54 protein-coding genes (2 of these 54 running past the window's edge) are annotated in these 57,671 nt (G+C 40.3%); 37 read left to right on the top strand and 17 right to left on the bottom strand.

The window, feature by feature from the left end; translation table 11 throughout:
* The 3 genes from OD757_RS07940 to OD757_RS07930 form a co-directional block, all read left to right on the top strand.
* Positions 1-913, top strand: the 3' portion of a protein-coding gene (locus tag OD757_RS07940; protein WP_009386583.1) for a choline transporter. The gene continues 1,154 nt to the left of window position 1, outside the view; the window shows 913 of its 2,067 coding nt (coding positions 1,155-2,067); its start codon lies off the left edge, out of view; the stop codon is at positions 911-913.
* A gap of 11 nt (positions 914-924) precedes the next feature.
* Positions 925-1,539: a MarC family protein gene (locus OD757_RS07935; protein WP_009386536.1), complete on the top strand. Its 615-nt coding sequence runs from the start codon at positions 925-927 to the stop codon at positions 1,537-1,539.
* A gap of 252 nt (positions 1,540-1,791) precedes the next feature.
* Positions 1,792-2,307, top strand: coding sequence for an acyl-CoA thioesterase (locus OD757_RS07930; RefSeq protein ID WP_005303245.1), 516 nt, complete (start codon positions 1,792-1,794; stop codon positions 2,305-2,307).
* A gap of 114 nt (positions 2,308-2,421) precedes the next feature.
* Here OD757_RS07930 and OD757_RS07925 read toward each other — a convergent pair whose 3' ends face one another.
* Positions 2,422-2,628, bottom strand: coding sequence for a hypothetical protein (locus OD757_RS07925; protein ID WP_009386597.1), 207 nt, complete (start codon positions 2,626-2,628; stop codon positions 2,422-2,424).
* 499 nt (positions 2,629-3,127) lie between these two features.
* On the opposite strand from OD757_RS07925, the gene OD757_RS07920 reads away from it, so the two are divergent.
* The gene (locus tag OD757_RS07920) at positions 3,128-4,126 is read left to right on the top strand and encodes a CobW family GTP-binding protein (RefSeq protein ID WP_263031483.1); all 999 of its coding nucleotides are present in this window, start codon (positions 3,128-3,130) and stop codon (positions 4,124-4,126) included.
* A gap of 42 nt (positions 4,127-4,168) precedes the next feature.
* On the opposite strand, the gene dctA is transcribed toward OD757_RS07920, so the two are convergent.
* The gene (dctA, locus tag OD757_RS07915; protein WP_263031482.1) at positions 4,169-5,431 is read right to left on the bottom strand and encodes a C4-dicarboxylate transporter DctA; all 1,263 of its coding nucleotides are present in this window, start codon (positions 5,429-5,431) and stop codon (positions 4,169-4,171) included.
* 188 nt (positions 5,432-5,619) lie between these two features.
* On the opposite strand from dctA, the gene OD757_RS07910 reads away from it, so the two are divergent.
* From OD757_RS07910 to pgaD, 5 genes are all read left to right on the top strand, one after another.
* Positions 5,620-6,150, top strand: coding sequence for a YaeQ family protein (locus tag OD757_RS07910; RefSeq protein WP_005303252.1), 531 nt, complete (start codon positions 5,620-5,622; stop codon positions 6,148-6,150).
* An 87-nt stretch (positions 6,151-6,237) separates the two neighbouring features.
* On the top strand, positions 6,238-6,576 hold the full coding sequence (locus OD757_RS07905) for an FKBP-type peptidyl-prolyl cis-trans isomerase (protein ID WP_002117532.1): 339 nt from the start codon (positions 6,238-6,240) through the stop codon (positions 6,574-6,576).
* 244 nt (positions 6,577-6,820) lie between these two features.
* Complete coding sequence (gene pgaB, locus OD757_RS07900) at positions 6,821-8,815, top strand: poly-beta-1,6-N-acetyl-D-glucosamine N-deacetylase PgaB (protein WP_263031481.1); 1,995 nt, start codon at positions 6,821-6,823, stop codon at positions 8,813-8,815.
* Positions 8,816-8,828: 13 nt separating this feature from the next.
* A complete protein-coding gene (gene pgaC / locus OD757_RS07895) occupies positions 8,829-10,085 on the top strand; it encodes a poly-beta-1,6-N-acetyl-D-glucosamine synthase (protein WP_263031480.1) in 1,257 nt (418 codons plus the stop codon).
* An 89-nt stretch (positions 10,086-10,174) separates the two neighbouring features.
* Entirely contained in the window at positions 10,175-10,594 is a 420-nt protein-coding gene (pgaD, locus tag OD757_RS07890; RefSeq protein WP_034676941.1) for a poly-beta-1,6-N-acetyl-D-glucosamine biosynthesis protein PgaD, read from the top strand.
* Between the two features lie 43 nt (positions 10,595-10,637).
* On the opposite strand, the gene OD757_RS07885 is transcribed toward pgaD, so the two are convergent.
* From OD757_RS07885 to OD757_RS07870, 4 genes are all read right to left on the bottom strand, one after another.
* Positions 10,638-11,198, bottom strand: a complete 561-nt coding sequence (locus tag OD757_RS07885; protein WP_263031479.1) for a TetR/AcrR family transcriptional regulator — start codon at positions 11,196-11,198, stop codon at positions 10,638-10,640.
* A 28-nt stretch (positions 11,199-11,226) separates the two neighbouring features.
* Positions 11,227-12,105 (bottom strand): alpha/beta fold hydrolase, encoded by an 879-nt coding sequence (locus tag OD757_RS07880; protein WP_263031478.1) that lies wholly within the window; start codon positions 12,103-12,105, stop codon positions 11,227-11,229.
* Positions 12,106-12,140: 35 nt separating this feature from the next.
* Positions 12,141-12,929 carry a crotonase/enoyl-CoA hydratase family protein gene (locus OD757_RS07875; protein WP_263031477.1) on the bottom strand — a complete coding sequence of 263 codons (789 nt, stop codon included), beginning with the start codon at positions 12,927-12,929 and terminating at the stop codon, positions 12,141-12,143.
* Positions 12,930-13,124: 195 nt separating this feature from the next.
* Entirely contained in the window at positions 13,125-14,069 is a 945-nt protein-coding gene (locus tag OD757_RS07870; protein WP_263031476.1) for a DMT family transporter, read from the bottom strand.
* Positions 14,070-14,476: 407 nt separating this feature from the next.
* On the opposite strand from OD757_RS07870, the gene pnuC reads away from it, so the two are divergent.
* Positions 14,477-15,058: a nicotinamide riboside transporter PnuC gene (pnuC, locus tag OD757_RS07865; protein ID WP_263031475.1), complete on the top strand. Its 582-nt coding sequence runs from the start codon at positions 14,477-14,479 to the stop codon at positions 15,056-15,058.
* A gap of 14 nt (positions 15,059-15,072) precedes the next feature.
* The gene (locus OD757_RS07860; RefSeq protein WP_263031474.1) at positions 15,073-15,372 is read left to right on the top strand and encodes a hypothetical protein; all 300 of its coding nucleotides are present in this window, start codon (positions 15,073-15,075) and stop codon (positions 15,370-15,372) included.
* A 46-nt stretch (positions 15,373-15,418) separates the two neighbouring features.
* Here the strand turns inward: OD757_RS07860 and OD757_RS07855 are convergent, their stop codons facing one another.
* Positions 15,419-16,231 (bottom strand): IclR family transcriptional regulator, encoded by an 813-nt coding sequence (locus OD757_RS07855; protein ID WP_263031473.1) that lies wholly within the window; start codon positions 16,229-16,231, stop codon positions 15,419-15,421.
* 273 nt (positions 16,232-16,504) lie between these two features.
* Between OD757_RS07855 and OD757_RS07850 the strand changes: the two genes are divergently transcribed.
* The 14 genes from OD757_RS07850 (at position 16,505) to OD757_RS07785 (ending at position 29,958) form a co-directional block, all read left to right on the top strand.
* Positions 16,505-16,810 (top strand): non-heme iron oxygenase ferredoxin subunit, encoded by a 306-nt coding sequence (locus tag OD757_RS07850; RefSeq protein WP_009386591.1) that lies wholly within the window; start codon positions 16,505-16,507, stop codon positions 16,808-16,810.
* Positions 16,811-16,837: 27 nt separating this feature from the next.
* Entirely contained in the window at positions 16,838-17,137 is a 300-nt protein-coding gene (locus OD757_RS07845) for a recombinase-like helix-turn-helix domain-containing protein (protein WP_005070730.1), read from the top strand.
* A gap of 16 nt (positions 17,138-17,153) precedes the next feature.
* Complete coding sequence (locus tag OD757_RS07840; RefSeq protein ID WP_004641722.1) at positions 17,154-18,221, top strand: aromatic ring-hydroxylating oxygenase subunit alpha; 1,068 nt, start codon at positions 17,154-17,156, stop codon at positions 18,219-18,221.
* The gene (locus OD757_RS07835) at positions 18,214-18,978 is read left to right on the top strand and encodes an SDR family oxidoreductase (protein ID WP_263031472.1); all 765 of its coding nucleotides are present in this window, start codon (positions 18,214-18,216) and stop codon (positions 18,976-18,978) included. The genes OD757_RS07840 and OD757_RS07835 overlap by 8 nt, the downstream gene beginning before the upstream one ends.
* A gap of 11 nt (positions 18,979-18,989) precedes the next feature.
* Entirely contained in the window at positions 18,990-19,919 is a 930-nt protein-coding gene (locus tag OD757_RS07830) for a VOC family protein (protein ID WP_263031471.1), read from the top strand.
* A 28-nt stretch (positions 19,920-19,947) separates the two neighbouring features.
* On the top strand, positions 19,948-21,159 hold the full coding sequence (locus OD757_RS07825; protein WP_263031470.1) for an NAD(P)/FAD-dependent oxidoreductase: 1,212 nt from the start codon (positions 19,948-19,950) through the stop codon (positions 21,157-21,159).
* A 42-nt stretch (positions 21,160-21,201) separates the two neighbouring features.
* Positions 21,202-22,425 carry an MFS transporter gene (locus tag OD757_RS07820; protein WP_263031469.1) on the top strand — a complete coding sequence of 408 codons (1,224 nt, stop codon included), beginning with the start codon at positions 21,202-21,204 and terminating at the stop codon, positions 22,423-22,425.
* A gap of 22 nt (positions 22,426-22,447) precedes the next feature.
* On the top strand, positions 22,448-22,969 hold the full coding sequence (locus tag OD757_RS07815; protein ID WP_002117566.1) for a cupin domain-containing protein: 522 nt from the start codon (positions 22,448-22,450) through the stop codon (positions 22,967-22,969).
* Between the two features lie 36 nt (positions 22,970-23,005).
* A complete protein-coding gene (locus OD757_RS07810; protein WP_263031468.1) occupies positions 23,006-23,824 on the top strand; it encodes an alpha/beta fold hydrolase in 819 nt (272 codons plus the stop codon).
* Between the two features lie 21 nt (positions 23,825-23,845).
* Positions 23,846-24,640, top strand: a complete 795-nt coding sequence (locus OD757_RS07805) for an SDR family oxidoreductase (protein WP_263031467.1) — start codon at positions 23,846-23,848, stop codon at positions 24,638-24,640.
* Positions 24,641-24,655: 15 nt separating this feature from the next.
* Positions 24,656-25,447 (top strand): aspartate dehydrogenase, encoded by a 792-nt coding sequence (locus tag OD757_RS07800; RefSeq protein WP_009386585.1) that lies wholly within the window; start codon positions 24,656-24,658, stop codon positions 25,445-25,447.
* A gap of 13 nt (positions 25,448-25,460) precedes the next feature.
* On the top strand, positions 25,461-26,927 hold the full coding sequence (locus tag OD757_RS07795; protein ID WP_263031466.1) for an aldehyde dehydrogenase: 1,467 nt from the start codon (positions 25,461-25,463) through the stop codon (positions 26,925-26,927).
* A 38-nt stretch (positions 26,928-26,965) separates the two neighbouring features.
* Positions 26,966-28,606, top strand: coding sequence for a thiamine pyrophosphate-binding protein (locus OD757_RS07790; protein WP_263031465.1), 1,641 nt, complete (start codon positions 26,966-26,968; stop codon positions 28,604-28,606).
* A 155-nt stretch (positions 28,607-28,761) separates the two neighbouring features.
* Complete coding sequence (locus OD757_RS07785) at positions 28,762-29,958, top strand: hypothetical protein (RefSeq protein WP_031962933.1); 1,197 nt, start codon at positions 28,762-28,764, stop codon at positions 29,956-29,958.
* Positions 29,959-30,015: 57 nt separating this feature from the next.
* Here the strand turns inward: OD757_RS07785 and OD757_RS07780 are convergent, their stop codons facing one another.
* Entirely contained in the window at positions 30,016-31,314 is a 1,299-nt protein-coding gene (locus OD757_RS07780; protein WP_263031464.1) for an MFS transporter, read from the bottom strand.
* Between the two features lie 235 nt (positions 31,315-31,549).
* On the opposite strand from OD757_RS07780, the gene def reads away from it, so the two are divergent.
* The gene (def, locus tag OD757_RS07775; protein ID WP_263031463.1) at positions 31,550-32,032 is read left to right on the top strand and encodes a peptide deformylase; all 483 of its coding nucleotides are present in this window, start codon (positions 31,550-31,552) and stop codon (positions 32,030-32,032) included.
* Between the two features lie 176 nt (positions 32,033-32,208).
* Positions 32,209-33,531: a glutaminase gene (locus OD757_RS07770; protein WP_009386587.1), complete on the top strand. Its 1,323-nt coding sequence runs from the start codon at positions 32,209-32,211 to the stop codon at positions 33,529-33,531.
* Here OD757_RS07770 and OD757_RS07765 read toward each other — a convergent pair.
* Complete coding sequence (locus OD757_RS07765; RefSeq protein WP_263031462.1) at positions 33,498-34,286, bottom strand: AraC family transcriptional regulator; 789 nt, start codon at positions 34,284-34,286, stop codon at positions 33,498-33,500. The genes OD757_RS07770 and OD757_RS07765 overlap by 34 nt on opposite strands.
* Positions 34,287-34,391: 105 nt before the next feature.
* On the opposite strand from OD757_RS07765, the gene OD757_RS07760 reads away from it, so the two are divergent.
* Positions 34,392-35,612 carry an MFS transporter gene (locus OD757_RS07760; RefSeq protein ID WP_263031461.1) on the top strand — a complete coding sequence of 407 codons (1,221 nt, stop codon included), beginning with the start codon at positions 34,392-34,394 and terminating at the stop codon, positions 35,610-35,612.
* A 68-nt stretch (positions 35,613-35,680) separates the two neighbouring features.
* Here the strand turns inward: OD757_RS07760 and OD757_RS07755 are convergent, their stop codons facing one another.
* Positions 35,681-36,826 (bottom strand): aldose epimerase family protein, encoded by a 1,146-nt coding sequence (locus tag OD757_RS07755; protein ID WP_263031460.1) that lies wholly within the window; start codon positions 36,824-36,826, stop codon positions 35,681-35,683.
* 192 nt (positions 36,827-37,018) lie between these two features.
* Here OD757_RS07755 and OD757_RS07750 point away from each other — a divergent pair, with 192 nt between their 5' ends.
* Entirely contained in the window at positions 37,019-37,465 is a 447-nt protein-coding gene (locus OD757_RS07750) for a hypothetical protein (RefSeq protein WP_263031459.1), read from the top strand.
* An 11-nt stretch (positions 37,466-37,476) separates the two neighbouring features.
* Here the strand turns inward: OD757_RS07750 and OD757_RS07745 are convergent, their stop codons facing one another.
* Positions 37,477-38,352, bottom strand: coding sequence for a LysR substrate-binding domain-containing protein (locus tag OD757_RS07745; RefSeq protein WP_263031537.1), 876 nt, complete (start codon positions 38,350-38,352; stop codon positions 37,477-37,479).
* 184 nt (positions 38,353-38,536) lie between these two features.
* On the opposite strand from OD757_RS07745, the gene OD757_RS07740 reads away from it, so the two are divergent.
* From OD757_RS07740 to OD757_RS07720, 5 genes are all read left to right on the top strand, one after another.
* On the top strand, positions 38,537-39,286 hold the full coding sequence (locus OD757_RS07740) for an SDR family NAD(P)-dependent oxidoreductase (protein WP_263031458.1): 750 nt from the start codon (positions 38,537-38,539) through the stop codon (positions 39,284-39,286).
* Positions 39,287-39,363: 77 nt separating this feature from the next.
* The gene (locus tag OD757_RS07735) at positions 39,364-40,665 is read left to right on the top strand and encodes an MFS transporter (RefSeq protein ID WP_263031457.1); all 1,302 of its coding nucleotides are present in this window, start codon (positions 39,364-39,366) and stop codon (positions 40,663-40,665) included.
* 19 nt (positions 40,666-40,684) lie between these two features.
* Complete coding sequence (locus OD757_RS07730; protein WP_263031536.1) at positions 40,685-41,530, top strand: transketolase; 846 nt, start codon at positions 40,685-40,687, stop codon at positions 41,528-41,530.
* A 10-nt stretch (positions 41,531-41,540) separates the two neighbouring features.
* A complete protein-coding gene (locus tag OD757_RS07725) occupies positions 41,541-42,545 on the top strand; it encodes a transketolase family protein (protein ID WP_263031456.1) in 1,005 nt (334 codons plus the stop codon).
* A 198-nt stretch (positions 42,546-42,743) separates the two neighbouring features.
* A complete protein-coding gene (locus tag OD757_RS07720; protein ID WP_263031455.1) occupies positions 42,744-43,973 on the top strand; it encodes a hypothetical protein in 1,230 nt (409 codons plus the stop codon).
* Between the two features lie 38 nt (positions 43,974-44,011).
* On the opposite strand, the gene metH is transcribed toward OD757_RS07720, so the two are convergent.
* Positions 44,012-47,698 carry a methionine synthase gene (metH, locus tag OD757_RS07715; protein ID WP_263031454.1) on the bottom strand — a complete coding sequence of 1,229 codons (3,687 nt, stop codon included), beginning with the start codon at positions 47,696-47,698 and terminating at the stop codon, positions 44,012-44,014.
* A gap of 465 nt (positions 47,699-48,163) precedes the next feature.
* On the opposite strand from metH, the gene OD757_RS07710 reads away from it, so the two are divergent.
* Both OD757_RS07710 and OD757_RS07705 read left to right on the top strand, forming a co-directional pair.
* Positions 48,164-49,795, top strand: coding sequence for an inorganic phosphate transporter (locus OD757_RS07710; RefSeq protein ID WP_263031453.1), 1,632 nt, complete (start codon positions 48,164-48,166; stop codon positions 49,793-49,795).
* A 164-nt stretch (positions 49,796-49,959) separates the two neighbouring features.
* On the top strand, positions 49,960-51,294 hold the full coding sequence (locus OD757_RS07705) for a D-serine ammonia-lyase (RefSeq protein ID WP_263031452.1): 1,335 nt from the start codon (positions 49,960-49,962) through the stop codon (positions 51,292-51,294).
* 42 nt (positions 51,295-51,336) lie between these two features.
* Here OD757_RS07705 and OD757_RS07700 read toward each other — a convergent pair whose 3' ends face one another.
* From OD757_RS07700 to OD757_RS07680, 5 genes are all read right to left on the bottom strand, one after another.
* Positions 51,337-52,884 carry a hypothetical protein gene (locus OD757_RS07700; RefSeq protein ID WP_263031451.1) on the bottom strand — a complete coding sequence of 516 codons (1,548 nt, stop codon included), beginning with the start codon at positions 52,882-52,884 and terminating at the stop codon, positions 51,337-51,339.
* Positions 52,885-53,431: 547 nt separating this feature from the next.
* Complete coding sequence (locus OD757_RS07695; protein WP_009386556.1) at positions 53,432-53,596, bottom strand: hypothetical protein; 165 nt, start codon at positions 53,594-53,596, stop codon at positions 53,432-53,434.
* A gap of 107 nt (positions 53,597-53,703) precedes the next feature.
* Entirely contained in the window at positions 53,704-54,708 is a 1,005-nt protein-coding gene (locus OD757_RS07690; RefSeq protein WP_263031450.1) for a formylglycine-generating enzyme family protein, read from the bottom strand.
* Positions 54,705-56,381 carry an arylsulfatase gene (locus OD757_RS07685; protein ID WP_263031449.1) on the bottom strand — a complete coding sequence of 559 codons (1,677 nt, stop codon included), beginning with the start codon at positions 56,379-56,381 and terminating at the stop codon, positions 54,705-54,707. The genes OD757_RS07690 and OD757_RS07685 overlap by 4 nt, the downstream gene beginning before the upstream one ends.
* A 171-nt stretch (positions 56,382-56,552) precedes the next feature.
* Entirely contained in the window at positions 56,553-57,170 is a 618-nt protein-coding gene (locus OD757_RS07680) for a rhomboid family intramembrane serine protease (RefSeq protein WP_263031448.1), read from the bottom strand.
* A gap of 157 nt (positions 57,171-57,327) precedes the next feature.
* On the opposite strand from OD757_RS07680, the gene nfuA reads away from it, so the two are divergent.
* A protein-coding gene (gene nfuA, locus OD757_RS07675; RefSeq protein ID WP_009386614.1) for a Fe-S biogenesis protein NfuA crosses the window boundary here: on the top strand, positions 57,328-57,671 show its 5' portion. It continues 295 nt past the right edge of the window; the window shows 344 of its 639 coding nt (coding positions 1-344); its start codon is at positions 57,328-57,330; its stop codon lies off the right edge, out of view.

Below are 57,671 nucleotides of genomic sequence, written 5' to 3'. Positions count from 1 at the left end.
CGTTATTTTTGAAGGTAACCAAACCTTAGCAGCGACTGTGTTAGCAAATCCGGCACATGGTTTTTATGACCTGTTAGCGCAATATCCGGGCTTTACCTTTATTGCTTCAATTGCCACCGTGACAGGGCTTTTGTTCTACGTGACTTCTGCCGATTCGGGAGCGCTGGTTTTAGGTAACTTCACGACTAAACTTACTAACATTGATAATGATGCTCCTCGTTGGTTAAGTGTGTTTTGGGCAGTAGCAATTGGTTTGCTGACATTAGCAATGCTGATGACCAACGGCATTACCGCTTTGCAAAACGCGACCATCATTATGGGATTACCTTTTAGCTTTGTGATGTTCCTTGTGATGGCAGGACTATATAAGTCGCTGAGGCTTGAAGATTACCGGCAAGCCAGCCGAAGTATGAATGCAGCTCCAGTAGTCGGTAATGTCGATATTCTGAATTGGAAACAGCGTTTAACTCGAGTGATGCATCATCCGGGAACTACTGAAACCCAACGCATGTTAGATGCAGTTTGTCTACCGGCCGTTCAAGCCGTTGCGGGTGAACTTATTAAGCAGGGCATGAATGTAGATGTGCAGCAAACGCCTCTTGAAGATGAAGAAGCGCTTTACCATCTGGACTTCACTATTCATTTGGAAGAAGAACAAAACTTCGTTTATCAGATCTGGCCTGTACGCTATAGCGCGCCTAACTTTAGCCAGCGAGTGAAACGGGGTAAACAGTTCTATTACCGGCTAGAAACCTATCTTTATGATGGCTCTCAAGATAACGATCTGGTGGGGTACAGTAAAGAACAGGTCATTAATGACATTTTAGATAAATATGAAAGACATATGACGTTCTTACATATTAATCGTATTAGCCCGGGGAATCGTCCGTTGTTCCCAGATCCACAAGCTTAAGAGGACAATGCATGGCTTCTCCTTATCTACATTCTTTTGCTTTATTTTTCTCTTTGCTCAATCCATTTTTAATGAGCATTTATATGATTGGCCTGATCCGCCATTCAGAAACAAAGGTGTTTAATAAAGCACTGATTCAGGGAAGCTTGATTGCTTTTGTCGTGTTCATGCTATTTGCATGGGGCGGCGAAGCAATTTTTAGTAAATATCTGAATGTACGTTTTGAAGCCTTCCAGATTTTTGGAGGCCTTATCTTTTTGGTCATTGGCTATCGCTACGTTTTTCAGGGTGCAGATACTATTGGTGAAATGCGTGGTGCACCAGAACATCTAGCTGGCACCATTGCCATGCCGTTCATGATTGGTCCGGGCACCATTAGTGCTGCTGTGGTAACAGGAATGGAAATGTCAATTGGTGAAGCAGCTCTAGTGATTGCCTTTACCTTGTTTTTAACCTGTAGTATTTTGATTTTGATGAAATTTTCACATGATCATTTACGTTATCGACATGCCAAACATATCGATCGTTATTTTGATATTGTGGGACGTTTATCTGCTTTGTTAATCGGAACGATTGCCATTGATATGATTATTAATGGTGTAACAGGTGTGATTACTAAAATATAGCGAGTGACCCGTAAGATCCTGCTATGCCATTAAGCATGGAATAAAATGGCATAGCATCTTTTAAAAAAATTCTAAGATAAATAAGACAGCTTAAAAAATAACTTTAAAAATAATGCCTTAAAAAACTAAATTTTAAAAAACAATCAAAGATATTAAAAAATACAATGCTATGTTGTGGATTTAAACATGTTTTTTTTGTGAATTATCAACCATAATGTTGACTGAGCTTGTTTTAAGACACAGAGTTGAGCTATGCCTACATTAGATGAAATAACCACAGCAACTGATGATCAGTCTGAATTGACGATGTCAGTTTTGATGACGCCTGATATGGCAAATTTTTCAGGTAATGTTCATGGTGGTACGATTCTAAAACTACTAGACCAAGTCGCTTACGCTTGCGCAAGTCGTTATTCGGGTGGCTACGTGGTGACTTTATCTGTAGATAAGGTGAATTTTAAAGAACCTATTTATGTAGGTGAGCTGGTAACCTTCTTGGCAAGTGTTAACCATGTAGGCCGTACTTCAATGGAAGTGGGAATACGGGTTGAAGCTCAAAATATCCAGAAGCGTACAGTGCGCCATACCAATAGCTGTTATTTCACCATGGTTGCTGTTGATGAACAGGGCAAGCCATGTGAAGTACCTCATTTGAAACTTGATACAGAGTGGAAGCGTTGCCGCTTTGAAGCAGCCGAGCACCGCAAAGTTTTACGTCTACAAGAAAATCACAACCCATCTTGTAGCATGTATAAAAAATCTTCTTAAAAAAAAGGATCGAACCGCAGCATGGTTCGATCCTTTCCTTCTTTACCAAAATTCAGCATCCATTTTTCATTTCAGTAAAATTATCTCTGAGCTTGGAGGAGAGTGCTGAGAGAATTAACGAGTTGCTGGTGCTGGTGCAGCTTCAGAAGCAGAACCTACAGCATCAGTTGCAGCATTAGCAGTGTTTGCTTGTTCTTGAGTTGAAACAACTACTTTCTCTTCACCAGCAGTGCTATGCGCTTGTTCATGTTTAGAAGCAGCGAAAGTTGATACTGCAGTTAAAGCTAAAGTTGTTGCAAGTAGAGTCTTAACTAATTTCATGTTATGGCATCCTTAAATTCATTAAAAAAATAAATCAAACCTAATCATTTAAACCTACATGGAATATGTATGGCTGAATAACTAAGCTAGGACACATGCTAAGCCGAGGTTGGGATTACATCAATTAACTTAACAATCTATTACGCCTATCTTAACAATATGAAATATACGGGCCATTTATGTGCGGAATCTGTAAAATTAACTGGCTTAAATACACCTTAAAATGTGAAAGAATATTTCTTGTTGAGTAAAAAAAAACCAATTTTGTTACGGAAACCTAACACTTTGGCATGAATTGTGAATGCACATAAATAGAATATTCCGTTTGAATTATAGTTGTCTAAAGTTAATTTAGATTTTGAATGAGATGTATGTCACATATTAAGTGTTTTGGCCTGATAATTGAAAAGTATATCTTCAAAGTGAAAAATCATTTTCATGGGATTTAAACAGTGATATACCTTTCTTAGTTTTTAAACTTTGTTGATTTGAGCCACTTGTGAAATTTATTGCCCAAAAAACTGTTCCTACCCATATTATTTCCGGTTTTTTAGGGGCAGGCAAAACCACATTATTACAGCATTTATTGAGTCAGAAGCCTAAAGATGAGGTTTGGGCTGTATTAATGAATGAGTTTGGGCAAATTGGAGTAGACCAACAACTCTTACCTCAAGATGAAGGATATGCAGTCAAAGAACTATTAGGTGGTTGCTTGTGTTGTAGTAGTCAATTGCCTATGCATATTGCTTTAGCCCGTCTATTGAGTGAACAAAAGCCAGATAGACTCTTTATTGAGCCGACCGGACTTGGGCATCCTTCACAGTTATTTGACCAACTGACTGAACTGCATTGGCAAAGTAGTTTAGCCATGCGTGCTTTAGTTACTGTTGTTGATGGTAGCCGTTTGCACGATACAAACTGGGTTAAACAAAATCTTTATGAAGATCAGTTAAAAGCTGCCCAGATTGTGGTGGTGTCACATACTGATGTCATGACTTTTGAAGATGATCAGGCGCTTGAGTTATTAAAAGAAGAATATCAGCCTTATCATCAAGAATGGATTAAGACTGAACATGGTCAGTTAGCGTTAAATAAAGTTGATATAGCTGCTCGTTTAACTGAGCGCTCTATTCAACCTTTACTTAAACTTCAAAAACAAATGACTGAAACCGAGGTTAAGAAGGAAATTCAGCAATTACCTTATCATTATGTCGAGTCGGCACAAGGCTATATTGTGGCAGGTTGGAAATTGCCTAAACGCTGGAAATTCGATTTTTATGCTTTGCTAGATTTATTATGCGCGCAGCAGGATTGGCTAAGAATCAAGGGAATTTTTAACACAGATCAAGGTTGGAAAGTTTTTAACTTTAATCCTGATCAGTTTAATTATAAGTCTGGTGAAGAGGGAATTGATAACCGCATTGAAATCATTAGCGAACATCATCACGATTGGTTGGCTTTTGAAACGGCATTACTTGCTTGTCAGCTTAAAGAATAGAGAACATTAAACCAAAGACGATTTAATGTTCTTATAATGGATTTAAGGTTTTGTATCTAACACTGCTTTGGCTTGAGCATGGTCAATATCTTTTTCCCAGTGCGCAATCACTACGGCCGCGACACAGTTACCAATTAAGTTGGTGCAGGCGCGAATAATGCCAATGAACCAATCGACAGATAGTAGAAGTACTAGACCAATCGCAGGCAGGCTTGGAATAACGGAAAGGGTGGCCGCAAGAATAACTAGAGCTGAGCCAGGAATACCGTGTGCACCTTTAGATGTGATGAGTGACACCAACAAAATAGCCAATAGATCGTGGGTGGATAAATCGATATTGCAGGCTTGCGCAATAAAAATTACCCCTAAAGTTAAGTAAATTGAAAACCCATCGAGGTTAAAAGAGTAACCCGTTGGAATGACCAGACCGACGGTTGAATCCTTAATTCCCAGATTTCTGAGTTTTTTCATAATTTGGGGTAAAACAGAGTCAGAAGATGCTGTACCCAAAACAATCGCTAACTCATCTTTAAAATAAGCCACAAATTTGAAGATGTTGAGACCGGTAAGTTTTAAAATTGAACCTAAAACAATAACGACGAATAAAATACAGGTCGCATAAAACAGTAAAACCAAATAGCCCAATTGTACGAGCGAATCTAAACCAAATTTGGCGGTGGTATAGGCCACTGATCCGAACACACCGATAGGCGCTAAACGAATAATCAGACCCATAATTTTAAAGAAGACTTCGGAAAAAGCTTCAAGGGCCTGACGGACTAACTCTGCTAAATGTTTAGGAATTAAAAGTAGCGCTACACCAAATAAAATAGCGATGAGTAAAACTTGTAAAATATCGCCGTTTGCAAAAGCGGCAGTGAATGTTTTCGGGATAATATTGAGCAGAAATTCTGTACCAGTGTGCATTTCATGTGCACGTTCGGTATAGGTGCTTAAATCTTTTGCATCTAAATGACCGATATCGATATTCATACCGACGCCCGGTTTAAATACATAAGCCACGATAATGCCTAAAACTAAAGCAATACTGGTGACTACTTCAAAATAGAGAATGGTTTTTGCACCGACTTTGCCCATTTTTTTGATGTCATTTGCACCATAAATACCAAGCACAACCACACAAAACACAATTGGGGCAATCAGCATCTTAATTAAAGAAATAAAACCATCACCCAATGGTTTTAAAGATAGGGAGAAATCATGAAAACCAGCCCCAACTGCAACTCCTAGCAAGAGAGCACAAAGAACCTGTAAAAATAAACTACGTTTAAGCTTTTGCCACATAAGTCATCAATTTTAGCAAGAGGAGAATATTTCTCTTTCAAGCAAAAAGCCGGCCAACTCTAAAGCAAGCAGAGCGTTTTGGAAGAATATGCAAATTTCCAATTACTATGCTTTGCATTGTTCAGTTTTTTTATAATTTTTACCTAAAATCGAGTATCCTTAGCGCCAAATTTTGGAACATATTAATCATGGCGCTTAAAGCAACAATTTATAAGGCAGACTTGAATATTGCCAATATGGATGACCATATTTATGGTGATTATCAACTGACGCTTGCCTTGCATCCTTCGGAAACTTTAGAACGTTTAATGGTTCGTTTGATGGCTTTTGCCCGTTTCGCAAGTGATGAGCTTGAGTTTACTAAAGACCTTTTTGAAACTGACGAGCCAGCGTTATGGCAAAAAGATTTGACGGGTCAATTAGAAACTTGGATTGAAGTCGGTTTGCCGTCTGAAGATAAAGTTAAAAAAGCCAGTGCGCGTTGTAAAACGGTTGCGGTTGTTGTTTATGGCACACAAGTCGAAGACTGGTGGAAGCGAAACAGTAAAATTAAAACCTTAAGTAACGTTCAGGTGTGGCAAATTGCGCCTCAAAGTACAGCCGAGCTTGAACAGCTCTGTGAACGTACGATGCAACTACAATTAAATGTGATGGACAACGAGTGGACGCTTTTAGGTGAAAAGGGTCAGGCAAATGTTGTTTGGACACAGTTACAGTAATTTAGAAAAGCGCAACAAATTCTACAGATTCAGTTGGTACACTAAGTACTAATTGCGATTTTAGAAATTCAGTTTAAGGGTTAAACCATGTCAAATGAATTAGAAATTATCGATTTAAAAGTAGGTGAAGGCAAAGAGGCTGTTAAGGGTGCTTTGATTACAACTCACTATACAGGTTGGTTAGAAGACGGTACTAAATTCGATTCTTCAATTGATCGCGGTAATTATTTTGAATGCGTGATTGGTACAGGCCGTGTGATTAAAGGCTGGGACCAAGGCATTATGGGAATGAAAGTTGGTGGCAAACGTAAATTAATTGTGCCTGCTCATTTAGCTTATGGTGAGCGTAAAATGGGTAAGATTATTCCAGCAAATTCTAATTTAATTTTTGAAATTGAATTATTCGATGTCAAAACTCGTGACTAGTGAAAATTTGAAAGCCCTTTAGGGGGCTTTCTTGTTTATATGAGCTTTAAATATAAATACATTATTTATTTATATTTTAGCTTTTTGAATATTTAAGATTATTTTCAGATTATTTGATTATAAATGCTGACTGAAAAACTGTTCATTTGTGAGCAGGATGATATTAAGACCAAATTGAAGAAAGTTTGCGTCTTAACATCAAAATTCACATAAATAATCTATATTGCTATTGAGACGCTATTTCATGATTATCCGCTTTGCATCTCCTTTGTTGAACATCACACTTGGCTTGGCCTTGGCTGGCTTGTCAGGTATGGCATTAGCCAAACCACCTAAACTGGACGCTTCAACACTTACGGTCATTGGTTATCATGAAATTACCGATACTAAGAATGCATTAATTCCTCAATATGCGGTCACAACTCAACAATTTAGCCAGCACGTTGAATGGCTACAAAAAAACGGATTCCATTTTATTACGGTTGACCAGTTAATTCGCGCTCATCAAGGTAAATATCAACTGCCTACAAAACCAGTTTTATTAACTGTAGATGATGGTTACCAGTCTTTTTATCAAAATGCATATCCGGTCATTAAAGCTAAAAAAATCCCTGTTGTGCTCGCAGTAGTCGGTTCATGGTTAGAGCCGAAAGCAGGGCAGAAAGTTGATTTTTCAGGTGAAGAAATTCCACGTGATAAAATCTTAAGCTGGGGTGAACTTAAAGAAATGCAAGATAGTGGTTTTGTTGAGATTGCAAGCCATAGCTATCATTTGCACCGCGGTATTACAGGCAACCCACAAGGTAATTCTGAACCTGCTGCCACGACGCGTTTTTATGATGTTAAAACTCAAACCTATGAAAACGATGAACAATATCAGTCACGAATCTATAACGACCTGAAAAAAAATAACGAATTACTCAAAGCACATGGCTTACGTTCACCACGTGTTATGGTATGGCCATATGGTCGCTATAATATGCAAACTGTTAAAATTGCAAACAAATTGGGCATGCCAGTAACCATTACACTTGATGATGGGGCAGACCACGCAAAACAGTCACTACAAAATATGAGCCGTATTTTGGTAGAAGGTGGAATGACCACTGATGATTTGGCTCAAGAAATTAAAAATCGTGAATTAAATTTAACGGACAATAACCGTCCGCAAAAAATCATGCATATTGATCTGGACTATATTTATGATCCAGACCCGAAACAACAAGAGCGTAATTTAGGCCACTTGTTAGACCGAATTAATGGCATGGGTGTAAATACAGTTTATTTACAGGCATTTTCAGATCCAGATGCGAATGGTTCTGCTGATATGGTTTATTTCCCAAACCGCCATATTCCAATGCGTGCCGATTTATTTAATCGTGTTGCATGGCAAATTCAAACGCGTACTGCTGTAAGCCGTATTTATGCGTGGATGCCGCTATTGGCGTGGGAATTACCAAAAACTGATCCTGTTTCTAAGGATTTGGTTGTGACGGAGCAGGCAAAAGCAGGTGAGCACTTGAATATGGGTTATATCCGTTTAAGTCCGTTCTCAGCCGATGCACGTCAAACTATTCGTGAAATTTATCAGGATTTGGCTAAGTCAACGCCGTTTAACGGAATTTTATTCCATGACGACGTGACCTTATCTGATTATGAAGATGCCAGCCCAGATGCTTTAAAAGCCTATGCGAAACAAGGTTTACCGACAGATTTGGCAAAAATCCGTGAGAACGACCAAGACTTGCAAAAGTGGACTGCATATAAGACAAAATATCTAGATGATTTTGCAATGCAACTTGTTGATGACGTGCGACAATATGAGCCATTCTTGATGACTGCACGTAATTTGTATGCGCAAGTTGCGTTAAAACCCTATGCAGAAAACTGGTATTCACAATCGCTTGAAGAGTCATTAAAACGCTATGACTTTACAGCTATTATGGCGATGCCTTATATGGAACAAGTGGATAATGCTGATCAATTTTATAAAGATATGGTTGATCGGGTAAAACAATATCCTAATGGCATCAAGAAAACCGTTTTCGAATTACAGGCAACCGACTGGCGTAAAAATGAAAAGGTACCTTCAACTGAAATGGCAGCAACAATTCACTCACTTTATCAACAAGGTGTAATGCATGTCGGATATTACCCTGATGACCCAATCAAAGATCACCCGGATGTTGACGTAATGCATAAAGCATTTGCTGAAAAATCATCTCGTCTTGTGCCGTAGTCGGGGCTGAAACATGACAATCTTTGCTGCAATATGGTCGCATGCCTTAAAATTTGTTTTTTATTACCCATTATTCATGTCGTATTTATGGATGATGGGTGCGATCATTTTCTATTGGAAAGAACGTCAGGCTCCGCCTTACGATCAACCAGCCCCATTAGAAAGTTATCCAAAAGTTGCTGTATTAGTTCCTTGTTTTAATGAAGGGGACAATGCAGAGGAAACCATTAGCCATGCTTTAAAACTGGACTATCCTCATTTTGAAGTGATTGCGATTAATGATGGCAGCTCGGATAATACAGGCGAAGTACTTGACCGTTTAGCAGAACAACATGAAAAATTGCGTGTTGTTCATTTGGCTCAAAACCAAGGTAAAGCCATGGGGTTGCAAGCCGGAAGCTTAATGACCGATGCCGAATTTTTAATTGGTATTGATGGTGATGCTTTACTTGATCCACATGCAGCAAAGTGGATGATTCGTCATTTCCTTGAAAATCCGACTGTTGCTGCGGTCACTGGAAACCCGCGTATCCGCACTCGCTCAACTTTATTAGGTCGTATTCAGGTCGGTGAGTTTTCTTCGATTGTGGGCATGATTAAACGTGCACAACGTACCTTTGGTCGTTTGTTTACCGTATCGGGTGTAATTACGGCTTTTCGTAAAAGCGCGGTTCACCAAGTCGACTATTGGTCACCAAATATGTTGACTGAAGATATCGATATTACTTGGAAGTTACAGCGTGCAGGTTGGGATATTGAGTTTGAACCGAATGCCTTGGTTTGGATTTTAATGCCTGAAACCTTAAATGGGTTGTGGAAACAACGTTTACGTTGGGCAATGGGTGGCGCACAAGTATTAATTAAAAATATTGATGTGTTCACCAAGCCAAAATTGAATTTTTTATGGCCTTTAATGTTTGAGCTTTGCTTAACTTTAGTTTGGTCATATTTAATGCTAGCGATGGCCTTATTGTGGTTGGCACATTTTATTTTACCTGTACCCGCACTGGCCGTTGTGAGTTCCCCATTTTTACCGTATGGTAGCGGTATTTTATTGGGGGCAACCTGTCTAATTCAGTTTGCTTTAAGCAAATGGATGGATAGTCGTTATGAACCGCATCTAGGAAAAAACTATTTCTGGATGATCTGGTATCCATTGGTCTTTTGGCTAATCACTATTTCAGCAACCATTGTGGCATTTCCAAAAGTCTTACGACGTGGAGATGAGAAACGAGCACGTTGGGTGAGCCCGGATCGGGGCATTCGCTAGAATGAAATGCAAGAGTCATGAGATTTTAAAGATCGTGCTGTATTGATGTCTGGGGAAAAACCACAGCACTTCGTTAGGTAAAGAGAGAAATGAAGACAAATTCGTTGATTATTGATTTACGCCGTCAATTACCATGGCATAAACGCTATGCTTCTACAACAAGCACAGCCATGATGTGGGCGGTTTGGTTGTTGTTGTGGCGTCCTTTTGTGTTTATCTGGGTATTGGCTGAGTTACAAAAAACTCATTTGGTACACCGTTTATTTAATGCCTTTGGTGTAGGGATTGAACATGGCCTTACAGCATTAATTGCTTGTGCAATTTGCTTATTGTTATGGAGCCATGTGCTACCGGAGCGTCGTGTCGGTGGTAGCGCGCTTAAAGCAAAACAGACTGATGATTATGCACGCTACTTTGATTTACCTGAACATGAAATTGAGCAGGGGCGTAGCCAAAAAATTACAGTCGTTCACCACGATGAATTAGGTAAAATTGTTAGAGTTGAATAAGCCTTATCATAAAAATAAAGCCCACTAAAAGTGGGCTTTATTTTTATGAATTGAGAAATCCAAGAATACGTTGCTTAACTTGATTAATATAAAATTCATCCTGTGTCACACGGTACATCAAGATTGCACCTTCATAATCAGCAATACTTTGTTTTGCTAAAATCTCTGCTTGATCGTGAGCAATGCACTTGGCAAAAATAGATTCAATTGCAAGTTGCCAGTCCTGAAAAATACTACGTATTTTGGCTAAAATTTCAGGTGAGCCATATGCCGCTTCCATTGAAATTACCCCAATCAGGCAACCATTCACCCCTTGGGTAAAAAACTGTACAGCACGTTTATGCATTTGCTCAAAACATTCAATTGCTGAGAGTTCTGAATTTGTTGTACTTTCAAATAGAGAATGAATTAAATATTGATGAGTACCATTTAACACTTCGAGCAAAAGCGCCTCTTTGTTTGGATAATAATAATAAAAAGAAGCTTTAGTGAGGCCACAAGCTTTCGCCAGCATGTCCATGCTCGTTCCTGCATATCCATAAGTTTTAAACTGCAAAGCGCAGTGCTTGAGCAGCTCTTCTTTCGCAAGTTTTTGTGGTCTCATTTCACATCATCCAAAACATAAAACAGGTTTATAAAAAACCATCAAAAGTGGTGCGGATTTTATTCCAGATTTGTTCAGCATCTTTTTTAAAGTAGCCCATATGCCCAATGGTTTTCATAGCAACATCTTGAGGTTGAAGACTGAGATATGTGACTTCTGCTTGTCGATAATGTTGCATAAATGCACGGCAAGAAGTGGGTAAAGCCCAGTCATCATCAAGGGCCGAGACTGCATAAATTGGAGTTTTGACAGAAGCATATTGTTCAATTAAATGTTGCTGTTCTGGGTCAGCAAAAAAATACTTAGGGTTTTTACACCATTTACGCCACTGTTTATAAACATTGAGAGGTAAATCGGAACCCATATTAAATTTGCTCCAAGGTAAATAACCTGTCACGGCAACAATGGGGGGAAATACGATATTCCAGACCACTTGAACTTTAAATCGTTCTTTCAGTGGCATGTAGCCGTGCCAACCTGCACCTGTACCAAACGTGTAGCAGGCTAATAATTTCTCATGATTAGGTAAGAGGCCTAGCGCATGGCCACCGTAAGAATGACCCACCATGAAAAGAGGTAAAGGTTCTTTTGATAAATATTCGATAGCACCTGCTAAGTCATATTGTCCCCAGTCTAAATAAGACATATCAAATCCTTTTAAAGATTTGGGACTCGATTTCCCAACGCCTCGATAGTCAAACGTTAATATTTGATAGCCAAATTGCGTCATATATTCAGCAAAGCGGCGGTAAAACTCATGCGGGACGCCTGTTGCTCCAGCAACGACAATATTTGCTTTAGCGAGGGTAGGCGTAAAGTAACGTGTGCCCTTGAGTTGATAGCCATCTAAAGCTGGAAATTGTACATTTTGGCTAAGCTGTTCTTTCGTTTGAGTCGCTGATTGCATTGCTTTTCTCTTTATTTTTCTAGCTTGACTAAGCGTTATTTACCTTTAAAAACTGGAGGTCTTTTTTGCAACATGGCAAAAACACCTTCTTGCACATCTTCTGTGGTGAGCAAAGGTTGAAGATGGCCCTGTAAGTGACTAAATGCAGTTTGATAACCTTCATTGATGGCTTCACGGGCAGAAGCGAGGGTCGCTTTTACAGCCAGTGGCGCAGCTTGTGCGATACGTTCAGCAAGTTCTATTGCACGGTTGAGCTCCGTACCTTCAGGGCATATTTCTGTAATCAGGTTCATCTCAAAGGCAGCTTTTGCATCAAAAGAGTCACCGGTGAGTAAATAGCGCATAGCTTTGGCCCAACCTGCGGCTTGAGTAAATCGTGCTGTTGCCCCACCAAAAGGTAAGATCCCACGTTGGACTTCCATTTGGGCAAACTGAGTATTTTCACTTGCTAAAGCAATGTCTGCATTCAGAAATAGTTCTATACCAGCGGTGTAGCAATAACCTTGTACGGCTACAATCAAAGGTTTACTGAGCTTTCGTCCAACTGTACCCCAGGGGTTAACTTCCTCATCACTAAAATCAAAAACACCTGTGGCGAGTTTAGGTTGTAATTCAACTAGGTCTAATCCGGCTGTAAAATGGTCGCCATGGGCAAAAATAACTGCACAGCGTAAGCCATCATTATTTTCATATTCGGTAAGCGCTAATGATAAATCTTTAATGAGATGGCTATCAAAGGCATTCCGTTTTGCTGCCCGATCTAGACCAATCAAAAAAATATGTCCGCGGGTTTCACGGCTGACTTTTCCTTCTTGATTTGACATATTTGGATGTCCTTTATTTATCTTCTAATAAGTTTTTAAACGATCGTTTAAAAAGTGTCAAATATAATTTATTGACTACTTTGTAAACAAAAATAGAACGGCGATTAAAATAAAACTAAGTTTTTATTATTAAGGTTAATGTAAAGATGAGGGGGAGAATAACCTGACGAGTGTTCTCAATCAGGTTATAAAATATTAAGTTGGACGACGTGAATACATCAATAACCCTAGGCATAACAGGGTTAAACCTAAAATAAGATGTGAGCTAAGCTGTTCATGGTTGAACCATGTCCCCCAAAATGTAGCTAATACTGGGGTGATAATCGTAATAAGTAGTACGGTGGTCGGCTGTAAGACCTTGATGAGTTGATAATAAAAAATCATCGCAAGCACAGATGAAAAAACCGCGCTGTAGAGTACCGCTAATGAAATTTTAAGGCTTGGAAATTCAGTGGGAAGATGCGACCAAAAGAAAGGTAACAAGCATACATAACCGATCCATGAAACAAGAGTAGCACCTGTCATTTGTGTAATGGGTGGAATATGCGCTCCGACAGATTTTACGGCAAACGTCGATAAGACATAAAACAGCATTGCGATCAGTTCTAACATAATACCGACGCGGTTGAGCTGAAAACCTGATGAAGAAAGACCTAAAGTAAAACTCATCCCGACAAGAGCAATACCGAGCCCAAGCCATTGCCATGCCGAGAAACGCTCACGTCCTAATAAAAAGGAGCTAATGAGGCCGGACACTAACGGAGAAGTACCGTAAATAATTGAGATAATGGCAGAGGGAACTTTATCTGCCCCCATGTAGCAAAAGGCCATAGATCCAAATAAGCCAATGGCGCCTGCACAGTAACTTAAAATAGCTTTTTTACTAAAGATGAGCTTTAAACGAAAAAACCTTAGACAGAGTAAGGCGATTGGAATCGCCAGACTGAATCGAATAAATAATCCCCATGCCCAGTGAATTTCTTGTACTGTCCAGACGGCCGCGAGTGGGGTAAGTGACCAAATAATGACGACAGCAATAAATTGGCCGGCTGTAGCGAGGCGAGTTGGAGATGAAGTTAATGCTACAGCCGGCTGAATCTGCGGGGTGGATATACTCTGTTGTTCAAATAATGGCTTCATATAAAGCTCCAGAAAGTTGGGTTTTTGTGTGTTAAAAGGGCATAAAAAAAGCCGCATTTTATGGCGGCTTGTGATGAAAATTCGGGGAATATATTACAATTTAAATATCTCGATTTTCGTATCCAAAGCGCCAAATTGTCCAAAATAAGGACGTCGCCAATTGACCACATCGAACTTAATCTCTGGGGAGTGTAATTGATGCGCTAGACAACAATGGGCTTTGGATAAAAACATGATAAGTATATTAAAAATACAGATGGTATTTTTATAACACAGAAATAGAAAAGTACAAATTATATTCAAATATGAACTATAGATTTTTTGATTACTTTAAATTAGTAGTTTGCTTAGCTCTATATTTTTCTCATAATACCCCGTCGAATTGATCTTAATAAGAAGCTGTTCTTATGTCACCTCTAGAAATTTTTGCAGTCTTGATTAGCCTAATTGGGGTCGGACTAACTGTTATCAGAAACATGTGGTGTTGGCTGTTTAATTTCTTTGCTTTTGTTTTATATGCCTATTTGTTTTACGAATTTAAACTTTATGGCGAAACCATTTTGCAGTTCTTTTTTATGGTCGTAAATTTTTATGGCTTTTACTATTGGTTCAAAGGAAAACAGCAAGATCATGACATTCGAATCGAACCTATTGCAGTTAAAACGGCTATCCTCCAAATGATTATTGCTGCGGTAGGTGGGTTACTATTTGGTCTAGTTCTTAAAAACTTTACCGATGCAGCAGTACCGATGCTCGACTCACAGCTTGCAGCCTTTAGTTTGCTGGCAACGTACTGGACCAGCCGTAAGCATATTGCCACATGGGTACTTTGGGTCTTTGTCGACATTATTTATGTCGGCATGTTTATCTATAAAGATTTATTTTTAACAGCCGCGTTATATGCAGCATTTGTTCTGATGGCCGCTTATGGTTGGTATCAATGGGAAAAGGTTAAAAAGAAACAGCTTTTAGCCTCTAACCAGCTTTAATTTGGAGAGTGATCATGTTGTTGAGCTTAGATATTTATAAACAACAACAGTTTGATCTGATTGCTGCAAAAATAATGGCAGAGCCCGCAAAATATATAGAGTTTAGTTCAGTGTCAGATTTCTATGATGCCGAGTGGCTCAAAGATTTTCCGCAGGGCAGTCAGGTTTCTGCGACTGGTTTAGATGACGGTGCTGAAGAGTTTTATGCGATTGTCCAGTTTAAACAGCAGTATTTAAAGTTTGATATTAAAGAAAGCCTTTCGGCACTAATTTTTCAAGATATGAATGGGGACATATCTAAGTGTAATTTTTAATTTAAGAAGTAAAATCACAAAAAAAGCGACTTAACGTCGCTTTTTTTTAATAAATAAATTTGGAAATTTTGTTTGCTGTTTCAACAACGAGGCTTGCGATATCTTCTTTAAATGTTCTTTCATCATATGTGGTAATTGGGCAACTCACTGAAATAACAGCCACCATTTTGCCATTTGACTGTTTAAAGATAGGTGCCGCGCAAGCTGCCATATCATGATTATAATGACCCCAGCTCACCATTGTTTTTTGAGTTTTTACATACACTAATCTTTGCAATAAGGTTTTTAAATTGGTTGGAGTCAGTTCAGAAAAGCTATCCCAATCATCAAAGTTACGGTAACGCTGACGTACTTCATTTTCAGGTAAATCAGACAATAGCATTTGACCAATCACAGTTGCGTGGGCAGGCCAGCGAGTCCCTAAGCTAATGTTGCTCGTAAAGGTTCCCATCGATTGAATGTTATTTACAAAGACAATGTGGGTGCCTTCTAAAATAGAAAGATGCACGGCAAGTTTAGTTTGGTCACGTAGTTCTTTCATTAATGGTGTCGATAAATCGAGTAATGAAAGTTTAGATAAACTATTAAAACCAAGTTCCATGACTTTTGAATCGAGCGCATAAGTTTTTTGAGATGCTTTTCTTAAATAGCCGCAAGACTCGAGTGTATAGATTAGGCGAAATGCACTAGAACGGTTCACTTCTAAAATTTCAGCAATTTCTGTAATCGTCATTTCTTGCGCTTGTTGATTAAATGCTTGCAAGATAGCCAACCCCCGGACAAGGCCGGGTACTAAATATCGATCATCATTTTTTGTTGTTTCTGATTCTTGCGAATCTTCTTCAATTGTTAGGCTCATTTGTGTCATTTTCCTATAAATAAAACAAGGTTCAATTTGGAGCATGCTGCTTTATTTTAGAACTATTGTAATTGTTAAAAATGCATAAAACAATTTTTATATTCAAAACTTTGTTTCCTGTTTGAAACGTAACAAAATATTTAAATTTAATTAAGATAATGAAATTTATATTTATTTTTACTTTGACAAAAAATGATCAAGGGGATTATGCTTAGCCTATGTTTTGAAAATCAAATTATGTTTTGTATATAAAACAAAATGAGGGCGCAAGGTATGAGTTGGATCTCAATTTGTCAGCAGGGTGACGTTAGTGAAGATGAGCCGAAAGCCATCGAAATTGAAGGGAAAAAAATAGGCGTATTTTTCGTCGATGAAAATTACTTTGCTATCGAAAATGTTTGCCCTCATGCATATGCCTTATTAACTGAAGGATTTATCGAAGATCACACTGTTGAATGCCCATTGCACGAAGCAATTTTTGACATTCAGACAGGTGAGCTAAAAAGTGGACCCGGGTGTAGAAACCTATGTACGTACCCAGTTCGTGTTGAAGGACAGGATATTCAAATTCAACTCTAGTCCTCACATGTACAAGGAAGCAGAACAATGAAGACATTTAATGAAAAGTTGGCAAGCTGGATTCATGCAACGCCAGCAACCGAAGCAGGTATCAACAATATTCAAATTCCTGGTCAATCTGAATTGTTGGTTTGGCAAACACGTTATAAAGAACCAACGCTCTACGAACAAGACTTTGTAAAGAACTTGATTCAAGCATTTTCTGCGGGTGCAACTGAGTTAGATGACGTTGTTTCTGCACTTAATCAGCAGGGTTTCCGCTGTGAATCTGGTGATGAATGGACTTCTGCGAGCTTTACAGAAGAAATGCAACGTTTAGGTTATTAATTCAAGGAAGAATAAAATGAACGCAATCGTATCAGCTTCACAAAGCGCTGAAGAATATTTAGAACTTGGTTTACGTGACCAATGGCATCCGGTTTTAGCAAGTTGGGAAGTGGCTGCTAATCCAGTCGGAATTACCCGTTTAGGCGAAAATATTGTGGTTTGGCGTGATGCCGAAGGTCAGGTGCATGCGCTTGAAGATCGCTGTCCGCATCGCGGTGCTCGCCTTTCATTGGGTTGGAACTTGGGTGACCGAGTCGCTTGCTGGTATCACGGTGTTGAAGTTCGTGCCGATGGCGTAGTTGCTGATGTGCCCGCTGTTCATGAATGTCCAATGACAGGAACCAAATGTTTAAAGAGCTATCCGGTAAGTGAGCAACATGGCGCAATCTTCATCTGGTTTGGTATTGATGCAAACGAACAGCCAAAACCACTTGAGTTCCCAGAGCAACTTGCAAGCGAAGAGTGGAGTGCATTCCTTTGCCAAGCAGACTGGAAAGTAAACCATCAATACGCCATTGATAACGTGATGGACCCAATGCATGGGACCTATTTACACGCGACATCGCACTCGATGGCAGATGGTGAACGTACTGCAGAGATGAAGCACCGCACGACCGATAATGGCTTTGTTTTTGAAAAAGAAGGCCAAACTGGCGTGAACTTCGACTGGGTTGAATATGGCTCAACAGGTGCAAGCTGGTTACGTCTTTCAATTCCTTACCGTAAACAATTTGGTCCGGGTGGCGAATTCTGGATTGTAGGTTATGCAACACCAATTGATGCCAATAATACTCGCGTATTTTTCTGGCGCTGCCGTAAGGTGAGTGGCTGGCAACGTAATGTATGGCGCTTCTTATATCGCAATCATTTAGAGCAGTTGCATTGGGATGTATTGGAACAAGACCGAATTATTTTAGAAAACCTTGCGCCAAATGCGCGTGAAAAAGAATTCCTTTATCAACACGATGTCGGTCTTGCTCGTTTACGCCGTTTAATGAAAAAAGAAGCTGAAAAGCAATTAAAGAAAATTGCTGCGCTAAATGCATCAAACCGTATCGAGATGCAGGAAGAAGCTCATGGCTAATGTAGCGTTGTTGCAAGGCAAAAAAGTTTTAGTGACTGGTGCTGCGCGTGGTTTAGGCCGAGATTTCGCTCAAGCCATTGCCGAGGCAGGTGCGGAAGTTGTGATGGCAGATATTTTATCTGACTTGGTGCAACAAGAAGCACAGGCGTTACAGCAACAAGGGCTAAACGTTCATGTGGTTACCGTTGACCTTGCCAATGCAGACTCTATTGAAAATGCGGTTGCAAAAAGCGTTGAGCTATTAAATGGTTTAGATGGTCTTGTGAATTGTGCGGCACTGGCAACCAATGTCGGTGGAAAAAGTATGCTTGATTATGATCCTGATCTTTGGGACCGGGTCATGAATATTAATGTGAAAGGCACATGGCTGATCAGTAAGGCATGCGTTCCCCATTTAAAGCAATCGGCTGCCGGCAAAATTATTAATGTTGCTTCCGATACAGCACTTTGGGGCGCGCCAAACCTCATGGCTTATGTTGCAAGTAAAGGTGCAATTGTTGCCATGACGCGTTCTATGGCAAGAGAGTTGGGGCAGTCCAATATCTGTGTCAACACATTGTCACCGGGCCTTACTCTGGTTGAGGCAACCGAGTATGTGCCTCAAGAACGTCACGATTTATATGTCAACGGAAGAGCGATTCAACGTCAGCAACTTCCACAAGATTTAAATGGAACAGCATTGTATCTACTGTCGGATTTGTCCTCTTTTGTGACAGGTCAAAATATTCCGGTCAATGGCGGTTTTGTCTTTAACTAAGGAGTAGTCAAATGATTACAGGGATCGAGATTTTAAAGTTTGGAGTTGAAGATAGAGCCGCTTCAAACAAGTTTTTGGCAGATTTTGGTTTAAGTCAAAGTGCTTCGGATATTGAAGGTACTGATCTTTACCAAACCCAAAATGGCAGCAAGATTTATCTATTTAATTGTGATGATGACCGTTTGCCTGCTGCCATTGAACAAGGCTCAACTTTACGTGAAGTGACTTGGGGTGTTGATAACGCTCAAGACCTTGAAGACTTGGCAGCTCGTTTGGCTGATGTAAGAGGCTTTGAGCGTTCAGAAAATACAGTTCAGTGTCTTGACCCAAATGGCATGACCATTCGTTTTGAACAAAGTTTTGTGAAAGATGTTCAAGAACTAAAAACGGAAGGCATTAACCAATACGGCAACATTCAACGTGTGAATGCAGCAAGTCCTGTCTATGAAAAAGGTCAACCTGTTGCGATTGGACACGTGGTGTTTTTCACACCGGATTTGGCAACAACTGAAAACTTCTATATTGAAAAAGTAGGCTTCCATTTATCTGATGCTTACAAAAATCGCGGTGCATTCTTACGTTGCCGCGGTGAAGGTTATCACCATGATTTATTCTTGCTTAGTGTTCCAAATAAACCTGCTGGCTTAAATCACGTTGCGTTTGTAGTACGTGATATCCATGAGGTGATTGGAGGCGGTTTAAATATGAATCGTTCGGAATGGTCAACTTTCATTGGGCCGGGACGTCACCCAATTTCTTCAGCTTATTTCTGGTACGTCAACTCACCATTAGGTGGTGCATTTGAATATTACACCAACGATGATTATTTGACAGAAGAATGGCAACCACGTGTAGAGGAACATTGCCTAGAGCTTTTCACCGAGTGGGCGATTGAGGGTGGTCTTGATGACACAACCCGCCGTCAGGTGAAGCCTGTTTAACAGGGATTGCTGAACAAGGAAGATGGCTATGGAAAAGATCGTAATTGTAGGTGCCGGACAGGCAGCGGGTTGGGCTGTAAGTACTTTACGTCAAAATGGTTATGTGGGCGAAATTCACGTGGTTTCAAATGAAGATCAAGTGTTTTATGAGCGTCCACCGCTGTCTAAGCAAGTACTTTCAAAAGAAGCAACGTATGAAAGTTTGAATCTGTTCTCTCCTGAACAGGTTCAAGAGTTCAACGTTCAATGGCATAAACCGGAAATTGCGACAAAAGTCGACCGTGAGCAAAAACAGGTTCATTTAGAAAGTGGCCAGATTTTGCCGTATGACAAATTACTGATTGCAACTGGAAGTCGTGCACGTGTGCCAGTGAATACATGGCAGTTTATTCCAAATGTTGTGACCTTACGCAATGTGCATGACTGTGAGCGTTTGGCTGAAATTCTAAAGACTGCAAAAAATGTCGCTGTGATCGGCGGTGGCTGGATTGGTTTAGAAATTGCTGCAACTGCACGTAAGCAAGGTAAAGATGTTCATATTTTTGAATATGGCGACCGTTTATGTGCAAGAAGTGTGAGTCCGGAAGTTTCTGCATTTTTAAAAAATATGCATGAGACCCAAGGCACAAAAATTCACTTAGATAGCAAGAGCCTTCATTTGATTGAAGCGCCTAATCAAAAAGTTGAAGTGGTGAACCATCCTCAAAATAGTCAGTTATTTGACTGTGTCGTGGTAGGTGCAGGCGCTGAGATCGCAAAAGAGTTAGGTGTACACGCTGGTCTCGATGTGAAAGATGGCATTGTGGTGAACTGTTTTGGGCAAACTTCAGATCAAAACATTTATGCCGCAGGTGATGTCGCAATTCATCCGGGTTTGGGCTATTGCATTCAGTCTTGGGCAAATGCGCAAAATCAGGCCATTGCAGCAGCAAAATCAATGCTCGGAATTGAAACTGAATACACCGATATTCCATGGCTCTGGTCTGATCAATATCACTTCAATATTCAAATTTTAGGTACTTATCAACCTGAAAAAACCAAAGAATTGGTCATTCGCCAAGGTGGTGAAGATCAGGTGAGTTATTTATATCTGGACCATGAAAATCGTTTGCTGAACATGATTGCAATTAATGATTCGAAACTGGTCAAACTGGCAAAACGTTGGATGCAAGCCAACACCATTTTAGATCCAAAACTGTTAGCAGATTCTGAATTTAATGTCATGAAATTAAAACCGTAAACATTAAATCTGGTTCTCATTACCAAATCGAAGGAATGACACATGAGTAATGAAGAGAAAAGTGGATTAAAGCATTGGGTACCTGCTTTTGTCCTTATGGTGTGTGTGGTACTAGCATTTTTCGACAAGATTAGTATTGCGGTTTTATTTTCAGATCCACATTTTCAAAGTGCAATGGGAATTGCTGAAGATAAGGCCAAGCTCGGATGGCTCATGACAAGTTTCTTACTTGCTTATGGTTTTTCATCAGTTTTTCTAAGCTTTTTGGGTGACATCTTTAACCCAAAGAAAATGCTGTTTTGGAGCGTAACCTCGTGGGGTTTACTCATGTTTTGCATGGGTTTTACCACCAGCTACTCAGGCATGTTGATTTTGCGTGTATTACTGGGTTTGGCAGAAGGTCCATTGTTTGCTTTGGCTTATGCGATTGTGAAGCAGACTTACACAGATCGCCAGCAAGCACGTGCTTCTACCATGTTCTTACTTGGCACGCCGATTGGTGCATTTCTTGGGTTCCCGATCACGGCAAATGTTTTGGCGCACCATGACTGGCATACCACTTTTTTTGTGATGGCTGGTTTAACGCTAATCGCAATTTTCAGCATTGTTTTTGGTCTGCGTAACTTACAACTTAAGAAAACTGTCGAAATTGATGGTGAGAGTAAACGTACCAATTTCAAAGGCCATGTTGCCAATACAAAACTGCTCTTAAGCAACAGTGCATTCTGGTTGGTGTGCCTCTTTAACATTGCATTGATGACGTATTTATGGGGCTTAAATAGCTGGGTTCCTTCTTATCTTATGCAAGACAAAGGATTCAATCTCAAAGAGTTTGGGATGTATTCAAGCTTTCCATTTATTGCCATGTTAATTGGCGAAATCATGGGCGCATTTTTATCTGACAAGTTAGGTCGACGCGCCATTCAGGTATTTAGTGGCTTATTACTCGCAGGCATTTTCATGTATGTGATGGTCCTGATGACCCAGCCATTATTGATTATTGCTGCCATGTCTTTAAGTGCGATGGCATGGGGTTTTGGAGTCGCTGCCGTATTTGCTCTGCTTGCAAAAGTAACCACCTCAAATGTAGGGGCGACTGCGGGCGGAATATTTAACGGTTTAGGTAATTTTGCAAGTGCAATTGCACCTGTACTTATCGGTTACATCGTGATGCAAACACATAGTTTTAATTTAGGAATTACCTTCTTGGCTGCTGTCGCTGTCATTGGGTCGCTGTTCTTGGTTCCTCTTTTAAAACGTTATTAATTCACTGTATAGGAGTTTAAAAATGACTACACAACAATTCGAATCGTGGGCACAACCAGAAGGTGCTTCTTTAGAAGATTGGTTAAACACGCGTATTGCTCGCTTTGAGACACGTAAATATGATTTTGATGCTTTGAAGTTCCAAGCCGATTATGACCCGAAATATCGCCGTGCTCAAATGCGTTATATGGGTACGGGCGCAACAGGTGTTGCAAATGACGGTAATACCGTTCCAGCAGAAAACTTCACATTTTCGACCATGGTGTTGCCGCCACAGTGTGAAGGTCCTTTGCACATTCACCACGATGTTGAAGAAGTTTTCTTTATGCTCCGCGGCGAAATTGATTTGTTCATTGAGCACAACGGCGAAAAATTTGAGACCCGTTTAAAAGAGCGTGACCTGATTTCAATTCCACCGGGCATCTACCGTGGTCTATTTAACCCAGGTCAGGAAGATGCCTTGATGTGTGTAATGTTAGGAACAGGTAAACCAACCATTCCGAACTATCCACCCGAGCATCCATTGTCTCAAATCAAACGTTAATTGTTTGATGAAGTGAATGAAGGGAAAGGAATAAAAATGATGACACTCATTGAAAAGTTAGCAGAATTTCCGGTGAAAACGGTCACTGTTCAAGGCCAGCAGCAAGCCTATCGGGAAGCCGGTCAGGGTGAGTACCTTGTGCTGTTGCATGGCATTAGTTCAGGTTCTGCTTCATGGGTAAACCAACTTGAAGTGCTATCTCATCATTTTCATGTCATTGCCTGGGACGCACCGGGCTATGGCAAATCAGCTGAACTTTTAACGGATCAACCCAATGCTACCGACTACGCAAAGCGTTTGGCAGCATTGTTCGATGTTTTAAAAATTGAAAAAGCAACTGTGGTCGGACACTCATTAGGTGCCTTACAGGCGAGTGCATTTGCTGCACTTTACCCAGAGCGAGTGGAACACTTGGTAGTCGCTAATTTAGCCCAAGGCTATCAACGCCACGATGAACAGACACAAATTCAGGTTTTTGAAAAAAGACCAAAAATGTTGAAAGAACTCGGTGCTAAAGGCATGGCCGAAAGCCGTGGACCTCATTTGATTTATAAACAAGAGCCACAAGCTTTAGCTTTAGTTTCAGAGGTGATGCAGCAATTGACCTTAAAGGGTTTTACCCATGCATCGTATTTACTGGCTTATGACGAAATACGTAATTATTTAACCGATTTAAAAGTCCCATGCACAGTGATTGCAGGGCAGCAAGATCAAATCACTCCTGCGTTAGGTATACAAGCGCTTGCTCAGGAATTGCAGTTGGAACAGTACTACATCATCCAAGATGCAGGACATTTAAGTTATGTCGACCAACCGCAAGCATTTAACCAAATTATGTTGACGATTCAGGAATAATCGTAAGAGAGATTAAGGATTATGAGCTTCCAAGTTGAAGGAAAAGTTGCAGTTGTTACCGGTGGCTCATCTGGGATTGGGCTGGCTGCTGTTGAAATACTGGTCGCAGAGGGTGCAAAAGTTGCTTGGTGTGGTCGCGATGAAGAGCGTTTAAATGCTTCTAAGCGCTATATTTTGGAAAAATATCCGCATGCCAACATTTTTACCAAAGCATGCAATGTGTTGAAAAAAGAAGAAGTTCAACAATTTGCCAAAGACGTAAAACTCAATTTAGGTAATGTGGACATGCTCATTAACAATGCTGGGCAAGGCCGTGTTTCAAACTTTGAAAATACGCAAGATGAAGACTGGATGAAAGAAATTGAGCTGAAATATTTCAGTGTTTTACATCCGGTACGGGCTTTTCTTGAAGACTTAAAACAGTCGGCAAATGCCTCAATTACCAATGTGAACTCGTTACTAGCATTGCAACCAGAACCGCACATGATTGCGACTTCATCTGCACGCGCTGCATTGTTGAATTTAACGCATTCTTTGGCGCACGAGTTTACTCAGTATGGCGTTCGTGTGAACTCAATTTTACTTGGAATGGTCGAATCTGCGCAGTGGAAACGCCGTTATGAAACTCGTTCAGACTTAAACCAGTCGTGGGAAGAGTGGACAGGCAATATCGCAAAAAACCGCGGTATTCCAATGCAGCGTTTAGGCCGTCCTGAAGAACCTGCTCGGGCTTTAGTTTTCTTGGCATCGCCATTGGCATCGTACACCACAGGTGCGGCACTCGATGTCTCAGGTGGTTTTAATAAACATTTATAAATATAAGGTGCTGTCATGAAAAAGTTGATGATGATTGGTTTTGGCGCAATGGCAGCAGAAGTGCATGCTCATTTACCCCAAGATCTGCAACTGAAATGGATTGTAGTGCCGTCTCGTAGCGTTGAAAAAGTTCAATCACAAGTGTCTTCAGAGATTCAGGTGATTTCAGATATTGAGCAATGTGATGGTGCGCCAGACTATGTCATTGAGGTGGCAGGTCAAGCCGCGGTAAAAGAGCATGCTCAAAAGGTTTTAGCAAAAGGCTGGACCATAGGACTGATCTCGGTTGGAACTTTGGCTGATAGTGATTTTCTGATTCAGCTCAAACAAACGGCTGAGCAAAATAATGCCCATCTGCATTTATTGGCAGGTGCAATCGCAGGCATTGACGGTATTTCTGCGGCCAAAGAAGGTGGCTTGCAAAAAGTCACTTACAAAGGCTGTAAAAGTCCAAAAAGCTGGAAAGGCAGTTATGCAGAGCAATTGGTCGATTTAGACCATGTTTCTGAACCTACTGTCTTTTTCACTGGAACTGCCCGCGAAGCTGCGATGAAATTTCCGGCCAATGCCAACGTTGCAGCAACCATTGCACTTGCAGGGCTTGGAATGGATGAAACCATGGTTGAGTTAACTGTTGATCCAACCATCAACAAAAACAAACATACCATTGTGGCAGAAGGTGGCTTTGGACAAATGACCATTGAATTGGTGGGCGTGCCGCTGCCAAGTAACCCGAAAACATCAACTTTGGCTGCGCTTAGCGTGATTCGTGCTTGTCGCAACAGTGTAGAAGCAATACAGATTTAAGAAGGATTTGATCATGGCAAAGGAAATTTATATTGCAGGTGAATGGCGATTAGGCCGTGGTGCAGTCATTCAAAGCCTGTTTCCGGCAGATCAGTCGGTGAATGCAGAGCTTTCAACGGCAACGCTTGAAGATGTAAATGAGGCAATTGAAAAAGCAGATCAGGCGTGGCGTCAACCGAGCTGGAGAAATAGCTTGCCGCATGAGCGTGCACGTATTCTCTACAAAGTTGCAGACATTATTGAAGCGCGTGTAGATGAATTAGCGAAATTACAAACACGTGATAATGGTAAGCCTTTAACCGAAACTCGTGGTTTGGTGATGAGCGCTGCGGCGACTGCACGTTATGTTGCGGCTGCCTGTGAGACGCTTAATGATGAATTAACAACTCAACGTGCTCCAGACTTTATGACCATGAGTGTGCATGAACCTGTCGGTGTTGTGGCAGCGATTACGCCTTGGAACTCTCCAATTGCGAGTGAAGTTCAAAAGCTTGCTCCAGCTTTAGCAGCAGGAAATGCCGTGGTGTTAAAACCAGCGGAGGCAACTTCATTGATTGCTTTAGAACTTGCCAAAATTTTTGAAGAAGCAGGCTTACCAAAAGGTTTACTCAGTGTGCTAGTGGGTCGCGGTTCTATCATTGGTGACGCAATTGCTCAACATCCGTTGGTTCGTAAAATTTCTTTTACAGGTGGAACAACCACGGGTCGTCATTTAGCACATATTGCCGCTGACAAACTGATTACCACTTCACTTGAGTTAGGTGGTAAATCACCAACCATCGTTTTGCCGGATGCAGACGTCGAACTGGCTGCTAAAGGTGTCGCGTACGGTATTTTTAGCTCAGCAGGCCAAGCGTGTATCGCAGGTTCTCGCTTGTTTATTCATAGCAGTCTTTACGAGCAGTTTTTAACGCGGTTGGTTGAAATTACTAAAGGCCTACGTGTGGGCCATCCGGAACAGGCTGGTGTGCATTTAGGGCCACTAGTGAATGACAAACATTTGCAGTCCGTTGACCGCTATGTACAGCTTGCTAAAAGTGAAGGTGGTCAGGTTCTGGTTGGTGGTGAAGCGCTTACCACTGGTGAATATGCCAAAGGAAGCTATTACTTACCGACCATTATTACGGGCTTAAATAACAGTGCTCAAACCTGTCAGGAAGAAATTTTTGGCCCTGTTTTAGTCGTTATGAAATATGACAACGAGCAAGATTTAATTGCCCAAGCCAATGACAGTTGTTTTGGTCTTGCCGCAGGTATCTGGACTGAAAGCTATCGCAAAGCTTGGCGCATTGCACGTGCATTAGAAGTGGGAACGGTATGGATTAATACCTATAAAAAATTCTCGATTAGTGCGCCGTTTGGTGGCTTTAAAGATAGTGGAATCGGGCGTGAAAAAGGCCGTTTGGGCATTTTATCGTACATGCAACAAAAGAGTATTTATATGGGGCTGAATGAACAGCCTAACCCTTGGTGCGATTAATAAATTCAAGGACTGAAAACAAATTTTGAGGAACAGACATGACTGAACGTGTAAATGTAGGCGAAGCAATCGCAAGAGTTTTAGAAGCGCACCAAGTTGATAGTATGTATGGTGTTATTTCCATCCACAATTTACCTATTGCAGATGCAGTAGGGCGCCGTGAAAAAATGCGCTTTGTCGCAGCCCGTGGTGAAGCGGGTGCGGTCACCATGGCAGATGCACACTCACGCTTTAAAGGCCTAGGTGTAGCACTGACCAGTACCGGTGCTGGGGCAGGTAATGCAGTAGGTTCACTCATTGAAGCAATGAATGCGGGTAGCCCCGTATTACATTTAACAGGTCAAGTTGAGCGTGAATATCTCGACCGTGATGCAAGCTTCATTCATGAAACTAAAGACCAACTTACATTCTTACGTGCATCAAGCAAAGCGGCGTTCCGTATTACCAGCCCAGACAATGCTGTTGGCGTGATTCGTGAAGCTATTCGTGTCGCAACTACAGTTCCAATGGGACCGGTAAGTGTTGAACTACCTATTGATGTACAAGCAGCAGAAATTGATTTACCACTTAATCTTGGACCAGTCAAAGCACTTGAGTTGCCGCAGGCAGAACAAGCTGAAATTGATCTTCTTGTCAGTGAAATCAAAAAAGCAAAACGCCCGATTTTCTGGATTGGCGGTGGGACTTTAAATAGCATTGCCGAAGTTAAAGCAATTGCAGATTTAGGTATTCCAGTGGTGTCGTCTACGCACGGTCGTGGAGTGTTGCCAGATGACCATCCACGTAGCTTAGGTGCTTTCCATAACTCGGCAGCGGTTGAGCAGTTATTAAAAGATGCCGACCTGATGGTGGTGGTGGGTTCACGTTTACGTAGTAATGAAACAAAAACTTATTCGGTTGAGTTCCCTGAAAACATTATTCAGGTAGATGCTAACCCAGTGGCTCAGCAACGTAATTACAAAATCCGCAACTTCATTTGTGGCGATGCCAAAGATGTCTTAACACGTGTGTTAGAACAGCTTCAAGGAACTTCAAAAGTTGATGCCGACTACGATGCTGCTGTAGTTGCTGCTAAACAGTCTGCAATTGATGCACTGCGTAAACAAATCGACCAGTACGCTTTAATTTGTGACCACTTACGTGCAGCTTTACCGCAAGACGGCATTTTTGTACGTGACATTACCATGTCGGGCAGTACATGGGGCAGCCGTTTATTCCCTGTACAAGCACCAAACCAAAACATTCATTCACTTGCGGGTGCAATTGGTTTAGGTCTTGCAACAGCAATTGGGGCTTCGGTTGCTAACCCTGACAAAAAAGTGATTGGTTTAGTGGGTGATGGCGGCTTAATGCTTGGCATTGGTGAAATTGCAACCATGGTGCAAGAAAACACCAACATGGTCTTAATGATTATGAATGATGGTGGTTATGGCGTAATGCGTGGCATTCAAAATAACTACTTTGGTGGTCGTCAGTATTTCAATGAATTGCATACACCAGATTACAAACTTCTTGGCGAATCAATGGGTGTGAAGAGCTGGAAAGTCGGTAGTGCAGATGAATTTAAAACGGTTATTCAAGAGGCTGTGGCTTTTGAAGGACCAACTGTGATTGAGCTCGATATGAACTCGATTGGACCATTAAACTTTGCGGGTCCACCGCAAAAGAAACTGTATTAACCAGTTTGGATGGTTTAGTACATATGCGATGGGAGCTGCTAAGCCATCCTTTTTTTAGATATATTTTTTTATCTAAAAAACAATAAAAACTAAGTTTTACAGGTAAAACAAATAAAGTTCCAGCAGGACGCTGGAACTCAATCAAGGATGTAGAGATGAAAAAGACTTCATTGATCATGGCATTCATTGCACCGCTTACGCTGGGGGTAAGCGTCAATGCATTTGCAAAAGATTCATTGCTTGAATGGAAAAGTGATGATGGCACCGACTCATTAAAGTTAGGTGGGGTGGTTCGGTTAAATCAGCGCTATGAAGATTGGGAAGGGCCAAACCGTGGTTTTGGTAAGCTCCATTTTGATATTTTCAGAGTCGATCTAAAAGGCAAATTTGATGATGCTTACATCAATGCCAGTTATATGGTTCAAGACCAGCAGAAAACGTCCATTGAAAAAGCATATGTCGGCTATAACCTAGATGCCAATAACAGCATTGAAGCAGGTTTGGTTTATAAGCCTTTTACGATTTATCCATATCCTCAAAATGGCTGGACCTATCACATTCCATTCTTTTTAGGTTATGGCAATAACATTGCACCGGGGATTAACTGGAATTATCACAACAAGGATTGGGATGTAAAACTGGGCTATTACCCGCAAATGTTAGAGACGAACTTGCGTTATTCACCTGAAAGTGCAACTTATGATGACTTGGCAGGAAACGCATTTCCATCTCAAAAAGCCTATCAAAATGAAAAGCGCAATCAGGTGAATACCCGTATTGTTCGCAAGTTAGAAACTGATTTCGGTAAGCAAGAGTTCGGTGTATCGGGTGCAATTGCTCAGTTGCATAATGATATTACCGATAAAGACGGCAAATATTATGCAGTCGGTTTGCATACTGAAAACAACTACAAACGCTTTAACTTACAAAGCTCGGTCATTCATTATCAGTACGATGCTAAAAATCCTGATGGTGTAAATAGTGATATGACTTTGATGGGGGCGAATGGTCTTACGCCAGCCTATTTCATTGCTTCGGAAGGTACGATTGCCAGTTTAAACCTTGCTTATACGTTGCCTGTGACCAATATGGGCAAGCTAAAAGCCATTAAGTTTTATAATGACTATAGTTATCTTGATAAAAAGCGTGATGATTGGTCAGATTCGCAAATGAACACCACAGGTATGATGTTTATTGCTTCACCATTTATGGTTTGGGCGGATTATACGTGGGGTAAAAACTCCAACATTATTGGTGGGGCAACCAACTCAACGGGGTATACCTCTGCGACTTCACCAAATAGCGATAAATGGCTATACCGTATTAACTTTAATATCGGCTTTACTTTCTAAAGTAAGCAGCAATAAAAAACCACGCGATCGGCGTGGTTTTTTCATAGGTTAAAGCTTTTAATATCTGTTTTTTTCAAACTTATTCCAAAATACAAAAGCAGTCACAAAGGCTAAAATGGTGAGCGCGAAAATATAATACATCGCACCAATATCACTATATTGACTGAGCCAATGTACTAAAGGCAGTGTCATACCGCCAACAATTGCATAAGACAAATTATATGAAAATGAAATGCCCGAGAAGCGCACAGGCGCGGGGAACATTTTGACCATACTGCTCGACACCATGCCGACAGTTCCTGAGCATAGACCCAACAACATATATAAACCAAAAATGGTTGAATGGGCAGCATGCCCTAAACTGTTATAAAAAACTGCTGCTGTGAGTGCCACGGCAAGCGCACCGACCATCATGACTTTGCCACAACCAAAACGGTCAGCAAAATAGCCAGCCAAGATACAGCCGACCATTTGCATGACAATGGCGGCACTTTGCATTTCAAAAGTCTGTGCGCGCTCAAAACCAAATGAACCAATTAATAAATTGGGCATGGCTAAAATCACTACCACCACACAGCCTGTTAAAAACCATGTAAATAACATGCCAATCGCAACGGCTGTTTTATGCGTTTTTAACACTTGTTTTACGGGCATTTCTTTAGAAATTTCTTTACGTGCCTGCATGGCTTTAAACACAGGCGTTTCTTTTAAATAAGTCCGTAAATAAAGCGCGACCAGACCAAAAATACCACCTGCAATAAAAGGAATACGCCAAGCCCAGTCATGGATTTGTCCCTCACTAAAATTCAGTGAAATCCATAAAGACATGAGTGCACCTAGTAAAATTCCTAAAGACAGTCCAGCAGTGAGTAACCCATTTGCCAGTCCGATTTTTCTTTCAGGGACATGTTCAGACACAAACGTCCACGCAGCCGGAATTTCCCCCCCAATTGCAATACCTTGTACTACACGCATAAGTAACAAAAGCAGCGGCGCAAAATACCCAATATTTTCAAAGGTCGGCAAAATCCCGATAAACAGGGTAGGCAGTGCCATCAGCAAAATAGAAAGCGAAAACAGTTTTTTACGCCCAACCAAATCACCAAAATGGGCCATGACAACCCCGCCTAAGGGCCTAAAAAAGTAACCTGCTGCAAAAATGCCATAAGTATTCAGCATGGCCCAAAAAGGACTTAAGGTGTTAGGGAAAAAGAGGTCGGAAATGATTTTGGCGTAAAACACATAAATTACGAAATCATAAAACTCTAAAGCTCCGCCCAATGAAGAAAGGGCAAGGGTTCGTTTATCTTCTTTATTAAGATAGTTAGCATCCTGCAAAGTTAATTCCTGATCCATTTTTTTACTTAATTGTTGTAATTGAAGTTTGGATATTAATGGAAAAGTGAAGTAAAAGTAAATGGAGGAAATTTGTTCTATGGGGAGGTGCAGATTTTAATCATTCAGATAAGAAAGCTTTAAAACAAAAAGCGCTTTAGATAAAACAAAAACAGATGTAGGAATGACTTTCCTTTTGAGTCGTTCAGCGACACAATAAAACTTGTCATAGCCAGTTTATTAAGAGATTCAAAGGATGAGTGTAGTTTTACCTGTCGCAAAGCGTGGTGAAGATATTTTAAAACTCAGTGCGGCTCCCGTTTCGACAAATGAGTTAAACAGTAATTGGCTTTATCAGCTTGCTGATGCTATGCATGCGACAATGCTTGAGCGTAATGGGGTAGGAATTGCTGCACCGCAAGTTTATATTTCTAAACGGGTCATTATTGTGGCGTCTAGACCAAATCCACGCTATCCCGATGCACCTGAAATGGAAGCTGTGGTCATGGTGAACCCTGAAATTTTAGAGTTCTCAAATGAAACGCTTTTGGGGGAAGAAGGCTGCTTAAGTGTACCAGACGAGCGTGGACAAGTTGAACGTGCAGAAATGGTGAAGGTGAAATATTTAACACTTCAAGGTGAAGTGGTTGAAACGGTTTTTCATGGTTTTCCTGCTCGTATTGTTCAACATGAAGTCGATCATTTAAATGGGATCTTGTTTGTAGAAAGAATAATCTAATCTTCTGTTTAAAGTTTTGAAAAACCTATAATGAGCTTGAAATAAAGAAGCCATCGGAATTACAATACTTATATCGTGATTTTTATTTCACTAAAAAATTATAATTTTAATATTATCAGCAGGTTGTGCTGAAAAATGATCGAAAGTGTAAATCTCCTCATTTAAGGTTACTGACCATGAAAACCCCTCTCCCAGATTATTTGGCAAATGTGATAGAAGCCTGTGAGGTAGATAATAGCGGACATCTAGCTGACTATATTCCAGAGTTAGCAAATGCAAACCCAGACCGATTGGCTTTAGCAATGTCTACGGTAGATGGCGAAATTTATTCAATAGGCGATGATGATATTGAATTCACGATTCAATCGATTTCTAAACCTTTTGTATATGCCTATGTGATGCAACAGCTTGGCATTGATGCGGTACTTGCGAAAGTAGGGGTAGAGCCTTCGGGGGAAGCCTTCAATGAAATTTCCTTGGGTAAAGACGGACGTCCGAAAAACCCGATGATCAACTCTGGCGCAATTACTGTACATTCCTTGATTCAGGTTAAACATGGTTTACATAGCGCAGAAATTTTACGTCGTTTTATGAGCGAGCTTGCAGGACGTGAATTAAGTTTTGATGAGTCTGTCTATGATTCGGAAGTCAAAACAGCGTATCGTAATCTTTCGATCGGTTATATGTTGCGAACTGTCGGAATTTTAGAAACTGACCCTGTCGATATTGTGAATGGTTATATTCGCCAATGTGCAATCTTGGTGACGGTTAAAGATCTGGTACGTATGGGCAGTGTGCTTGCCAATGGCGGAGTCGACCCTAAAACTGGAAAGCGTTTGTTAAACCGATCTGTCGTTAGACAAGTGCTCAGTGTCATGATGAGCTGTGGTATGTATGATGCTGCGGGTGACTGGCTGTCGACTGTAGGTATTCCTGCTAAAAGTGGTGTAGCAGGTGGTATTTTGGGTGTGCTGCCGGGTCAGGTCAGTATTGCTGCTTTTTCACCTCGACTAGATGAGCATGGTCATAGTATTCGGGGTATCGATATTTTAGAACGGTTATCCCGTGACATGGGATTACACCTCATGGAAGGTACACCTTCTGCACAAACCATTGTCCAAAGTCATTACCGTACAGGAAAAGATGCTTCATTAAGTGTGTATGTGCTTCGCGGTGTATTGAAATTTACCGAAGCTGAAATGTTGTTGCGTATTTTACAAGACGAAACGACTGATCAAAGTACCATTGTGATTGATTTGACCCAGATTTCACTCATTCATGATGTGGGTAAACGTATGTTTCTTGAAGGTGTAGATCGACTGATTGATGATGGTCATACACTTGTTTTGGTGGATCCTGAACAACGTTTAGACCATGCGAGAACTGCAAAAGATCGAGAACTTCATGTCTATCATGATTTCGATGATTTACTCGAAAAACATGAAATACGCTCAAAAAAAAAGACTTATAACGACATCGCAGCACTTCTAAACTGTTGAGGTGTTTTTCCTAAATGTCGTTTAAACATCGTACTGAATGCACTGGGGTTGTTATACCCCAGTGATTCGGAAATTTGAGCAATAGATTCACCATTTGCGATTTTACTCAAGGCAAGTGCGATATGCATTTGCTGTATCCATGCCCGATAGGACAGCCCCGTCTCTTTTTGGAACATACGCATTAAGGTTCTCGAACTCGCACCAATATCATCAGCCCAATCTGTTAAGTCTTTTGAGTGATTAGGAGCGTGTAATAACGCTTGGCAAATTTTTAATAATCGTTTGTCTTTTGGCCATGGAATCTGGATAGGTAACAAATTGGCCCGATGAATTTCTTCAAAAATCAAAATTTGTAAAGAACGCGAAAGCTCTTGAGAGGTCACAATATTTGGTGAGTCCTCTCGTTCAATTTCGTTTAAACGAATTAAAAGCTCATGCAAAAGATTGCTCACCCGAATAATAAAGCAATGTTGTCCCATTAAAGCTGCTGCATTTACTTCAACTAAGGCCGTATTTAACTTCACGTGACTCAGTGAAATCACACTGTGCTCTACATTTGCCGGAATCCATAAGGCACACATAGGCGGCACAATCCAGACATTGTTCGGTGTAAACACCTGAATATTTCCTGTGGATGCATACAAAAACTGCGCACGTGTATGCGTATGGGTCGGGGTGATTTCTCGGTAGGCATGCTCGGAAGATAGTCCAATTACAAGTTCAGATAAATCAGACTGAATAAGAGAATCGGACATAATCTATCCTAAAAATTGTCACTTATACGATGATTATTGGAAGATAACTTTATAAGCGACAATTTACAATAAGCACCTTACTTAAAATATTGGAGTTTTTCAGGTATGACGTCTTCAATACAATTGAAAGATGGTATTGCCAATACCGTTGCAAATGATCAGCCTCAAGGAATGATTATTAAAATTGTAGGCGCCGTGGCGGTTGCACATTTACTGAATGATTTGATTCAAGCAGTGCTACCCGCTATCTATCCAATGCTAAAAGCAAACTTTTCGCTGAGTTTTGCTCAAGTTGGCCTGATCTCGTTTGTATATCAAATTACAGGTTCACTGCTGCAGCCTTGGATCGGACTTTATACCGATAAACATCCAAAACCGTATCTTCTGCCACTCGGAATGATGGTTACATTCTGCGGTATTATCTTGTTGGCATTTTCACCAAGTTTTGCCGTGTTGTTATGCGCATCTGCGCTAATTGGGGTGGGATCTGCAACTTTTCACCCTGAAGCTTCACGTGTGGCGCGAATGGCATCGGGCGGGCGCTTTGGTACGGCTCAATCGACTTTCCAAGTGGGCGGAAATACAGGTACTGCCATTGGTCCATTATTAGCAGCGTTATTGATTGTTCCATTTGGGCAGCATGCAGTTGCGGGCTTAGTCATATTTGCACTTTTAGCCATTTGGGTTTTATTTGGTGTAAGCCGCTGGACGGTGAGTCATGCTAAAAATCAGGTCGCTACACGTGTAAACCAAGCACAGAGTAAATTGCATGGCCGTAAGCTCATTATTGCCTTGAGCACGATTAGCGTGTTGATGTTCGCCAAATTTACCTACATTGCCAGCATTAGTAATTACTTTACTTTTTATCTTATTCAAAAGTTCCATATCAGTATTCAGACTGCTCAGTTGCATTTGTTTGCATTCTTAGCTGCCGTTGCTTTAGGCACATTTGCAGGTGGCCCAATTGGTGACAAAATTGGCCGTAAAGCTGTGATTTGGGTTTCATTTGTTGGTATGGCGCCGTTTGCATTAATGATGCCGTATGCAAACTTATTCTGGACAACGGTTTTCTCAATTATTGCTGGTTTGGTGTTGTCGTCGGCTTTTGCTGCCATGGTGGTTTACGCACAAGAAGCTGTTCCGGGCCGTGTGGGCATGATTGCAGGTTTAATGTTCGGTCTGATGTTCGGGGTAAGTGGTATTGCCGCAGCCGGGTTAGGGCATTTAGCCGACATTAACGGCATTGAATGGGTATTTGGTTTATGTTCATTCTTGCCATTACTTGGGTTTGCAACTGCATTTTTACCAAATACAAAAGTTAAATAAATGAAAAGACTCTCAGTCATATGCAGCTGAGAGTCTTTTTTAGCTAAATATAGTTCCAGTTCAAAAGTCTACTTCTGAATACCAAACTTAAATACGGTGACACTGTTATAAGTTTGATTTGGATTTAAACGTGTAGAAGGGAAATTTGGTTGATTCGGGCTATCTGGAAAATGCTGTGTTTCTAATGCTAGCGCGTCTGCTTGTCGATAAAGTACACCATTTGCACCAACAATATTTCCTAATAAATGATTTGCCGTATACATTTGAACGCTTGGTTCAGTGGTTAAAACCTGCATGGTTCGTTTAGATTTTGGATCAACCACACTAGCTGCAAGATTTAACTTTCCTTGAGACTTTTGATTAATTACCCAAGTTTGGTCATAACCATATCCATAGGCCAATTGCTGATGATTCGCTCGAATATCTTTTACAATGGCCTTAGGCGTCCGAAAATCAAAAGGTGTACCCGCCACTGAAGCAATTTCACCTGTTGGTAAAGAGTTTTGATCGGTTACTAATACACGGTCTGCGTTGAGTTGTACCACATGATCTAGTACGCCATAAGGGTTATTACCAGCGCCTGATAAGTTGAAATAACTGTGGTTGGTGAGGTTGATGACTGTAGGCTGATCAGTTTTAGCCTTATATTCAATCTGGAATTCATTTCGATCTGAAAGACTGTAGATCACTTCTACATCTAATTTTCCGGGAAAACCTTGATCACCATTTGGACTGGTTAACTTCAGAGACGCTTTAACGGTTTCACCTTTAGAAACGAGGGGCTTAACTTGCCAAACACGTTTATCAAAACCAGGATTACCACTATGTAATGAATTCGGGCCATTATTTTTTTCAAGATTATACGTTTTTCCATCCAAGCTAAATTTAGCATTGCCAATACGGTTCGCATAACGACCAATCAATCCGCCAAAATGAATGCCTTCTTTGGTATCAGTAACTTCATAGCCTTTTAGGTCATCGAAGCCTAAAACAATATTATTTTGTTTACCTTGGGCATCGGGAGTCAAGATCTGTGTAATTACACCACCGAAACTAATAAAAGATACGGAGACACCATTATTGTTGCTCATGGTGTATAGATCAACTTTTTGACCATTTTGAGTTGTGCCATAGGGTTTTACATTTAACGTTGCTGCATTTGCAAGTTGTGCAACGCTATAAATCGTGACACCTAAAATTACTAATTTTTTCATGCTTATACTCTATATTGTAATAGTTGGACTGGATGAATATAAGATTGATTTTTCATCTTTTTAAAGAGGTTTTTATTATATGTAGTGTTAATAATAATGGAGTAGTTAATGTTAAATATTGGAAAAACTGGTTCAATTTACGCTTATAAAGAAATTAATCTTATGAGCAAAACTCCACGGTAAGCTATTTTTATGAATCATCCCGACTCGGTTTTAAAATTTTCACTTGGTCTTAATGATTTGTCATTTGACTTAGACAACCAGCACATTCGACTTGAACAGGGCTTGGGTTTTGTTGATTCAAAAAGTATCGGCCATGGTGTTATTGATGAGCTTGCTATCGAAAAGATGATTTATTTTATTGAAGAAATCATCGAGTCAAAACCCCTCAGAAATCTAAATATAAGTGGTGTAGCTGTTACATCTGATGCAGCCATGACACAGCTCAGTGAGTTATTTTTTAATGCTAAAAAGCACATCAGCCGTACTGAGCTTGAGCATGGATTTAATGATTTTATTGAGCGTTTGAGCTACTACACAAGCCAAGTGTCTCCAGATCAGCTTTATGTTTTTACCTACTTTGTATTTGTTCGAGAAATGATGCATCACTTAAGAATTGAGGAAATTCAAATCATTTAAAAATTACGTTCTCAATCTGCTAACTCATCATGAATCCAGTTTAAAAATAGCTCAATTTTAGGAATAAATTGATGTGTTCGTGGATACACCAAATGATGAGCAGAAATAGGAATCGATAGTTCATCTGCAAAAACTCTAACTAATTTCCCAGATTCCAAATAATTTTGAGTGAGTAAATTACTTTCTAAAACAAAACCTAGTCCGTGTGTGGCTGCCTCAAGTGACATATAAGAGCGGTCAAAACTTAAAGTGTAGGGAAACTCAGGAATACTTAGACCCTGATGGGCAAACCATTGGGGCCAAGTAACTAAGGTTGAACGCGATAAAATCAGTTCTTTTTTTAATAAATCTTGAGGTTTATGCACAGGGCTGCGTTCAAGTAGCTTAGGGGATGTAAGCACTTCTAGCTTTTCATTACGAATTGTTCTGATTTCTACCCCTGTCCAGTTGGGTAAACCATGACGAATATCAATGTCGATCTTGTCGCGGGTGAAGTGCAAATTTTCATAAGAACACGACAGGTTGACCTGAATCATTGGAAATTTTTCTTTAAATGACTCGAGGCGAGGCAGTAACCAAAGCAAACCAAAACTTGGGGATGAATGAATATATAAACTATCTTTAGGACTTTTATCGGCAGCTTTTTCAGTCGCTAACATCAGGTTGTGCAAAATGGTGGTGACATCTTGAAAATAGCGTTCGCCAGAAGGGGTTAGTGTCACACCACGGGCACCACGAATAAATAAACTCTGCCCAATCATTTCTTCAAGCTTAGCAATTTGATGACTCACTGCCGAAGGCGTGAGATTCAAATGCTCGGCAGCCTTGGCAACATTGCCAAAACGAGCAGTTTGTTCAAAAGCCTGTAATGTTTTAATTGAGGGCATCTGGTTGAAATTGTTTTCACTACTATCCATGAAATGATCCGTTTTAATCCCTAAAACTTATTTAAAAATAGCACAGGCATGAATTTTTTTCATGCCTTGTTGAATTCGAGCTGATTGCTGGGCTTTGTGAAAAAAGAGATTCTAAGTCAGAACTTAGGAAATAAAGCGTAAAAGAGGATTGAACATGTTACTACAAGGAAAAGTGGCATTAATTACTGGTGCAGCATCAGAACGTGGAATTGGGCGAGCAACCGCAGAAATCTTTGCGCAACAAGGTGCTAAAGTCATTATTGTTGATTTAGATATTACTCAAAGCCAAAACGCTGCAAAGGCACTTGGTGAAGGACATTTAGGTCTTGCTGCAAACGTTGCGAACGAAGAACAGGTCAAAGCAGCTGTTGAACAAGCACTACAGCATTATGGCAAGATTGATATTTTAATTAACAATGCTGGCATTACTCAGCCAGTTAAAACCCTCGATATTCAGCGCAATGACTATGACCGTATTTTAGATGTCAGCCTGCGTGGAACCCTGATTATGTCTCAAGCTGTTATTCCATCCATGAAAGCAAATGGTGGTGGAAGCATTGTGTGCTTATCTTCAGTTTCAGCGCAGCGCGGCGGTGGTATTTTTGGCGGGCCACATTATAGCGCTGCCAAAGCAGGTGTGTTAGGTCTAGCAAAAGCGATGGCACGTGAGTTTGGTGGTGACCAGATTCGTGTAAATTCTCTTACTCCAGGTCTAATTCAGACTGATATTACTGGCGGTTTAATGAATGATGACCGTCGTCACGACATTTTGGCAGGTATTCCGCTTGGTCGTTTGGGTAAAGCGCAAGATGTTGCAAATGCAGCATTATTTTTGGCAAGTGATCTGTCAGCTTACTTAACGGGCGTAACACTCGATGTAAATGGTGGCATGCTGATTCATTAAGGCTCGTCATTTAAAAACTAAAAATAGAATGATGGTCACAAGAGGATACTGTGGCCAAATGTAAAGGGATTCGCACGATGGATACATTATTTTCATCTGAAGTAGATACAACGGTGCGTAAGTCGGCGTATCGAAAAATTGCATTTCGGCTCATGCCATTTTTAATGCTTTGTTATTTTTGTGCCTATTTAGATCGAGTAAATGTGGGTTTTGCCAAGCTCCAAATGATGAGCGATTTACAGTTTAGTGAAGCTGTATATGGGTTAGGCGCAGGGATTTTCTTTATTGGTTATTTTCTTTGTGAAGTGCCAAGCAACATCGTACTCCACAAGGTAGGCGCAAGACGTTGGATTGCCCGTATCATGATTACATGGGGAATTTTGTCAGGCTGTTTTGCTTTTGTTCAAACTGAATGGCAATTTTACACCTTACGTTTTTTATTGGGTGTCGCCGAAGCTGGACTAGCTCCGGGTTTGTTGCTCTACCTCACTTATTGGTTCCCATCTTACCGCCGTGCACGCATGACCGTACTTTGGTTTATCGCGATTCCAATTTCGGGAATGATTGGTGGACCACTTTCAGGCTTAATCATGGACCGAATGAGCGGTGTACATGGTTGGTTTGGCTGGCAGTGGATGTTCCTTATTGAAGCCATTCCTACTGTACTTGTTGGCCTGCTTGTACTTGCTGTTTTAAAAGATTCAGTTCAAGACGCCAACTGGTTAACCCAAGACGAAAAGAACTTGGTGAAGCAAGAGCTTGCTCAAGATAACCAGCACAAAGAAGGTCATGCTAGCGTCAAAGAGTTCATCGCAGATAAACGCTTATGGCTACTCGCAGGCATCTATTTTTGTGTCGTGATGGGCCAATATGCCATTACCTTTTGGTTGCCAACTCTCATTCGTAACTCGGGCATTAGTGATAACTGGCATATCGGTTTGCTTACAAGTCTGCCTTATATGTGCGCCATTGTAGTTATGCTTTTGGCAGGGCGTAGTGGTGACCATTTCCAAGAGCGCCGCTGGCACTTAATTATCCCGATGTGTGCAGGCGCTATAGCACTCACACTTGCGACTTTATTCGCTTCAAATCTAACGCTCTCTTTAATTTGCCTTTGCATCGCAGCCTCAGGTGTGCTGACTGCATCCTCTTTATTTTGGATGTTACCGACCAACTTTTTGGGTGGTGTTTCGGCAGCGGCAGGTATTGCCGCAGTGAATAGCTTCGCCAATCTTGCAGGATTTTGCTCACCTTATTTAATCGGTTGGGTCACCACCAACACAGGTTCAAATGCAATCGGCATGTTCTTAATCACAGCAGTATTAATTTTCGGTGCCAGCTTGGTTCTGCGTGTTCCAGCAAAACTGGTCAATCGTTAATAAGGAATAGTAAATGACAATGTTAAATACTGATAAATCAGGCCAAATTGCCGAGTTGCAACAACGTGCCTACCACATTCGCCAACATGCTTTACGCATGGGGCAAGTACAAGGCCAAGGCTATGTTGGACAAGCTTTAGGTGCAGCAGATTTGCTCGCAGTATCTTATTTCCATGCCATGAAATATCAGCCAGAAAACCCTGAATGGGAAGGTCGTGACCGTTTTTATCTATCTATTGGGCACTATGCAATTGCACTCTATGCAGCCTTAATTGAAGCAAAAATTATCCCGCTTGAAGAACTTGAAACCTACGGTGCAGATGACAGTCGTTTACCAATGTCGGGCATGGCTTCATATACACCGGGCATGGAAATTACAGGTGGTTCATTGGGGCAGGGTCTTGGAATTGCGGTCGGTGCATGTTTAGGACTGAAACAGAAAAAGTCGGATGCTTTTGTCTATAACTTACTGTCCGATGGTGAGTTAAATGAAGGCTCAACATGGGAGGCAGTGATGTCTGCTTCTCATTGGAAACTAGATAACCTGATTGCCATTATTGATGTGAATAATCAGCAGGCAGATGGGCACTCCAGCGAAATTTTAGCGTTTGAACCCATTGTAGACCGTTGGCAGTCATTTGGTTGGTACACCCAACGCGTAGATGGCAACGATATGAACGCTTTGCTTGAGGCATTCGATCAGGCACAAAACCATGAGGGAGCATGCCCAAGAGTCATTATTTGTGACACCAAAATGGGTAAAGGCGTGTCGTTCTTGGAAAGCCGCGAAAAAACACACTTCATTCGTGTTGATGAGCATGAATGGGACGATGCTTTAAATATTTTGACCCACTACGGACAGTAAGGAATACACCATGAGCCAGTTAGCCAATCCTCCTAAGAAAAAACTAACCACTTCGGCAATGATTGCTTCTATTGCTGCCGAGGGCCAACCGACCAAACCAGCTCCATTTGGACATGCATTAAATGCCTTGGCAAAAGAGCGTGATGATATTGTGGGCTTATCAGCAGATTTATCAAAATATACTGACCTGCATATTTTTGCTAAAGAAAACCCAGACAAGTTTTTCCAAATGGGTATGGCAGAACAACTTTTAATGAGTGCAGCAGCAGGACTTGCTCGTGAAGGATTTGTTCCCTTTGCGACCACCTATGCTGTGTTTGCATCACGCCGTGCCTATGACTTTATTTGTATGGCGATTGCAGAAGATAACCTCAATGTCAAAATTGTCGCGGCACTTCCGGGTTTAACCACCGGTTACGGGCCAAGCCATCAGGCAACGGATGATATTGCGATTTTCCGCGCTATGCCGAACTTGATGGTCATTGATCCATGTGATGCCTTGGAAATAGAACAGGCGATTCCTCAAATTGCCGCTCATAATGGTCCCGTATATATGCGTTTATTGCGTGGTCAAGTTCCATTAGTGCTCGATAAATACAATTACCAATTTAAATTAGGTAAGGCACAGGTGATTAAACCGGGTAAAGACTTACTCATTATTTCGACTGGCTTATTGACCATGCGTGCGCTTGAGGCAGCGGAAGAGCTTGAAAAAGAGGGCATTGAGGTTTCAGTGTTGCATGTGCCTACTATTAAGCCGCTAGATGAACAGACTATTTTGGATGAAGTCGCTAAAGGTGACCGACCTGTTTTAACTGCCGAAAATCATTCAGTCATTGGTGGGTTAGGGGAAGCTGTCGGCTCACTACTTCTAAGAAATGGTCAACATCCTCGTTTTTACATGATTGGTTTGCCAGATGCATTTTTAGATGCAGGGGCATTACCAACTTTGCATGATCGATATGCTATTTCAACAGAAGCAGTTAAAGAGAAGATTAAGTCACATTTAAAGTAAAAGTAGTATTTTCTTAATGTGGATAGTATGGAAATAGATTCGTTGAAATCCCTTAATCTTAAAGGTTGAGGGATTTTTTATCTCAATATGCTAATGAAATGTAGACATCAATTAACAGGAAGTTGGCTATTTTGAAGGTTTGGTTTAAATAAATATCTGTTATAAGATGAATAAAAATTATAAATAGGATTTGAAAAAATGAAAAAAATACACTTTAGTCTATTAAGTTTTTTAATGTTGGCTGGATGTGGTGAAAATAACCAAAGTATAGTACCAAATAAAGATAATACGTTGTTTATACAAGGCGTTAGTGTTAATGAAAAGGTTGAATTAAACCCAGCCATAACCAACTATGACCTAATTGCTTATGGTAATGAACCTACTGAGGCTGTCTTGATTAATTTAACGGGACAGGAAAAAAAGCTCTTGGGCTCTATTTCATTAAAACCTTATTCAAATATGGCGAGTTTAGATTATTTGGTATGGAAGGATACTTTAAATAAGGCACTTATATGTTTACCACTCTTAACTTGTTTAGATGGTACGACATATAAGATAGAAAATTTCGGGGATAAATTTAAATTGAGTTTGGATTTGAATCAGTCCAAAAATGAGTTCTCAGTAACTTCTATAAATGGAGAGGAGATAGGAAATAGAGTTCCCGTAGTTGTGTCTGGAAATATAAATTTTACGGTTCCTTCAAATTGGCCATTGTTTCAAAAAGATAGGTTTTCAGCTATCAAAGTTAATGATATTGCTATTGATGGAAGTATTTTTAAAATTATAGATTTTGAAGAGTCAAAGCAATATTATAATAATGAATTAATATACACTACAAAAAAATTTACTTTGAAGAAAAATGAAGATATTTCATATTTAAGTATAATATTTTATGAAAATAAGGTGAAAAGTAATGCATTAATTAATTTGGTATATAAAGGTGGGGATTTTGAAAATATAGAGAAATTGAGCGATCAGTTTTGGAAGGAAGATCAAAAAAATATAGAGTTTAATCTCGAAAACATAGAATTGATTGATCATACTAATAATAGGAAACTAAATGTTAGTGTAAATATGAACATGCCTAAAACTTATAGTGACTTACAATTTGGGGATCAAAAAATAGTAATGTTGCCTATTCACAATCGTTATATAGCTACAGTTAAAAATGATCAAAAAATTTATAATCTAGGTTTTGAAAATAGTAATGAATTAATTGATATATCTATCATTCAAGAGCTTGCAGGACATTTAAGCGTTAAAACAATAGTTGGTGAACAAGAGTTCATGTGCGGAAATCGAGAAATCCCTTGTTCTGGCATAACTTCAGATAGTAATAGACAAACCTTTTATTTTCATAATGTAAAAGCAGGAGCAAATACACTTAATGGTATGACTCATATTACAGGAGTATTTGAACAAAAATAAAAAAATCCCCTCAATTGAGGGGATGTTCCTTTAATAACTTAAACAATCGAATCATCTAAATTCGGCCCTAACCAGCGTTTTGCCTCATCAAGTGTCCAACCTTTACGTTTTGCATAATCTTCAAGTTGGTCTTGAGAGATTTTACCCACGTTAAAATATTCACTTTGTGGATGAGAATAATAGAAACCACTGACTGAAGATGGTGGCATCATTGCAAAGTGTTCAGTCAGTTTGGTGCCGATTTTATTGGTAGAACCTAACCAGTCAAACAACACAGCTTTTTCAGAGTGCTCTGGACAAGCTGGGTAACCCGGTGCAGGGCGAATACCCACATATTTCTCTTTAATCAGTTCTTCATTGCTGAGCTGTTCATCAGCTTTATAGCCCCAGAACTCTTTACGAATGCGTTCATGCAAGTGTTCCGCAAAGGCTTCAGCAAAACGGTCAGCCAATGACTGAACTAAAATTGCAGAGTAGTCGTCCCCTTTAGCTTTGTACTCATTTGCCAATTCTTCTGCACCAAAAATCGATACAGTGAATCCGCCCAAGTAGTCCTGTTGCTCACGGTCAGCGCGAATGTAATCTGCTAAAGACAAGTTCGGTTTACCTGTCACTTTGTCAGATTGCTGACGTAAATGCTCAAAAGTATGCGTAACATTTTGACCCGCTTCATCAAATACGCTCACTGTGTCAGCGTCAGTGCGCTGAGCAGGGAACATACCAAATACAGCACGAGCATCAAAACGATTGTTGTCGATAATATCTTTCAACATTACTTGAGCTTGGTTATACAAATCTGTTGCAGCTTCGCCAACCACTTCATCTTCTAAAATTTTCGGGAACTTACCTGCTAAGCTCCAAGAAATGAAGAATGGTGTCCAGTCAAAATATTCGACAAGTGTGGCAAGCGGGTAATTGGTTAAAACTTGAGTTCCCAAAAGATTTGGTTTTGCAGGGACATAACTCTCGTCAATTTTAAAACCGTTTTCAACTGACTCTTTATAAGTCAACTTGGCAGCTTTAGGTTGTTTGTTGGCTAAGCGCTCACGAATTTTGACATATTCAGCACGATGCTCTTCGATGAATTTTCCACGCATTTCTTTTGAAAGCAGGGTCGTTACAACACCTACGGCACGTGAAGCATCTGCAACATAAATCACAGCATCATTTTGATATTGAGGATCAATTTTTACTGCTGTGTGTGCTTTAGAAGTTGTTGCGCCACCAATCAATAAAGGAATATTAAAACCTTTACGTTGCATTTCTTTCGCAACAAACACCATTTCATCTAAAGATGGGGTAATCAGACCTGATAACCCGATAATGTCACATTTTTCATCAATCGCGGTTTGCAAGATTTTCTCGCAAGGCACCATCACACCCAGGTCAACAATGTCGTAACCATTACAGCCGAGTACAACACCTACAATATTTTTACCAATATCGTGTACATCGCCCTTAACAGTTGCCATGAGGACTTTACCTTTAGATTGGCTACCTGTTTTTTCAGCTTCAATGTACGGGTTAAGCCAAGCCACAGCTTGCTTCATGACACGTGCAGATTTTACAACCTGAGGTAAGAACATTTTGCCTGAGCCGAACAAGTCACCAACGACGTTCATACCGTCCATCAAAGCGCCTTCAATTACATCTAAAGGACGTTTGGCTTTTAGGCGAGCTTCTTCTGTGTCTTCGTCAATGTAGGTAGTAATACCTTTAACCAAAGCATATTCAAGACGCTTTTCTACAGGTTCGTTACGCCATTCAAGGTTTTCGGCTTCACGTTGAGTACCACTATGACCACGGAACTTTTCAGCCACTTCAAGCAATTTTTCAGTCGCAGCCTGACCAGATTCACCTTGGTTCTGATTTAAAACGACATCTTCAACTGCATCTTTAAGTTCTTTCGGAATATCATCATAAATTGCCATTTGACCAGCATTTACAATCCCCATGGTCATGCCTTGTTTAATGGCATGGTACAAGAACACAGAGTGAATGGCTTCACGAACAGGCTCATTACCACGGAATGAGAATGAAACGTTCGATACACCACCAGAAATCATGGCGTGAGGTAAGTTCTGTTTAATCCAACCTGTGGCTTCAATAAAATCGACACCATAGTTATTGTGTTCTTCAATCCCTGTTGCAACAGCAAACACGTTCGGGTCAAAAATAATATCTTCAGCAGGGAAGCCGACATCATTAACCAAAATGTCATATGAACGTTTACAGATTTCACGTTTGCGCTCAGCAGTGTCGGCCTGACCTGTTTCATCAAAGGCCATCACAATAATCGCAGCACCATATTGACGGCACAGGCGAGCTTTTTCAACAAACTCGTCATAACCTTCTTTTAAAGAAATTGAGTTAACAACCGGTTTGCCTTGTACACATTTTAAGCCTGCTTCAATGATTTCCCATTTCGATGAGTCAATCATGATCGGCACACGTGAAATGTCTGGCTCAGAAGCCACAAGGTTTAAGAAATGTACCATCGCATTTTGCGAATCGAGCATCCCTTCATCCATATTAATGTCAATAATCTGAGCGCCAGCTTCCACTTGTTGCTGTGCAACTTCTAAAGCTTCGGCAAAGTTTTCTTCACGAATAAGACGTAAGAATTTTTTTGAACCAGTAACGTTAGTACGTTCGCCTACGTTAACGAACAATGAGTCATCATAAATATTAAATGGTTCTAAACCACTTAAGCGGCAAGCTGGTTTAGTTTCAGGAATTTGACGTGGTGCAATGTCTTTTACAGCATTAGCAATGGCACGAATATGATCTGGTGTTGTACCACAGCAACCACCGGTAATATTAATCAAACCACTTTCTGCAAACTCTTTTAAGAAGGCAGCAGTTTGTTCTGGTGTTTCATCATATTCACCAAAAGCATTTGGTAAGCCTGCATTTGGATGAGCAGAAATGAACGTATCAGCAACATCAGACACGGTTTTAACGTGAGGACGCATTGCATCTGCACCAAGGGCGCAGTTGAAACCAATTGAAAGTAAGTCACCATGACGTACCGAGTTCCAGAACGCTTCGGCAGTTTGACCTGTTAAGGTACGACCTGAGGCATCGGTAATGGTTCCCGAAATCATGAGAGGTAATTCATGACCAATTTGTTTAAAGACTTCTTTCACCGCAAAAATTGCAGCTTTACAGTTTAATGTATCAAAAACGGTTTCAATCAGAATGATATCTGCACCGCCTTCAATCAGCGCATGAGTTGCCTCAATATAGTTTTCTTTTAGCTCATCAAAGGTAATGTTACGAAATGCTGGATCATTTACATTGGGTGAAATAGAGCAGGTACGTGATGTCGGACCGAGTACACCTGCTACAAAACGAGGTTTATCTGGAGTCGAATATTTTTCACAGGCTGCTTTAGCTAAACGTGCTGCTTCGCGGTTAATCTCTGGAACAAGATCTTCCATGTGATAATCAGACATTGAAACACGTGTGCCGTTAAAGCTGTTGGTTTCAATAATGTCTGCGCCCGCATCAAGATAAGCTTCATGAATACCTTGAATGATTTCCGGTTGAGTCAGCACAAGAAGGTCATTGTTACCTTTTAAGTCATGTGCCCAATCGGCAAAACGCTCACCACGGTAGTCGGCTTCTTCTAGTTTATGGCGTTGAATCATGGTGCCCATTGCACCATCAATAATCAGAATGCGTTTGGCAAGAAGCGCTTTTAGGGTGGCAAGCGTAGACATAGAAAACCCCGATATTTTACAAATTTAAAAATGCGGCGCTATTGTAACAGAATAGTTGCACAATTGATGAGCTATAACGACCCATCATTCACTTGTAATAGATTCATTAAAAAAACGGCTTCTAATGACAAATAGAGAATGTTTTTTCATCAAATATTCATAAAATGATCATGATATTGAAATATTTCATCTCCAATATTCCGTTTTATGACAATTAGGCTGTTTGAAAAATAGTCATGCAGGTAATTTTTTATATATTTTTGCTTTAAAAATAGTCATAAATAAGGAAGATATAAAATGATTTAAATTATTGTATTTTAAAATAAAAATAAATTGCATAGAGGAAAGGTGCATCAAATGAGGTCAAAATATGAAAAATTGACTTCATCAGACGCCGCTTTGTCATATAATTGTCATAATTTAATTTAAGAATACAGAGGATTTTTCTATCCTCTTACCGTCTGCATGAATTCTAATCTACCCCCTGTTTCGGATTCAAAACTTGCGGCAAACCTGCAAGTCAAATCGACGAATGTACATGTCCCGACACCTAAGTTTTTTATGCCGGTGTTTCTGACGATTATTGTTGCAACACTTATTTATATTGGATTTCAGGTGAGTGCTGATTTAGCGCATGTACCGCCTTTGAGTCTTTATTCGGTTATCCTTTTATCTACAGCACTTTTGATTGCTTTAGGCTTTGAGTTTGTAAATGGCTTCCACGATACTGCAAATGCAGTCGCGACAGTGATTTACACCAATGCTTTACCTGCACCGGTAGCAGTTATGTGGGCAGGTTTTTGTAATTTTCTTGGGGTAATGGTTGCAAGCGGCGCAGTCGCTTACGGTATTATTGCATTGTTGCCTGTTGAATTGATTATGAACATGGGCAGTGGTGCAGGTTTCGCAATGGTTTTTGCGCTTCTTATTGCTGCGATTCTTTGGAACTTAGGAACTTGGTTCTTAGGTATTCCTGCGTCTAGCTCTCATACCTTGATTGGTTCAATCTTGGGTGTGGGCATTATGAACCATCTATTGAGTGCATCGACTGGCGTAACGACCAGTGGTGTTGATATGGATCAGGTGATTAAAGTCGGTAAGGCATTATTGTTTTCACCTTTAATTGGTTTTGCTTTTGCAGCGATTGTCTTCTTGTTAGTTAAAACTGTTTTTAAACGCCAATTAGAATTATTCCAGCCACCAGAAGGTAATAAACCACCTCCAGCAATCATTCGTGCAATTTTAATCTTTACCTGCACAGGCGTAAGTTTTGCACATGGTTCAAATGACGGTCAAAAAGGTATGGGTCTCATCATGCTGATTTTGGTTGGTCTGGTGCCGTTGGCTTATTCATTAAATAAAAACCTTGATACACAACAAGTTCAATCATTCCATCAGCTTTCTTCTCAAACTGCCGTATTTTTGAATCAAAATCAGCCAGAATTAACCGATGAAAAAGCACGTGTTATTTTGACTAAATATATTCAAACTAAACAGCAAACTCCAGAAGTAGTGCCTGCATTGGCAAGCCTGACTGATCATTTGGGTGAGCGTGTTTCTAGCTATAGCAACTTAAAAGACATTCCTGAAGCCGCAATTAGCGAAATTCGTAATGACATGTATTTAAGCACCACATCGTTTAAACGTTTGGATAAAGCGAATGCATTACCAAAAATGGATCAGTCACAAGAAAAACTTGTGAAAGAATACCGTAGTAGCTTAGATTCATTCTTACAATACATTCCAACTTGGGTGAAAGTAGCCGTTGCTTTGGCACTTGGCTTAGGCACCATGGTGGGTTGGAAACGTATTGTTGTGACTGTAGGTGAGCGTATTGGTAAGCATCACATGACTTATGGTCAAGGGATGTCTGCTGAGCTTGTAGCAATGAGTACAATTGCAGCTGCTGATGGTTTAGGTATGCCTGTTTCAACAACACACGTTTTAAACAGTGCTGTTGCAGGTACCATGGTCGCGAATAGATCAGGCTTAAACTTCAATACAGTTAAAACAATTTTATCTGCATGGGTATTTACTCTTCCTGCAACAATCTGTTTGTCAGGCGGTTTGTACTGGTTATTCTTGCAGTTTGTATAAAAGCATTTAAAAAACTTAAAGCCACTGTTTACAGTGGCTTTTTTATTTGTTTCTTTTTAAAGTTCAGTCTATTTTCATGTACATTCAATTATAAATTAACAAGTCGTTATAGAGCATCAAGCAGCTTTAAGGCTGGGCTTAAAACTTTGATATTAGGATAGATTATGGATGCGGTTCAAATAGATCAGCTAAAACAACAATTTCCACTTATTCAAACATTACAAGATTATCAAGAAACATTTTGGTTTATGCCTCATCGTTATTCTTTAACAGAAGCTTTAGAAAAAGTGGGGCTTACAGCAGAGGACGTAAGTGACGCGGAAGCAAGGCTAGCGCGTTTCGCACCTTATTTGGCAAAGGTATTTCCTGAAACTCAATCGCAACATGGAAAAATTGAATCAGGTATCGTTGAAATTGTGAACATGCAAAAGGCACTTTCTTCAACAGAACAAGTGCAATTGAGTGGAGCATTCTGGCTAAAAAAAGATAGTCATTTACCTATTTCTGGCTCAATTAAAGCACGTGGTGGCATTTACGAAGTGCTCACACATGCCGAAAAACTTGCCATGCAGGCAGGCTTACTTAAGCCAGAAGATGATTACAGTAAGTTAGATCAAGATTCATTTCGAACGTTCTTTTCTAAGTACCAAATTGCAGTAGGTTCTACAGGCAACCTAGGGCTTTCGATTGGCATCATGAGCGCCAAACTCGGTTTTAGAGTCACCGTTCATATGTCTGCTGATGCGAGGCAGTGGAAGAAAGACAAACTACGTTCACTGGGCGTTAATGTTGTGGAATATGCCAGTGATTATGGCGTAGCTGTTGAAGAGGGACGAAAAGCAGCAGAGCAAGATCCACATTGTTTTTTCATTGATGATGAAAACTCAAAAACATTATTTTTAGGCTATGCCGTTGCAGGAATACGTCTAAAACAGCAATTTGAGCAAAAACAAATTAAAGTTGATGCTGAACACCCATTATTTGTTTATTTGCCGTGTGGCGTTGGTGGTGGCCCTGGTGGGGTGAGTTTTGGATTAAAACTGGCTTTTGGTGAGCATGTACATTGTATCTTTGCAGAACCCACCCATTCACCATGTATGTTACTGGGTGTCCACACAGGCTTGCATGATCAGATTTCAGTAAATGACATTGGCATCGATAATGTTACAGCCGCAGATGGGCTTGCGGTAGGCCGTGCTTCAGGTTTTGTGGGACGTGCTATGCAGCAGTTAATTGATGGCTATTACACCATTGATGATAAACGTTTATATGAGCTCATTGCGCTTTTAAATCAAACCGAAAATATTCAGCTTGAGCCTTCTGCGGTAGCAGGAATGATGGGACCCTATTATGTCCAAACGAGTCCGGATTATTTGGCTTTACATCAATTATCAGCTGAGAAATTACAACAGGCAACCCATGTAATATGGGCGACAGGAGGCGGTATGGTGCCGTCTGATGAAATGCAAAAATATCTCTCACACTTTCAAAATAAATAAATACAGAAAGAAGCCCAATTCTAGAATTGGGCTTCAATCAAATTATTTTTTAGATGATTTTCCAAAAGGTAGTTTTTCGGTCGCGAAGCCATAGATTGCCGCAAAAGGCAGGGCAGTTCTTGCTAAATAAGCAACACGCCACAATCCACCGTGGTTGGCACCTTCCATCATGAGTTCAAGCGGATGGTCCAATTCAGTTTCAGGATTTGCCACAGAAGACTCATTTCTTAAGTCATGAATCCAGATTGCCGCCATAATGGCATTGGTCGTTTCAGGGCTAAAGGCCTCTACATCAAAAAGCTCAGCACCATTAAAAGCAGCTTTCAGTAATGGATTTTTAGTCACAGAGTGGGTAGTTGTAGATGGAGCAATATTAATACTTACGTGTTGACCCTGATGGCGAGCTAAAATAGCACGCCATTGTTGAATGCGTTTTGCCAAAGCATAATTTGGCCCTTGCTCAACGACTAGGCAGTCGGCAATACCATAAGTTTTTCCATTTTCACAAGCAATTAAGTCTTGATAAGGCGCTTGAAAAAAACGCTTTAACGAAAGTGTAGAAACGCCTTTTACCGCCAGTTTTTGTATTTTAGTACGTGATTTAAACTTCTCTTGAGCAGCATTGGCTACTTCTTTAGGAACCGCATAAACATCGGTTGGCGTGCACATAAACATAAGGCTCGTATCAGGCTTATGTTCGCTCACAAATTGCATAATGCTATCCATTGCCATGGAAACGCGCACATGCTTTTCACCATCTAAATAGGCGATTGCGGCCAAATCTAACTTTTGTGGAAACTGCACTAGCCACTGTGCAATCTCTGGTAATTGAGTCAATAAATTTGCACCCAATTTATCTTTTAGCTCGGAAGCTTTTGCCGAAGAATCAATTTGTTCAACACTGGGTGCAATCAGAGTTGCGTTTCCTTGTTGAATCGTATTTAAAATTTTGCCCCAGACACGTGGGTTAGGTAAGTCGACTGCAATAATATTTGCTTTCCATTTAGCCAACCAAGGTAGAGGGCCAGCTTCTGAGGCTGCACCAAACAGCACCATGGTACGGTCAGATAAATCAAACCATTCTGGATGGGCAGTAGCTTCACGTAAGGCTTTTGCATGACTTGGTTCAATAATACCAGCCTCTTCCCAACGTTGAATTTGGTCCAATAAGCTTTGCCCACTGAGTTTTTGTCCTTTGTAAGGAACGTACCACTCTGGAGCTGCTTCACTTTCACCTTTAAGTTTGACTGTATGAAGTGGCGTAGATGAAGCAATATGAACCGCATCTTTTAAAAGATAATGTTTATTATCACGATAATAGTCAAAAATATGATGGGCTTTATGCAAACCTTGCTTAGCAATAGTAATGGGGTTGCTACTATTTGAGATTCCTTGTTTAACAAGTGCTTTAAAATAGGTAGGGTAGTTTTTTCGCCAGTTTTTTTCATTCAGCACTTGTTGCGCGGTTTTATTATCTACAACAGATAAAGCCTCTGACAAAATCTCTTGGCCTGTAAGAGATGTGCTTTGTTTTTTTGTTGAGGCGTGTACTGGAAATTGTAGACCTTCGACTTGACTTGTGCTGGACATAAAATATCTCGTTATACGACTGGGTTAATATACAGGTGTATACATTATCTATGCCAACGAAAGGAAACGAGTGGCAATAACTGACAAAATAATATTGATTATTTATGTGATGAAACATGAAGGAGCAATTTATTATGATAAATCTATCTCATTTTCGCCTTAATTTTTTTCACATTTTTAGAACATTTTTATAGACTTATGTTACATAAATGATTATTTTGTATTAAGCGAATACATCAGTTTTAACCTGAAGGTAAAATGAGCAAAATGTATCAATAATACAGATACAGAAATGATTAAAAACTAGACTTTTTTATTAAAAGATAAGAAAAGTCAGACTGAATAAGAAAGAATTGGGGTGAAACTAGATAGAAGACAACATAAGATTGTCTTTTAAAAATCTTGGGGATATGGTGATTTTTTTGCACCATAATTTTCTAGTTTCATCCCATCTATTTTTGGGTTGGAACCCTCCATTTGGGTACTCACTTGTTTGAACTTTATTTCTTTAAAGTAACTTCAAAATTACTTTAAAAGAAGAGTATCTCTAACACCGTCCTTTTTTCGCTTGTCCTGGTGGGCAAAAGTCTCCAGGATGGTTGTGATAAGGTGAGTCGGGATCAATCACAATACTACCTTCACGTGTATGAACTGCACAGGCTGATAATGACATTGTGAAAATTGTTGCTGCACAAAGAAATAATATTTTCATCATGTTCTCAATTTTTTATCATTCTCCTTTGTACTATAGAAATATATTGATTATTTTTCGATCTACTTTTCGTTAAGAATATCTTTAATAATTTTGATTAAAAGAAACTAAACAGACCGTAAAATTGTTCGAAAGCCCACATGAGTTGCTGCCAAATCAAAGTCTTGAGGATAGCGGCTACTGTTTCGATAACGTGAACAATAATTTTGAGCACAAAGAAAAGATCCGCCTTTAATTACATATTGTGTACTGGTGATTTGTTGTTGTCTTAAATCAGAATAATTTCCCATATGTTGATCATGAGCCCCTTGATATGGAGATGATGTCCATTCCCATACATTTCCAATCATATCAAATAGTTTGAAATTATTAGGCGCAAAGCATCCAACCGGGGCAACACCTTTAAAGTGATCTTGATTTAGGTTTTGAAAAGGGAACTCACCTTGCCAGTAATTTGCTTGGGGATGTTGGTGTTCATCGGTAGGGGCTTGATGTAAGGGCGTATCAGTTTTTGAATTGACTTTAGCTGCATATTCCCATTCTAGTTCTGTTGGTAAATCATGTCCTAGCCAGACTGCATAATGTTCAGCATCATTTTTACTCACATATCGCACAGGTTCATTCGGATTAGCTAGGGCGCCAGTACTGCCATTTGGGGTTTTCCATGTATAACCTGATTTTAGCTGCCACCATTGCTGTGGATGATGAGAGTCTGGTGAAAAAACTGCAGCCTGCTTTTGTTTTTCGGCATCTGTAATATAGCCTGTGGCTTTCACGAAGCTTGCAAATTGAGCAACGGTAACTTCTGTCTGATCAATCCAGAATCCTTTGACTTCCCGTTGTTTTTTTCCAAAATTAAGTTCATCTGGATAGGCTTTTTCAGAACCAAAATTGAAATGCCCATCAGCAATTAAAACCATCCCAGCGGTAGGTTGTTTGAGCCAACCTTTAGGTAGTCCCGTGTAGTTTTTACACTTTTCAATAGAGCCTAAGTCAGCTAAAGAAGTTTGCTGCTGTAACGAGGGTGCAAATTCAGAAACTTGTGAAGATTGACTACAGCCCGTCATAAAAGACAGGCTGATGGTTGTAACTAAAAATGGTTTCAATTTCATTTGGCGTTGTATTCCTGCACGCCATTCTTTTCAGTATATTTTTGATAAACTGATAAGAGCTCTTGCACTTTAGCAGGATAAAGCTGAGCAACGTTTTGTCTTTCCCCTCGATCCGTTTTAATGTTGTATAGCTCCCATGTTCCTGTGCCTAATTCAGGGCGTCCTTGAAGGGCAATTTTCCACTCTCCTTGTTTTGCATATTTGCTGCCATGTAACTCATCAGCAAAACTAAAATTTTCGGGGCGAATCGTGGTTGTTTTATTTTCAAGCAAAGGTTTCCATGAAACCCCTGATGGCGTATTAATGGTACGACCATTATATTGGCCTTGAGGTACGGGAATATGAGCATATTCTAGTAAAGTTGGGAAAACATCGAGTACTGATGCAAAGCTATGATTAGTTTCTTCTGCTTTTTTCTGGTTCGGTAATTTCACAATAGCAGGCGCTGTGGTTGCACCTTCGCCAGCTGTATCCTTCCATAAATGGAATGGTGCGGCACTCACTTCGGCCCAACGTGGTCCAATATAGTGATACGAAGTAGGCGTGCCCACATTTGTTACTGAGTTATCAAAACCAGATTCGCTGCCATATCCGCCACGTACAAAACCTTCTGCACCGTTATCGGAAACAAAGAAAATTAAAGTATTGTCATAAAGATTATTTTGTTTGAGGTATTGAATAATTCGGCCCACATTGGCATCGAGATTTTCAACCATGCCTGCATAAATTTCCATTTTACGGGCTTCAAGCGCTTTTTGTTCAGCTGTTAACTCATCCCATTTTCCATATTTTTGTGGAGCATTCTGTGTCGCAATTGGTTCTGCTGCATCAAAGTTTGCAGGGATAATCCCGAGCTGTTTTTGCCTAGCAATACGTGCATTACGAATAGCATCGTAACCGACATCATAAACTCCACGGTATTTTTCACGGTATTCAGCAGGTGCCTGAATGGGCCAGTGAGGTGCTGTATAGGCCGCGTAAGCAAAGAACGGTTTGCCGCTATTTTTGCCTGAGTCTAAGTAGCTTAGTAATTTATCGGTAAAATAATTTGTCGAGAAAAAGTCATCAGGCAATGCCGAAACAGGAATAACTTGACCATCTTCTGTATAGGTTGAATTTCGCTTAAAGGCACTCGGCGCTTGCTTAAAGTGGTGATCTAGACCTTGTAATAAGGTAAATGAATGGTCAAAACCTTTGGCGTGTGCATTTGTTTCAGGGGTTAGCCCTAAATGCCATTTACCGCTGATATAAGTGCGATAGCCATTATCTTTAAGTACTTGTGCGATGGATAGCGAACGGTCGTTTAAATACCCTTCGTAACCTGGCTGTCCTTTCAAACGCTCTGGCGTGAGTTCAGCCATTGCACCAATGCCAGCTAAATGGTGATCAGTCCCAGAAATAAGTTGAGAGCGTGTCGGAGAACAGGTTGGGGCGGTATGATAGTCGGTTAAAAGGCGACCTTCTTGAGCCAAACTATCAATATTAGGGGTATGAATTTCTCCACCAAAAGCTCCTAAATCTGAATAGCCTAAGTCATCAGCCATAATAAATAAGATATTCGGTTGCTTAGGTGTGCTTACGACATTTTCTTGATTATCGTTGTCATTACATCCAGCCAAAGATAAGCTAAATAAAGCAATGGAAAGGCTAGATAAAATTGCTTTGTACTTCATTGTATCATCTGAATTATTAAAAGAATTGGCATGAGTTTAATCAGATGGTTTTTGCAATCAAAACAACGAATTGATCAAAGAAAATCAGAAAAAAGACTGAGAATTTATGGTGATAAACAAATGAGAAAAAAAGAAAAGCCCATAACGGGCTTTTTCTTAGATTTATATACTTTAGAAAGGAAGGCGAGTGAGTTGGTCTAAGAAATGTGGAATGACTTTTGGCTCAAGTAAAATGGTTACGATGATCCCGTAAGCTGCACCCCACAAATGAGCGCTGTGGTTGATATGACTATTACCGCGCTTACCAGCCCAAATACTGTACGCCACATATAAAATCGCAAAAATAATAGCGGGTACAGGAATGAAAAATACAAAAATCAGTTTCCATGGCTGGAACAGAATATAAGCAAATAAAACAGCTGAAACAGCACCAGACGCACCTAGGCTTGCCCAATTCGCATCAGTCTTGTGTTGTAGATAGCTTGGTAAAATTGCGAAGATTAAGCCACCTAAGTAGAACAACACAAAACCCATGTCATAAAAATACTGGCGATAAAAACTTTCAATAATACTGCCAAAGAAAAACAGGGTGATCATGTTAAAGAGTAGATGGGTTCCATCGGCATGGATAAAGCCATGAGTAATGAAGCGATCAATTTGTCCACGTTGCATTGCAGGCGGCCAAAAAATCAACCGGTTCATCACGTTCTGGTTGCTAAAAGCAAGTAAAGAGATAATGACCGTAATAATAATAAGAGTAACTGTATGGTTAAATGGCAAATGCAACATAAGAAATATTTAAAAAATGATCAATACTGGCCCAATAATGCCATTAAAAACTTAACTTGAAACCCTGTTGTGTATAAATCCGACAAATTTAGTTGATTTTTTTTAAATCCACCTCATCTTCGGTTAATATAAAGGCATCAGCTTGAGGAATATTGTTATGTCGACTGAGAACACCAACACTGCTGTTGCAGAAGAAATTCCAAACCTTTTGATTACACCATCTGCACAAGAGTATTTGCACGATTTATTGTCGAAGCAAAATACTCCGGGAATTGGCGTTCGAGTTTTTGTTGAACATCCAGGTACGCCACGTGCAGAGTGCTGTATGGCATATAGTGCACCAGAAGAAGTAGTCCCAACGGATTATAAACAGGACTATCCTGATTTTCCTGCATATATTGATGCGCCATCGATTCCTTATCTTTTAGATGCTGTAATTGATTACAATAAGGACCGTTTTGGTGGTCAGCTCACTTTCCGTGCACCGAATTCTAAAGTTCC

The sequence above is a fragment of the Acinetobacter sp. AYS6 genome, from assembly GCF_025630795.1.
In the GTDB taxonomy this organism is placed as follows: Bacteria; Pseudomonadota; Gammaproteobacteria; order Pseudomonadales; family Moraxellaceae; genus Acinetobacter.
The sequence above is the reverse complement of the archived record's forward strand: the minus strand, read 5'-3'. Positions and strand labels throughout refer to the sequence as shown.

Bases quoted from the DNA above. Each gene is read 5' to 3' on its own strand.
- OD757_RS07935 (WP_009386536.1), top strand. From the start codon at position 925: ATGGCTTCTCCTTATCTACATTCTTTTGCTTTATTTTTCTCTTTGCTC.
- OD757_RS07930 (WP_005303245.1), top strand. From the start codon at position 1,792: ATGCCTACATTAGATGAAATAACCACAGCAACTGATGATCAGTCTGAA.
- OD757_RS07925 (WP_009386597.1), bottom strand. From the start codon at position 2,628: ATGAAATTAGTTAAGACTCTACTTGCAACAACTTTAGCTTTAACTGCA.
- dctA (WP_263031482.1), bottom strand. From the start codon at position 5,431: ATGTGGCAAAAGCTTAAACGTAGTTTATTTTTACAGGTTCTTTGTGCT.
- OD757_RS07910 (WP_005303252.1), top strand. From the start codon at position 5,620: ATGGCGCTTAAAGCAACAATTTATAAGGCAGACTTGAATATTGCCAAT.
- OD757_RS07905 (WP_002117532.1), top strand. From the start codon at position 6,238: ATGTCAAATGAATTAGAAATTATCGATTTAAAAGTAGGTGAAGGCAAA.
- pgaB (WP_263031481.1), top strand. From the start codon at position 6,821: ATGATTATCCGCTTTGCATCTCCTTTGTTGAACATCACACTTGGCTTG.
- pgaC (WP_263031480.1), top strand. From the start codon at position 8,829: ATGACAATCTTTGCTGCAATATGGTCGCATGCCTTAAAATTTGTTTTT.
- pgaD (WP_034676941.1), top strand. From the start codon at position 10,175: ATGAAGACAAATTCGTTGATTATTGATTTACGCCGTCAATTACCATGG.
- OD757_RS07885 (WP_263031479.1), bottom strand. From the start codon at position 11,198: ATGAGACCACAAAAACTTGCGAAAGAAGAGCTGCTCAAGCACTGCGCT.
- OD757_RS07880 (WP_263031478.1), bottom strand. From the start codon at position 12,105: ATGCAATCAGCGACTCAAACGAAAGAACAGCTTAGCCAAAATGTACAA.
- OD757_RS07875 (WP_263031477.1), bottom strand. From the start codon at position 12,929: ATGTCAAATCAAGAAGGAAAAGTCAGCCGTGAAACCCGCGGACATATT.
- OD757_RS07870 (WP_263031476.1), bottom strand. From the start codon at position 14,069: ATGAAGCCATTATTTGAACAACAGAGTATATCCACCCCGCAGATTCAG.
- pnuC (WP_263031475.1), top strand. From the start codon at position 14,477: ATGTCACCTCTAGAAATTTTTGCAGTCTTGATTAGCCTAATTGGGGTC.
- OD757_RS07860 (WP_263031474.1), top strand. From the start codon at position 15,073: ATGTTGTTGAGCTTAGATATTTATAAACAACAACAGTTTGATCTGATT.
- OD757_RS07855 (WP_263031473.1), bottom strand. From the start codon at position 16,231: ATGAGCCTAACAATTGAAGAAGATTCGCAAGAATCAGAAACAACAAAA.
- OD757_RS07850 (WP_009386591.1), top strand. From the start codon at position 16,505: ATGAGTTGGATCTCAATTTGTCAGCAGGGTGACGTTAGTGAAGATGAG.
- OD757_RS07845 (WP_005070730.1), top strand. From the start codon at position 16,838: ATGAAGACATTTAATGAAAAGTTGGCAAGCTGGATTCATGCAACGCCA.
- OD757_RS07840 (WP_004641722.1), top strand. From the start codon at position 17,154: ATGAACGCAATCGTATCAGCTTCACAAAGCGCTGAAGAATATTTAGAA.
- OD757_RS07835 (WP_263031472.1), top strand. From the start codon at position 18,214: ATGGCTAATGTAGCGTTGTTGCAAGGCAAAAAAGTTTTAGTGACTGGT.
- OD757_RS07830 (WP_263031471.1), top strand. From the start codon at position 18,990: ATGATTACAGGGATCGAGATTTTAAAGTTTGGAGTTGAAGATAGAGCC.
- OD757_RS07825 (WP_263031470.1), top strand. From the start codon at position 19,948: ATGGAAAAGATCGTAATTGTAGGTGCCGGACAGGCAGCGGGTTGGGCT.
- OD757_RS07820 (WP_263031469.1), top strand. From the start codon at position 21,202: ATGAGTAATGAAGAGAAAAGTGGATTAAAGCATTGGGTACCTGCTTTT.
- OD757_RS07815 (WP_002117566.1), top strand. From the start codon at position 22,448: ATGACTACACAACAATTCGAATCGTGGGCACAACCAGAAGGTGCTTCT.
- OD757_RS07810 (WP_263031468.1), top strand. From the start codon at position 23,006: ATGATGACACTCATTGAAAAGTTAGCAGAATTTCCGGTGAAAACGGTC.
- OD757_RS07805 (WP_263031467.1), top strand. From the start codon at position 23,846: ATGAGCTTCCAAGTTGAAGGAAAAGTTGCAGTTGTTACCGGTGGCTCA.
- OD757_RS07800 (WP_009386585.1), top strand. From the start codon at position 24,656: ATGAAAAAGTTGATGATGATTGGTTTTGGCGCAATGGCAGCAGAAGTG.
- OD757_RS07795 (WP_263031466.1), top strand. From the start codon at position 25,461: ATGGCAAAGGAAATTTATATTGCAGGTGAATGGCGATTAGGCCGTGGT.
- OD757_RS07790 (WP_263031465.1), top strand. From the start codon at position 26,966: ATGACTGAACGTGTAAATGTAGGCGAAGCAATCGCAAGAGTTTTAGAA.
- OD757_RS07785 (WP_031962933.1), top strand. From the start codon at position 28,762: ATGAAAAAGACTTCATTGATCATGGCATTCATTGCACCGCTTACGCTG.
- OD757_RS07780 (WP_263031464.1), bottom strand. From the start codon at position 31,314: ATGGATCAGGAATTAACTTTGCAGGATGCTAACTATCTTAATAAAGAA.
- def (WP_263031463.1), top strand. From the start codon at position 31,550: ATGAGTGTAGTTTTACCTGTCGCAAAGCGTGGTGAAGATATTTTAAAA.
- OD757_RS07770 (WP_009386587.1), top strand. From the start codon at position 32,209: ATGAAAACCCCTCTCCCAGATTATTTGGCAAATGTGATAGAAGCCTGT.
- OD757_RS07765 (WP_263031462.1), bottom strand. From the start codon at position 34,286: ATGTCCGATTCTCTTATTCAGTCTGATTTATCTGAACTTGTAATTGGA.
- OD757_RS07760 (WP_263031461.1), top strand. From the start codon at position 34,392: ATGACGTCTTCAATACAATTGAAAGATGGTATTGCCAATACCGTTGCA.
- OD757_RS07755 (WP_263031460.1), bottom strand. From the start codon at position 36,826: ATGAAAAAATTAGTAATTTTAGGTGTCACGATTTATAGCGTTGCACAA.
- OD757_RS07750 (WP_263031459.1), top strand. From the start codon at position 37,019: ATGAATCATCCCGACTCGGTTTTAAAATTTTCACTTGGTCTTAATGAT.
- OD757_RS07745 (WP_263031537.1), bottom strand. From the start codon at position 38,352: ATGCCCTCAATTAAAACATTACAGGCTTTTGAACAAACTGCTCGTTTT.
- OD757_RS07740 (WP_263031458.1), top strand. From the start codon at position 38,537: ATGTTACTACAAGGAAAAGTGGCATTAATTACTGGTGCAGCATCAGAA.
- OD757_RS07735 (WP_263031457.1), top strand. From the start codon at position 39,364: ATGGATACATTATTTTCATCTGAAGTAGATACAACGGTGCGTAAGTCG.
- OD757_RS07730 (WP_263031536.1), top strand. From the start codon at position 40,685: ATGTTAAATACTGATAAATCAGGCCAAATTGCCGAGTTGCAACAACGT.
- OD757_RS07725 (WP_263031456.1), top strand. From the start codon at position 41,541: ATGAGCCAGTTAGCCAATCCTCCTAAGAAAAAACTAACCACTTCGGCA.
- OD757_RS07720 (WP_263031455.1), top strand. From the start codon at position 42,744: ATGAAAAAAATACACTTTAGTCTATTAAGTTTTTTAATGTTGGCTGGA.
- metH (WP_263031454.1), bottom strand. From the start codon at position 47,698: ATGTCTACGCTTGCCACCCTAAAAGCGCTTCTTGCCAAACGCATTCTG.
- OD757_RS07710 (WP_263031453.1), top strand. From the start codon at position 48,164: ATGAATTCTAATCTACCCCCTGTTTCGGATTCAAAACTTGCGGCAAAC.
- OD757_RS07705 (WP_263031452.1), top strand. From the start codon at position 49,960: ATGGATGCGGTTCAAATAGATCAGCTAAAACAACAATTTCCACTTATT.
- OD757_RS07700 (WP_263031451.1), bottom strand. From the start codon at position 52,884: ATGTCCAGCACAAGTCAAGTCGAAGGTCTACAATTTCCAGTACACGCC.
- OD757_RS07695 (WP_009386556.1), bottom strand. From the start codon at position 53,596: ATGAAAATATTATTTCTTTGTGCAGCAACAATTTTCACAATGTCATTA.
- OD757_RS07690 (WP_263031450.1), bottom strand. From the start codon at position 54,708: ATGAAATTGAAACCATTTTTAGTTACAACCATCAGCCTGTCTTTTATG.
- OD757_RS07685 (WP_263031449.1), bottom strand. From the start codon at position 56,381: ATGAAGTACAAAGCAATTTTATCTAGCCTTTCCATTGCTTTATTTAGC.
- OD757_RS07680 (WP_263031448.1), bottom strand. From the start codon at position 57,170: ATGTTGCATTTGCCATTTAACCATACAGTTACTCTTATTATTATTACG.